General features: G+C 69.3%; 40 protein-coding genes. 19 read left to right on the top strand and 21 right to left on the bottom strand.

Translation table 11 applies throughout. The annotated features are described in order from the left end of the window. The first annotated feature begins 1,326 nt into the window (after positions 1-1,326). On the top strand, positions 1,327-1,539 hold the full coding sequence (locus tag BBK14_RS39005) for a hypothetical protein (RefSeq protein ID WP_071064680.1): 213 nt from the start codon (positions 1,327-1,329) through the stop codon (positions 1,537-1,539). On the opposite strand, the gene BBK14_RS19745 is transcribed toward BBK14_RS39005, so the two are convergent. The 4 genes from BBK14_RS19745 to BBK14_RS42905 form a co-directional block, all read right to left on the bottom strand. After that, positions 1,532-2,404, bottom strand: a complete 873-nt coding sequence (locus BBK14_RS19745) for an alpha/beta fold hydrolase (RefSeq protein WP_071064682.1) — start codon at positions 2,402-2,404, stop codon at positions 1,532-1,534. The two genes, BBK14_RS39005 and BBK14_RS19745, sit on opposite strands and share 8 nt — an antisense overlap. After that, positions 2,401-2,823, bottom strand: coding sequence for a helix-turn-helix domain-containing protein (locus BBK14_RS19750; protein WP_071064684.1), 423 nt, complete (start codon positions 2,821-2,823; stop codon positions 2,401-2,403). The genes BBK14_RS19745 and BBK14_RS19750 overlap by 4 nt, the downstream gene beginning before the upstream one ends. A 62-nt stretch (positions 2,824-2,885) precedes the next feature. After that, the gene (locus BBK14_RS42900) at positions 2,886-3,533 is read right to left on the bottom strand and encodes an MFS transporter (protein ID WP_241831677.1); all 648 of its coding nucleotides are present in this window, start codon (positions 3,531-3,533) and stop codon (positions 2,886-2,888) included. A 291-nt stretch (positions 3,534-3,824) separates the two neighbouring features. Continuing rightward, positions 3,825-4,265: an MFS transporter gene (locus BBK14_RS42905; protein WP_241831678.1), complete on the bottom strand. Its 441-nt coding sequence runs from the start codon at positions 4,263-4,265 to the stop codon at positions 3,825-3,827. A 137-nt stretch (positions 4,266-4,402) separates the two neighbouring features. Here BBK14_RS42905 and BBK14_RS19760 point away from each other — a divergent pair, with 137 nt between their 5' ends. Then, positions 4,403-5,110: a TetR/AcrR family transcriptional regulator gene (locus BBK14_RS19760; protein WP_241831679.1), complete on the top strand. Its 708-nt coding sequence runs from the start codon at positions 4,403-4,405 to the stop codon at positions 5,108-5,110. Between the two features lie 34 nt (positions 5,111-5,144). Here the strand turns inward: BBK14_RS19760 and BBK14_RS19765 are convergent, their stop codons facing one another. From BBK14_RS19765 to BBK14_RS19780, 3 genes are all read right to left on the bottom strand, one after another. Next, positions 5,145-5,378, bottom strand: a complete 234-nt coding sequence (locus BBK14_RS19765) for a hypothetical protein (RefSeq protein ID WP_241831680.1) — start codon at positions 5,376-5,378, stop codon at positions 5,145-5,147. Positions 5,379-5,666: 288 nt separating this feature from the next. After that, positions 5,667-6,689, bottom strand: coding sequence for a 2-hydroxyacid dehydrogenase (locus BBK14_RS19770; RefSeq protein ID WP_241831681.1), 1,023 nt, complete (start codon positions 6,687-6,689; stop codon positions 5,667-5,669). A 377-nt stretch (positions 6,690-7,066) separates the two neighbouring features. Further along, entirely contained in the window at positions 7,067-7,915 is an 849-nt protein-coding gene (locus tag BBK14_RS19780; protein WP_071064692.1) for an NAD(P)H-binding protein, read from the bottom strand. Between the two features lie 87 nt (positions 7,916-8,002). Here BBK14_RS19780 and BBK14_RS19785 point away from each other — a divergent pair, with 87 nt between their 5' ends. Further along, on the top strand, positions 8,003-8,485 hold the full coding sequence (locus BBK14_RS19785) for a MarR family winged helix-turn-helix transcriptional regulator (protein WP_198541346.1): 483 nt from the start codon (positions 8,003-8,005) through the stop codon (positions 8,483-8,485). Between the two features lie 149 nt (positions 8,486-8,634). Further along, complete coding sequence (locus tag BBK14_RS38435; protein ID WP_071064696.1) at positions 8,635-9,087, top strand: hypothetical protein; 453 nt, start codon at positions 8,635-8,637, stop codon at positions 9,085-9,087. A 137-nt stretch (positions 9,088-9,224) separates the two neighbouring features. Here BBK14_RS38435 and BBK14_RS19795 read toward each other — a convergent pair whose 3' ends face one another. Both BBK14_RS19795 and BBK14_RS19800 read right to left on the bottom strand, forming a co-directional pair. Next, positions 9,225-10,445 carry a DUF2252 domain-containing protein gene (locus BBK14_RS19795; protein ID WP_241831690.1) on the bottom strand — a complete coding sequence of 407 codons (1,221 nt, stop codon included), beginning with the start codon at positions 10,443-10,445 and terminating at the stop codon, positions 9,225-9,227. A gap of 435 nt (positions 10,446-10,880) precedes the next feature. Continuing rightward, positions 10,881-11,228, bottom strand: a complete 348-nt coding sequence (locus BBK14_RS19800) for a carboxymuconolactone decarboxylase family protein (protein WP_071064698.1) — start codon at positions 11,226-11,228, stop codon at positions 10,881-10,883. 256 nt (positions 11,229-11,484) lie between these two features. Here BBK14_RS19800 and BBK14_RS19805 point away from each other — a divergent pair, with 256 nt between their 5' ends. After that, positions 11,485-12,321 carry a hypothetical protein gene (locus BBK14_RS19805; protein WP_241831682.1) on the top strand — a complete coding sequence of 279 codons (837 nt, stop codon included), beginning with the start codon at positions 11,485-11,487 and terminating at the stop codon, positions 12,319-12,321. 173 nt (positions 12,322-12,494) lie between these two features. On the opposite strand, the gene BBK14_RS19810 is transcribed toward BBK14_RS19805, so the two are convergent. Continuing rightward, the gene (locus BBK14_RS19810) at positions 12,495-13,757 is read right to left on the bottom strand and encodes a diacylglycerol/lipid kinase family protein (RefSeq protein ID WP_241831683.1); all 1,263 of its coding nucleotides are present in this window, start codon (positions 13,755-13,757) and stop codon (positions 12,495-12,497) included. 738 nt (positions 13,758-14,495) lie between these two features. Here BBK14_RS19810 and BBK14_RS19815 point away from each other — a divergent pair. Next, on the top strand, positions 14,496-15,215 hold the full coding sequence (locus BBK14_RS19815; RefSeq protein ID WP_241831684.1) for a hypothetical protein: 720 nt from the start codon (positions 14,496-14,498) through the stop codon (positions 15,213-15,215). Positions 15,216-15,255: 40 nt separating this feature from the next. Here the strand turns inward: BBK14_RS19815 and BBK14_RS19820 are convergent, their stop codons facing one another. Then, the gene (locus BBK14_RS19820) at positions 15,256-15,720 is read right to left on the bottom strand and encodes a TetR/AcrR family transcriptional regulator (RefSeq protein WP_241831685.1); all 465 of its coding nucleotides are present in this window, start codon (positions 15,718-15,720) and stop codon (positions 15,256-15,258) included. Between the two features lie 102 nt (positions 15,721-15,822). Between BBK14_RS19820 and BBK14_RS19825 the strand changes: the two genes are divergently transcribed. The 3 genes from BBK14_RS19825 (at position 15,823) to BBK14_RS19835 (ending at position 19,337) form a co-directional block, all read left to right on the top strand. After that, on the top strand, positions 15,823-16,857 hold the full coding sequence (locus tag BBK14_RS19825) for a zinc-dependent alcohol dehydrogenase (RefSeq protein ID WP_071064704.1): 1,035 nt from the start codon (positions 15,823-15,825) through the stop codon (positions 16,855-16,857). A 112-nt stretch (positions 16,858-16,969) separates the two neighbouring features. After that, on the top strand, positions 16,970-17,782 hold the full coding sequence (locus BBK14_RS19830; protein ID WP_071064706.1) for a sugar phosphate isomerase/epimerase family protein: 813 nt from the start codon (positions 16,970-16,972) through the stop codon (positions 17,780-17,782). A gap of 160 nt (positions 17,783-17,942) precedes the next feature. Next, positions 17,943-19,337 (top strand): nitrate/nitrite transporter, encoded by a 1,395-nt coding sequence (locus BBK14_RS19835; protein ID WP_071064708.1) that lies wholly within the window; start codon positions 17,943-17,945, stop codon positions 19,335-19,337. Between the two features lie 48 nt (positions 19,338-19,385). Here the strand turns inward: BBK14_RS19835 and BBK14_RS19840 are convergent, their stop codons facing one another. The 3 genes from BBK14_RS19840 to nirB are packed head-to-tail and all read right to left on the bottom strand — an operon-like array spanning position 19,386 to position 23,463. Beyond that, positions 19,386-20,537, bottom strand: coding sequence for a uroporphyrinogen-III synthase (locus BBK14_RS19840; RefSeq protein WP_071064710.1), 1,152 nt, complete (start codon positions 20,535-20,537; stop codon positions 19,386-19,388). After that, a complete protein-coding gene (gene nirD, locus BBK14_RS19845; protein ID WP_083391102.1) occupies positions 20,534-20,926 on the bottom strand; it encodes a nitrite reductase small subunit NirD in 393 nt (130 codons plus the stop codon). The genes BBK14_RS19840 and nirD overlap by 4 nt, the downstream gene beginning before the upstream one ends. Beyond that, the gene (nirB, locus tag BBK14_RS19850) at positions 20,923-23,463 is read right to left on the bottom strand and encodes a nitrite reductase large subunit NirB (RefSeq protein ID WP_071064712.1); all 2,541 of its coding nucleotides are present in this window, start codon (positions 23,461-23,463) and stop codon (positions 20,923-20,925) included. Before nirB ends, nirD begins: the two co-directional genes overlap by 4 nt. A 246-nt stretch (positions 23,464-23,709) precedes the next feature. On the opposite strand from nirB, the gene BBK14_RS19855 reads away from it, so the two are divergent. Then, positions 23,710-27,810, top strand: coding sequence for a bifunctional nitrate reductase/sulfite reductase flavoprotein subunit alpha (locus BBK14_RS19855; RefSeq protein WP_071064714.1), 4,101 nt, complete (start codon positions 23,710-23,712; stop codon positions 27,808-27,810). Here the strand turns inward: BBK14_RS19855 and BBK14_RS19860 are convergent. Then, a complete protein-coding gene (locus tag BBK14_RS19860; RefSeq protein WP_071064716.1) occupies positions 27,804-28,253 on the bottom strand; it encodes a Tgt2/MlaC family protein in 450 nt (149 codons plus the stop codon). The two genes, BBK14_RS19855 and BBK14_RS19860, sit on opposite strands and share 7 nt — an antisense overlap. A gap of 134 nt (positions 28,254-28,387) precedes the next feature. Between BBK14_RS19860 and BBK14_RS19865 the strand changes: the two genes are divergently transcribed. Continuing rightward, positions 28,388-29,941 (top strand): alpha/beta hydrolase domain-containing protein, encoded by a 1,554-nt coding sequence (locus BBK14_RS19865; protein ID WP_071064718.1) that lies wholly within the window; start codon positions 28,388-28,390, stop codon positions 29,939-29,941. Positions 29,942-30,210: 269 nt separating this feature from the next. Here BBK14_RS19865 and BBK14_RS42910 read toward each other — a convergent pair whose 3' ends face one another. After that, positions 30,211-30,753 (bottom strand): hypothetical protein, encoded by a 543-nt coding sequence (locus BBK14_RS42910; protein ID WP_157904304.1) that lies wholly within the window; start codon positions 30,751-30,753, stop codon positions 30,211-30,213. A gap of 16 nt (positions 30,754-30,769) precedes the next feature. After that, positions 30,770-30,931 carry a hypothetical protein gene (locus BBK14_RS38445; RefSeq protein ID WP_157904305.1) on the bottom strand — a complete coding sequence of 54 codons (162 nt, stop codon included), beginning with the start codon at positions 30,929-30,931 and terminating at the stop codon, positions 30,770-30,772. Positions 30,932-31,129: 198 nt separating this feature from the next. Between BBK14_RS38445 and BBK14_RS19875 the strand changes: the two genes are divergently transcribed. The 5 genes from BBK14_RS19875 to fxlM all read left to right on the top strand — a co-directional run bounded on the left by BBK14_RS19875 (position 31,130) and on the right by fxlM (position 44,202). Further along, entirely contained in the window at positions 31,130-32,314 is a 1,185-nt protein-coding gene (locus BBK14_RS19875) for a hypothetical protein (RefSeq protein ID WP_131802355.1), read from the top strand. 892 nt (positions 32,315-33,206) lie between these two features. Then, a complete protein-coding gene (locus tag BBK14_RS19880) occupies positions 33,207-39,125 on the top strand; it encodes an ATP-binding protein (protein ID WP_198541347.1) in 5,919 nt (1,972 codons plus the stop codon). Beyond that, positions 39,122-41,392: an MBL fold metallo-hydrolase gene (locus BBK14_RS19885; RefSeq protein ID WP_071064726.1), complete on the top strand. Its 2,271-nt coding sequence runs from the start codon at positions 39,122-39,124 to the stop codon at positions 41,390-41,392. Before BBK14_RS19880 ends, BBK14_RS19885 begins: the two co-directional genes overlap by 4 nt. A gap of 221 nt (positions 41,393-41,613) precedes the next feature. Beyond that, positions 41,614-42,732 carry a restriction endonuclease gene (locus BBK14_RS35600; protein WP_083391104.1) on the top strand — a complete coding sequence of 373 codons (1,119 nt, stop codon included), beginning with the start codon at positions 41,614-41,616 and terminating at the stop codon, positions 42,730-42,732. Positions 42,733-42,924: 192 nt separating this feature from the next. Continuing rightward, positions 42,925-44,202, top strand: coding sequence for a methyltransferase, FxLD system (fxlM, locus tag BBK14_RS19900; protein ID WP_241831686.1), 1,278 nt, complete (start codon positions 42,925-42,927; stop codon positions 44,200-44,202). Here the strand turns inward: fxlM and BBK14_RS40345 are convergent. The 4 genes from BBK14_RS40345 to BBK14_RS41725 all read right to left on the bottom strand — a co-directional run bounded on the left by BBK14_RS40345 (position 44,138) and on the right by BBK14_RS41725 (position 46,549). Next, complete coding sequence (locus BBK14_RS40345; RefSeq protein ID WP_241831687.1) at positions 44,138-44,896, bottom strand: DUF2786 domain-containing protein; 759 nt, start codon at positions 44,894-44,896, stop codon at positions 44,138-44,140. The genes fxlM and BBK14_RS40345 overlap by 65 nt on opposite strands. Beyond that, a complete protein-coding gene (locus BBK14_RS40350) occupies positions 44,812-45,588 on the bottom strand; it encodes a hypothetical protein (RefSeq protein WP_241831688.1) in 777 nt (258 codons plus the stop codon). The genes BBK14_RS40345 and BBK14_RS40350 overlap by 85 nt, the downstream gene beginning before the upstream one ends. Before the next feature lie 89 nt (positions 45,589-45,677). Next, on the bottom strand, positions 45,678-45,941 hold the full coding sequence (locus BBK14_RS19910; protein ID WP_071064732.1) for a hypothetical protein: 264 nt from the start codon (positions 45,939-45,941) through the stop codon (positions 45,678-45,680). Positions 45,942-46,024: 83 nt separating this feature from the next. Then, a complete protein-coding gene (locus tag BBK14_RS41725; RefSeq protein ID WP_071064734.1) occupies positions 46,025-46,549 on the bottom strand; it encodes a DUF6624 domain-containing protein in 525 nt (174 codons plus the stop codon). Positions 46,550-46,979: 430 nt separating this feature from the next. On the opposite strand from BBK14_RS41725, the gene BBK14_RS19920 reads away from it, so the two are divergent. The 3 genes from BBK14_RS19920 to BBK14_RS40360 all read left to right on the top strand — a co-directional run bounded on the left by BBK14_RS19920 (position 46,980) and on the right by BBK14_RS40360 (position 52,702). Continuing rightward, a complete protein-coding gene (locus BBK14_RS19920) occupies positions 46,980-48,575 on the top strand; it encodes a 3' terminal RNA ribose 2'-O-methyltransferase Hen1 (RefSeq protein ID WP_071064742.1) in 1,596 nt (531 codons plus the stop codon). Further along, positions 48,572-51,421, top strand: a complete 2,850-nt coding sequence (locus BBK14_RS19925; RefSeq protein WP_071064736.1) for a polynucleotide kinase-phosphatase — start codon at positions 48,572-48,574, stop codon at positions 51,419-51,421. The genes BBK14_RS19920 and BBK14_RS19925 overlap by 4 nt, the downstream gene beginning before the upstream one ends. Positions 51,422-52,348: 927 nt before the next feature. Next, positions 52,349-52,702 carry a GGDEF domain-containing protein gene (locus BBK14_RS40360; RefSeq protein ID WP_241831691.1) on the top strand — a complete coding sequence of 118 codons (354 nt, stop codon included), beginning with the start codon at positions 52,349-52,351 and terminating at the stop codon, positions 52,700-52,702. Positions 52,703-53,129: the final 427 nt, after the last annotated feature.

Here is a 53,129-nt window from a genome sequence, read left to right on the forward strand (position 1 = left end):
CCACCAGCCACGGTCGTACCACCCACAGTCGGCCCACCAACCGCGGTCTGAGCAGAGGCGGGCGCTGCGAAGGCGAAGGTCACAGCCGCCGGAACCGTGGCTAGCATTGCATAAACGCGGCTCTTGTTGAGAGTCATGACACTCCTCTGCTCATTTTCCGGCAGGGCCGTCGAGGTAACTGCGCTACTAGGCTCGGACCGCTCAACGGCGACCTGCGCTTAACCATCAGACGGAGGACGGGCGATGCATGGCCCGGCCGCCAGTATCCCCGCCAGATGCAGAAAGAATGTCGATGGAATGAGAAAAGATCTATCGAATATCATCCTGGCCATCCACCGCACCAGCCCTCGGTGCGGCCGAAAGCGCCGCCGGCTCGCATCTTTCGCCTGGCCTGCATGGCGGGCTGGCGGATTATCCGGAGCCGCGTTCCGCCGGTTGGTTGTGTCGCCGTGGCGTGACGATCCTGGTGGCTGTCGCGCGGAGGCACCGGTTCGCGGCCGGTGTCCTCGGGTCGCCGGGGCAGGGTGTCTGTAGGCCCTACCCGAGGCTGGACAGGGCCCACGCCGGACGGCGACTACCCACCCCGGAGTAGTGAGCGGGTGGGTGCGGCACGGCGGTCCGGGCGCGGCGGTCGAGGCCGCCGCGAGACCCAGACCGGGACTAATGATCATAAGGTGACCCTCAAGTCACCAGCACCGTCCGCACCCGCTCGACATCGGAGTGTCGCAGCCGCAGGACGGGTACACACAAAGCCTACGGACACGCAGCGGAGGGGGCGGACGAGCGTGATGGGACACAGGCGGCGGACCGCGATTCCACGATGGCAGCCGGCCTTCCGTGCGGGCCCCGATGAGGTCGGAGCTCCAGCCGGAGCCGCCCGGGCTGGTGTGACCGCCACGGCCGCGCTCATGCTGTTGCTCGCCGCCCCGGCCTCCGCCCAGATCGCCGACGCCCCGCCAGACGGCTCAATGCCTGGGACCGCGTGCGTGACGAGGATGACCCCGACGGACCCACCGAGGTTCATCCAGTCCGGCCCCGGGTGTGGGCGCAGCTGAACCACGAGTCGATGTCGACCAGGAAGAATCCGTTCGGTTCGGGACCCTTACCCAACCAGCTTGTCGCCGATCATTCCGGAATCTGCCCCGGGAACCGTTCCCGCCCGTCGGTGGCGAGTTGCGTACAGATAGGCGGATTCACTGAATGGCGCCAGTATGGTGGTTTCCAGAAAATCGCAGTGGAATCCACCGAAACCCGGACTTCCGGAAATACAGACCAGGAGGAAGGACGCTGCGAGGTGATGATCGACCTAGGCGGGCCGGAGGCGACGTGCTCCGCGAGCTCAGCCCGACCGGGGAGCCGGTCACCATCCACCGGTGCTCCTTCGAGGACGGGCTCTACGACGCCGCCGTCAACGCCGCCGAGTTCGCGAACACCTGCGAGATCGACTGTCCCCGACCACATGCGCCCTGGATTTCCCGGGGGAGCCGGTCGAGCCTTCGCCGTCGAGGGGAGATCAATGCGGAGCGCGGGATCAGCTGAGCAGGAAATCGAGGATGGGCTGGGTCTGGCCGGTGATGCTGTGTGCCACGCCGGGGAGAACCGTGGCGATGGCGTGCGGGATGGTGCGAGTCACTCGCTGGGCAGTCTCATGGGAGTCGAGCATCGCGTCGCGCTCGCCGACGATCACGAGCGTCGGCATGGTCAGGTGACGCAGGGCGTCGTCGGAGAACAGGGGCAGGCGCTCGGTGCGGGGCCTGAAATGGCGGTGGGTCAATACCATGTAGTCGAGGAACTCCTGGGTACGCGACGCGTCCAGGCCGCTGGCGGTCTGGATCGCCGTGAAGTCGAAGCCGGCTACCGTTTGCAGCGTCTTTCGCAGGCCCCACTCCCCGAAGGGGCGCAGCATGATCGCCTTGGGCACCCAGCCCACCTTCTGCCTGCCGAGGCCCCCGGGGCACATGGCGACCAGACGCTCCACCCGGTCCGGCCGTCGCGTCGCGTAGTCCAGCGCCAGCCACCCGCCGAGCGACGCTCCGACGACGGCTGTACGTGTGATCCCCAGTGCCCCGAGCACGTCGTCCAGCCACAGCGCACAGGCCTCCGAACTCAGCGGGGGACGTCTGGGCTCACTCAGGCCCGGCTCGCCGATCAGGTCGACCGCGTGGACGCGGAAGTGCTCCGCCCATGCCGGGATGTCACTCATCCACATCGCCGCGTTGGTGCCCGAGCCGTGTAGCAGCAGAAGGGGCGGCGAGCCCGGAGCACCGGACRCCACGACGAATGTCTMCCCTTCTMGCGTCGGGAGGCGCAGGTGCTCGGCCGGCACCGGCCAGCCGCTGAGGATCTCGGCGTAGCGCCGCCGGACCTCGTTCCCGCCCGCCTCGGTCCGGTAGATGGCACTCATGACTCGAGTACTGCCTTGACGTGTTCCAGCAGCCACACGGTGTCGTCGATCTCAGCCAAAATGATGATCTTCATACGTGCCCGTTCCTCGTCGTAGACCGTCTCGATCCGCACGGGTGCGTCGCGCCTATGGGCGGTCGCGGCGGTGAGCAGGGTGCTCACCCGGCTCGCCGTGTCGGGACTGATCACCTCGACCTCGACGATGCTCGACACCCCGACGTGCCGCTCACGTGCGACCGTCTCCCGGGCGGGCGGCGACAGCGAACGGCCGGTGAAGACCTCGAGGTCCTCATGCGCGATCCGGTACTGCTTGCCGATCCGCACCGCCTTCAGCTGCCCGCCACGCACGTATCCGCGCACCGTCCGCACGTGCAGGCCCAGCAGGTCAGCAACTTGATCAACCGAGTAGAGACGCTCCACAAACGCAGCTTAACACGCCTAACTATAGGGTTGTTTAGGTAAAGATCAGGAAGGTTGGATCGTCATGCGTCAGCATGCACAAGCGGGCGGCGGCGGGGTATGAGCGTGGCGATGGCCAGGGCGAGCAGGGCCGCGCCGCCGCCGATGGCCATGGCCATGCGCAGGCCGTTCTCCCCGGGGACGGCGACACCGGCGACGGTGATGGTCAGCTGGGCCAGGACGGCTCCCCCGACCGCGCTGGCGGCGGCCGCGCCGATGGTCCGCATGAGGCTGTTGAGGCTGTTGGCTGCGCCGGTCTCGGAGATCGGAACCGCCGCCATGATGAGCGCCGGCATGGCGCCGTAGGCGAGCCCGATCCCGGCGCCGATGACGCTGGTGACCATCATGAGCTGCCAGATGGCGGATATCAGCCCGATGCCCAGCGCATAGCCAGCGGCGATCACGACGGCTCCGGCCATCAGGGTCGTCTTCGGTCCCCTGGCGGCGGAGATGCGCGCGGACAGCGGTGAGACGACCATCATCACCAGGCCGGTGGGGGTCAGGACCAGGCCGGTGACCAGCAGCGACTTCCCCAGCCCGTAGCCGGTGGCGGCGGGCAGCTGCAGTATCTGGGGCTGCACCAGCCGGACCGGCATCGTGGCGACACCGAACATGACCGAGGCGAGGTTGGTGACCAGCACCTGACGTCGCGCGCTGGTGCGCAGGTCCACCAGCGGCTGTCGCGTGCTCAGCTCCCAGCGACCCCACGCCAGCAGAGCCGCGACGCCCGCGACGAACAGGCCGAGGGTGCGGCCGCTGTTCCAGCCCCCAGTCCGCGCCCTGGGAGATCGCCAGCAGCAGGCACACGAGCACCGCCGACAGCCCGGCCGCACCAACGAGGTCGACGCGCCCGCCGGCGCGGACCCGGGATTCCGGCACCAGCCGCAGCACGAGCGCGGTGGCGATGGCACCCAGCCCCGCCGAGATCCAGAACAGCAGATGCCAGTTGGCGTGGTCGGCGATCAGGGCCGCCGCGGGCAGCCCCAGGCGCCGCCGACACCGAGCGAGGAGCTCATCGTCGCGGTCGCCGAACCGAGGCGCTCGGGCGGCAGCTCGTCGCGCATGACGCTGATCCCCAGCGGGATGACACCGGCCGCCAGCCCCTGCAGTGTCCGCCCGACGACCAGGGGGATCAGGGTGGTGGACAGGCCGGCGACGACCGATCCGACCATCAACAGGCCGAGGCTGGTCAACAGCATGCGCCGCTTGCCGTACATGTCGCCGAGCCGGCCTGCCACCGGGGTGGCGACAGCGGAGGCAAGCAGCGTCGCGGTGATCGCCCACACCGTCCCGGACGCCGAGAACGACAGAACCGCTACGACAGCCCCCGGCCGCGGTGCCGTGGACGCGACGGCACCGATGGGCCTGGCAAGATCAGCGGGGCTGGCAACGGGGTGGGACACAGACGAGCCTCCGACCGAAAGAGCGATGCAAGATCAATTAATTCATCCGATTTATCTGAGTAAATCAGATGACTAATTTCGCCGCAGGAGGCGGCGGCGATCATGCGGCGACGGCCGGTGCACGGGAGGTAACGACGATGGCAGGTGAGGTAACGACGATGGCGGGTAAGGCGGTGCGACCGGAGCGGGGCAGCGCGACGCGCGAGTTGATCCTCAACACCGCGGAACGGCTGTTTGCCGAGCGCGGAATGCACGCGGTATCCAACCGCCAGGTCAGTGAGGCGGCGGGGCAGAGTAACAACGCCGTGGTCAGCTACCACTTCGGTACGAAGGCCGACCTGGTGCGCGCGATCGCACGCCGGCACGCCGACCAGATGGAGCAGGTACGGGTGACCCTGGTTGCCGAAGCCGCCGGCTCCACCGACCTCCGCGACTGGGTGGCCTGCCTGGTCCGCCCGTCCACCGAGCACCTGGCCGCCCTGGGCAGCCCCACCTGGTACGCACGATTCCGCGCCCAGGTCGTGAGCGACCCCGCCCTTCGCAGGATCACCGTCGAGGAATCGCTCAAATCCGCCTCGCTGCGCCTGCTCCTGGTAGGCCTGAACCAGTGTCTGCCCGACCTGTCGGCCGACATCCGCGCCGTTCGGTGGGTCATGGCACGTCACCTGATCACGCAGATGTGCGTCGAACGTGAACGCGCCCTCGCCGAGGGCACCCCGACCCTCGAGCCGAGCTGGGACGCCCTCGCCGCCAGCCTGATCGACGCGATCGTCGGGCTGTGGCAGGCCCCGGTGACTCCGGTCCCGCCAAAGGAAAACGCAGCCGACAAGACAAAGCGGTGGTGACGGCCGGCACACCGAACTACTGCCGGGAGCGAAGTCAGGGGGCCACGATCGTTGCCGCGAGTGCCGCCCGATGGTCCTTGGACCACGGTGCTCCCCACACAGCCCGCGGGCTGTGAAGGACCTCCTTCGCTCGCTCACCCAGGATGCGGACCGCTTCGGCCTCGCCGTCCTTGGCGGTATAGAGGTGGACCGCCCAACCGCGGTCGCGAGCGAGTTCGGCCAGCACCTGGCAGTACATCACCGAGTCGGCGCGGCTCTCGTACGGCACACAGCGATACCGAGACGCATTCCACGGATCGTGACTGACCCTCCAGCTTCTCGACAACGAGGCCGAGCGGGCGGCGCGCCCCCGAACCGACCGCCAGCAAGGGCGCCCGGCGTCGAGCAGGGTCTCCAGGATCGGTCGGGGGATGCCGCCGTCCTCGCGTTCCCGGCGGCATCGGGGTCGTCGGGGTCGTCGGGGTCGTCGGGGTCGTCGGGGTCGTCGGGTTTCTGTGGCAGACCAGTCATTATGAGGGCCGGTGTGGCAGGGGTCCGTGTCGAATTACGGCCGTTCTCAGTCGCTTGTTCTGATCGGGAACTGTGGTCCTTCGCCTCGTTCGAAACCCTGGAGATTGGCGATCGTGACCTCAGCGATCCGCGTCAGCGCATCGGTGGTGAAGAAACCCTGATGCCCTGTCACCAGGACATTCGGAAACGTCAGTAGCCGCGCGAACAGATCGTCGTCGAACGCCCCTCGTTCCGACCTGTCCTCGAAGAAGAGGGCGTTCTCCTCCTCGTAGACATCGATTCCGAGATAGCCGATAATCCCGCTCTTGAGGCCGGAGACCACGGCGGCTGTGTCCAGAAGACCGCCACGACTCGTGTTCACGAGCATCACACCGTGCTTCATCCGAGCCAGYGCGTCGGCATCGATGATGTGGTGTGTAAGCGGGGTCAACGGGCAGTGCAGTGATATGATGTCCGACTCGTCGAGAAGCTGGTTCAGTGCGACGTATCCGACGCCGAGTCGTTCGCATTCCGGGTTACGTCTGACATCATGTGCGATCACTCGACATCCGAATCCCGTCATGATCCGCGCGAAGACGGTGCCGATCGCCCCAGTGCCGACCACTCCTACGGTGCGTCCGTGGAGGTCGAAACCAAGTAGGCCGGTGAGAGCGAAGTTGTAATCACGCACCCGGTTGTAGGCCCGGCACACATGGCGGTTCAGGGCCAGGATCAAGGCGACTGCGTGCTCGGCGACTGCATGCGGACTGTAGGCCGGCACGTGGGCGACGACAATACCGAGCGAACGAGCACAAGCAAGGTCGACATTGTCATACCCAGCCGAGCGCAGCACCACCAGTCGGATGCCGTCCGCGGCGAGCCTGGTCAGCACGCCGGCCGACACCTCATCCTCAACGAACACGCAGACCGCGTCATRTCCCTGCGCTAGACCCGCAGTCTGTTCGGTCAACCGGTGCTCAAAAAAATTGAGCTCCAGGCTACCGGTCTGAGCGTCACTCAGGAAGCGGCGGTCATAGTCCTTCGACGAGAAGACCGCGACCCGCACGTTTCGTCCCCGTTCTTTCGTCATGCGTCTGTGTCTTTCCGAGCAATACCGACGCAGAGACGGCGGCAGCACACGACCTGGCAACGATCATCCTTGCTGGGCGTCATTTTACCCGATGTCATTACTCACGTCGCCCATCCCCCAGGCCTGCCCGGCGTGTCGGCCGGAAAGCATGCAGGTGATGCGCTGGCCCCTGAGACCGCCAGGCATAGCGGGACGCGGTTGAGCGCCCTGGTCGACCCTGACCAACCGGCGATCCCCGGCGACGGGCTCCCCTACGCACAACTGGCCCGCGAATGCGACGGTGACGGCCACGGCCAGCCGAGGCAGGAGCGATGCCGAGAGGCATCCACGGATTGTGACCGACCCTCCAGACCCTCGACGACGATGCCGACCGGCCGTCAGCGAGGCTGGAAGTGCCTCCGGTGGGCTTCGGCCCAGGAGCGGAACGGCCGGGCCGGATGACCGGTGATCCGTTCGACCGTGTTGTTCACGGGGGCTGTCAGGCCGACGCTCGCCTCGGCCACGTCGAGCAGGGTCTCCAGGATCGGGCGGGGGATGCCGCCGTCCTCGCGTTCCAGCGCCTGCTCACGAGTCAGATCGTCCACGGGTATCTCGACGCCGAGGACATCGCCGATGACCGCGACCGTGTCCCGTAGCCGAAGCGACCGCGGGCCGGTGAGGATCTGCATCCGAGACCGGTGGGTGCCGCGGGTGAGCAGGTCGGCGGCGACCTCCGCGATGTCGTCGGGATGGATCGGTGTGAAGGAGGCGTCCCCGAAGGCCATCGCGACCCGCCCGGTCGTCCGGATCTGGTCGGCCCAGTCCCGCCGGGCATTGGTGGCGAGCCAGCTCGGGTAAAGCACGGTGTGCGCGATCCCGGACTCGGCGACGGCCCGCTCGACCGCGCGGTGCACCAACCCGATGGGCTGGTCGAACTCCCCGACCTCATAGGCCGCCGGCGAGGACAGCAGCACCAGATAGCGCACGCCGACCTTCGCGGCCATCTCCAGGAACGCATCGACCGAGCCGATGACCGGATAGAGGAAAACGGCGTCGACGCCGCGCAGCGCGTCCGCTCCGGCGACGCCCGGGTCGGTGAGGTCGAGCTCGACCGGCTCGGCTCCGCCAGGCAGCCGTAGGGTCGTGCTGTCGCGGGCCGACCCGCGGACCGGATGACCGGCGGCGTCCAGTCTGGCTGTCAGGCGTGACCCGATGTTGCCGCGTGCGCCGGTGACAAGAATGGCCATGACACTCCTGCGGTGAGGTCAGAGGTACACATTACCTTTACTAGCAAAGCACTTTTCATGGCAAAGCTAACTACGCGAGGGAGGGGCGTGTCAACCAACCCCGGGCACGGCGACGAGGTCGACGTAGACGAGGCCGTCCGAGCACTCCTGCTACTGATGCCRCAGCTGATCGGACGGATCAAGCGGACACCGCCGCCGGACGAGCTGGCCGGGCTGGCCCTCGCCCCCCGGCACCTGTCGCTGCTGTCCTACCTGCTCTTCGACGGCCCCATGACCGTGAACGCCCTGGCCACACGGTTGGAGGTGGCACCAACGACAGTCAGCCTCATGATTGCCGACCTCAGCCGCGGCGGGGTCGTGGAACGCCACGAGGATCCCGACGACCGGCGGCGCCGCATCGTGAGCATCGCCGACGCCAGCCGCCCGGCGATCGAGGGATGGCTCGGTCCGGGCGCCGCCGCCTGGCGCGAAGCCCTCCAACCGCTGACCCCGGCCGAGCGCAGCCTGTTCGTCGAGACCCTGCGCGTCTATGAACGCGCCTCCGGCAGGCGAGCCTCACCGGCCAGCTGAGCTGGAACCGTCAATCGACGGGGGGCTCGAGGTGACGATCAAGACGCTGGTGGCCGAGGGTGGCAGATTCGAGGATGGACGTGTCGTGCTGCGGATCTCCGTCACTCGCGAGGGCTCGGGCGCCGTCTTCGATGGATCCGTCGCACGCGGTGCGATGCTACGCGTGCAGGTTCGGTCCTCGCGTCCACCGCGACCCGCCCGACCACATCGACTGCCCCGACCTTCCCGCGCTCGTCCTTCCCGAGCCGTCGCCCGCCCCTTCGCTCCCCCTCGGCACCCCGGAAATCCTGGCCAGGACGCTCGAGGAGGTCCCCGCGCAGCAGCGGCTGGACGACACCGCGGTGCGCCTCGCGGTCGAGAAGTCGTTCTCGGACACCGACGTTCGCGTCGAGGTGGCGCGGCCCGAGGGCAGCGCCCCGACGTCACCGCTCGGCATCGCACTCGCCGCCGGCAAGGACGACTGCGTGCTCGGACGGGTGGCCGTGGACCAGAACGACTCCGTCACGGTCTGGTACGTCCCGCGTGTACTCGCGCAGCCAGGCGAGCTGGGCTGCCACGCTGCCGATGGCGCACTCGAACCGGGTCAGCGGCCACCGCACTGACCTGGTCACCCCCGTCCCCGCGATGAAGAGCACGTACAGCCACAGGAGAAATCCGAAGAACAGCAGCATCGTCCAGAAGGCCGACAGAAGTGGGTAATCCATGACGGAGCCCCTTTACGTACGTCAACAGCGATTTGTCAACGACGTCTCGTTGGAGACCTATCTGAACCTCGCGCAACCACACGGTTCGCTCGTTGACCTGCCGTACTGATCCGTCCGGACCGCGCGGCCTCGGCGAGCGCCGCGAAATCACGTTCGTTCTGGTCCGCATAGGCCTCGGCGAACCGGACGATCGCCCGGTCGAAGGCGTCTCCGGCGCCGAGGTAGGCCCCGATCGCCACACGGTCACCTGAGCGGGCGTGGGCCCGGGCGAGGGTCGCCCCGCACAGCCGCGCGAACAGGGCAAGGCCCTCGGGGTCCATGCGTTCGGGGAGCGCGACGCCCTTCCAGTCCTGCAACTGGCGGATGTAGAAGTCACGGCACTGCCCGTCGATGCCGTCCACCCGCTGCCAGCCCAGAAAGATGTCCCCGGCAGCCTGCATCAGACGTTGCCCGGCGACGACCCGCTCCCCCTGGTTGCCATACCGACTGCCGGGCAGATGATCCGCCAGGACCGACGCCTGCGCCTCCTTGACCTGCAACAGCAGCGGGTCGTCACGGTCACGGCCCAGCAGCAGCGCCACCCAGCAGCGGGTACCCACACTGCCGACACCGACGACCTTGCGCGCGACGTCGACGAGCCGATACTGGGCGAGCAACGAACGCCGGTCATCCGCCAGGGTGGCGCCGTACCGGTCGATGACGGTCGTGAGCTGACCTGTCAACAGGTCATGCTCGACCCCGCGGAGCAGCTCGCGGACCGGGACGAGCAGCGGCGGGTCGGAGACGAAACGAGGCTGGCCCTCGGTCACCTCGGTCAGCCGGGCGAACGCCCGCCGCCGGTCACGGGACCGGGCACTGATCGCCGCACGGGACAGACGCCGGGAGTACCGCCGACCCAACACGCCCGCGAACCGGCCCTGCAGCTGATCCACGTCGACGTGGGCGTACCAGACATCGAGGTTGGTCATGGCCGCGAACCGGCGCATCCAGGCCCGGTACGCACCGATCGCCGCGATGACGGCCGCCTGTCGGCCCGCCGGCGCGAACCCGTTGCCACGGCCGGCGATGACCAGGCTCGCGGCCAGCCGTTTCACGTCCCACTCCCACGGGCCGGGAAGCGTCTCGTCGAAGTCGTTGATGTCGAACACCAGGTGACGCTCAGGCGACGCGAGCAGACGGAAGTTGAGCAGGTGCGCGTCGCCGCAGAGCTGGACGTCGATCCCCGAGACCGGCGTGCCGGCGAGATCCGCCGCCATCACCGCGGCAGCACCGCGAAAGAAGCCGGAACGGAGACTCCAGCATGCGCTGATAGCGCAGCGGGACAAGCTCAGGCAGCCGCGCCCCCGACTGCCGTTCGATCAGGTCAACCGGATCGACCCGGCCCGACGCCGGCGCATACTCGCCATGAATCCCGCGCGGCGCGCGCGTCCTCGCGTCCTTTCCCCGTGCCGCACGTTCGATCGGCGTGAGTTGTTCGGATTTCGCGGACAGTCGTGTGGATTTCGCGGACAGCCGCGGCCGCGAACCAGCCGCGACCGGCGGCGAGCTGACGACAGCTGCCATGCTCTACCTCACACCGTATCGGCGGGCCGGTCGGAGGCGACGTCGGCGGCGGAGCCGGCGTCGAGGGTCGTGCCGGTGCTCGCCCGACCGTAGTCCCGACCGGCCCGGACCGCTCTACCAGGTTCCCGCTACGCCGGGTTCTCGTTCAGGATCTCGTCCAGGCCGAGCGCGCGCAGGACGTTCCCCGCTGCCGACACGACCCGGGCACTTCCGACGATCGGTGCGATGGCGGTGGTCACACCCTGTGCGTCGGCGGCGGTGAGGCCTGCCTCCTTGGCAGCGGCGAGATTCATCAGGTAGGAGACGGGCGCCGAGTCCAGGGCGATAAGCGCCGCCAAGCGCACGAGATGGTAGGTGCGCTCGTCCAGGCCTGACCGCTCGAGTGTGTTCAAGTGCATCTGCACGATCTCTTCGAAAACCGGCGCATCGCCCTGCGCGATCGCGCCGAGCGTCCGCTCAGGAGCCTGTGTCGCCATTGTTCTCTCCTTTGTTCTGACCGATTGCATCTCAACGATATTTTCCTATGATTGGTTGCCCGGGACCGGCAAGCCGCAAACATGCAACGCCGACAGATCAAGGCGACGAAGCCGAATTTCGACATTTTTCCAGAATTTCGCGGCGCCACATCCCCGGCTCGCCTGCAGACAGATTTCTGCTTCACTCCTCTCCGGGAAGGGCGCGGCGCGGGACCGTGATGGCGGCCTCGCAGGCAAAAGCGGGAGGAACTGCGCCATGGTCGAAAATGCTGGCCGCGACGTCGACGGCCCCGCGCGTTCGGACGGCGGGCGTCCCCTGTCCGTCGGGGCGTCCATCCTGCTCCTGGTAGCCGCYCTGCTGGCGCCACTCGGCGTGGTTGCCGCCTGGGCAGACACGACGGTCTCCGACACTGACCGGTACGTGGAGACCGTCGCCCCGCTTGCCACCGATCCCGCGGTGCAGAACATGGTGATCGACCGTCTGACCAACCGGGTCGTCAGTAACGTCAACGCCGATCAGGTCGCCGCGTCGCTCGCCGACGCCGTCGCAAAAACCGGTGCTCCCCCCATTGTCGTGGACCACACCGACGCGCTGGCCGGCGCACTCAAGGCCGCTCCGACCAGCGCGGTTCATCAGGTGCCCTCGCACCGCGCCGGGCTCATGGCCGCGGGCATCGGGATCGGCGTGATGATGGTCGTGCTGCTGGTGGGGCTGGCTGTCACACGCCAGATCTATCTGGACTCCGTCCCGCCCGACGCCCAGCCTCGGGATGCGGCAGCAGCCATCTACGACACTCTCGTCCGTTTCCTGCGGAACAGCGCGCTCACCGGGCTGACCATAGCCGTCATCATCGTGGTCGCCGGATATCTCTACGGGCCGGGACGCGGCGCACGCGCCATCCGCTCCGGTGCCGCCCACGCCACCGGCGCCACCGGTCGGGCCATAGCCCGCGTGGGTCTGCGCACCGGCGGCCCGGGATGCTGTTGGACAGGCACCGCCGCCTCACCAGCGGGATCGTCATCGGGGCAGGGGCTCTGGCCCTGGCGTTGTGGAACTCTCCGACCCCGTCATCGGTCGCCCTCGTCCTGCTGATAGTCGTCGTCGCCCTGGCCGCGCTGAGTGTCGTTGCCGCCGCCACACCGAGCCCCGACGGCAGGCCCTCCGATGGCGCCGCGGCGCCGCCGGCCGCTCCGATCGGGCAGACGAAGCCCTGAGAACGATGACCGGGTCGGCTGTCAACCCACGCCGAGGCCGCACGGGCGGACTCATGCCGGCGACCGGCCGCCCGCGATGCGGATCAGCGCAGGGAACATCTCCCAGACACCCGGCCGCACGGTCGGGACCCCGGGCGCGTGCAGCGGAATCCGAACGCGCACAGCCGCCGGAAGCGAGCGCAGCTCCAGCGGTGGCGGCAGGCACAGCGCCTCCCCGTCCACGCCGACGCTGACCGGTCGCGCGGAGTCGACCCGCATCGTGGGGCTGGTCCACTGGTGGAAACCACGGAACCGGCTGATGGCACCCACGGACTCGAGCGCGACGAGTACGGGTAGGTCGCGGGCGCGATCGACGCGCAATGCCACCATGCCAAGMCGGCCGCCGTCGAGCCGGGGCCGGGTGCCGAAACCACCAAGGCTGTGCAGTTGGTAGGCGTTGTTGGACACGAGCAGAACGTCCGCGGTCGATCCGGCGCGACCGTCCGGGCCGGTGAAGCGAAGATCCGGCGGAGCGCGGTCCAGGCCCAGAAGGTCAGGCAGCCTCGCGGCCGCCGTTCCCACCTTGGCGTCACGGTAGCTGTCGGACTGCACGATCTCGGCGTAGACGCCCAACGAGACGTTGTTGACGAACACGCGGTCACCGAGCTGACCGAGGTCAACGCGCCGCTCGACAGCCAGGTCGAACGCGTCGAGCGCCCCCGCGACATCCTTCCGATCGAGGCCGAGGTCAAGGGCGAAGTGGTTACGAGTACCGGCTGGGACACAGACGAAGGCCATCCCGCGCCGCCGCGCCACGTCGGCGACGACCGCCTGCGAACCATCGCCACCCGCCATGCCCACCACGTCGGCTCCGCGGTCGGCGACGTCCTCGGCGAGGGAGCGCAGATCAGCGCCTGGCGTGAGGGTCACGACCGCGATCCCGCGCCGGGCGGCCTCCTGGGCGAGATTGTGGCGGTCGGCGGCGCCGCCCCCGGAGCGCGGGTTCACCAGCAGGACACCGCGGCGGGCGGCTCCAACCATGAGCCCTTTCGGCCGGTGCCGCCCGAAGGCTCCGCGCGCCGCGGTTCCCGACGTGACGAGCAGGCACACGGTGACCAGCACGGTGGTCAGGCCGACCACCCCCGCGAAGACGATCAGGCCGCCGAGCGCGAAGGCCGCCACGACAGCCGCGCTCAGGCGGCGCAGCCCCCGTCCGACCAGCGCCGTCCAGCCCGCTACCAACGCGATCGTCACAGCGGCGACCGAAACCGGCAGGGCAATCGGCCGGTCGATCAGCCGGGCGACAATGACCGCGACCGCCGCGGTGAAGCTCACCAACGCCACTGAAGCCGCCGCCCGCCGGGATCGGGACACCGGTGCTCCCGCACGCCGCCCCGACCGGCGAACCATCCCGGAACGCACGATTGCCCATCCTTCCGCGCTTCATGACAGCACCGTCGCGATCAGGCCCTCCTGACGGCGCGCACCACCCAGCTCTCGGTGTTCACCAGGAAGAAAGCCACCCCGTCCTCAACCACCCAGCCAGTTCCCGGCCACGGAGAAGATCAGCGAGAGCATAAAAGGAAACACCGGCCCACGGAAAGACGGAAAGCATGTCCCGGAAGGCGCCGAACATCGACTGGCCACAAGCCCGGAAGTAACCTGCCATCCTGTTTCCCACCCACCTCTCGCGGCTTTATCTCCATCATCCCAGCCGAAACTATCGTGGGCAACTCGATCAGGAGCGGATGTCTGCTGTCAGCCGGACGGTCCAGCCCGCTCGCGCGAGACGGCGACACTCCGGCCGCGTCGAGGGACCGGAAGGACTTGTCGTCGGGTTTCTGTGGCAGACCAGTCATACTGACCCTGCGTGGAGATGTTCCAGCCATCTCATACCGCGGACGGGGAGAGGTTTCCGGGATGCGACCAATGGCGGGAACTGCCGCGGAGTGGGCGGCGACTCAGGTCGCGGGGGTGCGCGATCACCCCCGGGGGCGGATGGCGCTTCTGTCACGCACCTATCACGGACCGGTCGGGCGCGCGCCGCGACACCTACCTTTCCGAAGAGCGGCGATGTCGTTCATGTACTGGCAGATCGAGCGGGGGGTGCTCAATCCTCCGGACGCAGCCCCTCCAGGGAGCCGGTGGTGGCGGGAGGTCAATGACCGGCTGCTGCGCGACGGTTGTGAGGCCATGGCGCGCTCGGGTGGCCTGCGGGGTGAGCAGTCCTCGCCGGCGATCGACCTGTGGTCGGCGTTCATCAGTGCACCGACATCCTGGAGCTGGTACCGCGCCCACAACGCGAGCATCGTCTCCGCCTACCTGGACAACCGTGATCTCGCCGAGTTGGAGTCGGCGACCGAGCGCTTCTTTCTCAACGTCGTCCTGCTCCGTGTTCTGTATGCGCACGCGCTGGTCGCGGCGCCGCGGCTGTCGCTGGGCCGGCTCGCTGTCCTGGGCCGGGCCATCGGCGATCCACGGCTCGGGATGGCGGGAATATTTCTCTCACTCGGCCGGGTCCTTCCCGACCGCTACCCACCCGACGAGGATCTGCAGGTTTACCTCGCAGATGAGCATGGTCTCGGGCGGATGCTCGACTACGGCGTGATCCAGCCGCGGCTTCAGCAGTTGTACGAGTGGTCCGCACTGGAACTCGGTCTTCCCGGGCTACGCGGCCTCATACGGGACGGCAACCCGACCTACGCGTGGTCCTACGAAGAACGACACGTCTGGGCATCCGGCCACGCGTCGCTGCCGGTGCGCGTTCCGCGACGGGCGACGTCGCCACGGTGAACGAGGGCCCCGGCGCGCAGCGACGATTCCGCCGCCGGGGTCACCACGGGTTCGATCCCGGTCCCGTGGTGACCCGGCCGCGCGCACCTGTGGGTTCAGGGGGTGCCTCGGCGGGAAAGGTGGCGCCCCACAGAACGACGACGGCGCGTTCCTCCGGGGAATCCGCTGTGGTGAAGACCTGGAGGTAGGTCTCGATGGTCGCCCGCAGCACCTCGAGGCTGGAGAGCTCGTCGATGCGTTGGTGCGCCTGCCTGAGCGCCTCCCTGGTCGCCTCCAGCGTCCGTTCGTGCGCCCGCTCGGCGAGCCGGGTGATCAGGACGTCCTTCGACCCGAAGTGGTAGGCGGGCATCGCACGGCTGATCCCGGCGCGGGCGCCGATGCTGCGCAGTGACGCGCGCTCGAGCCCACGCTCCGCGATCAGCTCGGCGGCGGCCCGCAGCACCGCCTCCTCGGAGGCCGCGCGCCGCTCCGCCTGGGTCCGCCTCGCCCCGTTGGCCGCCGTCACGGTCCGTCACTTTATGAATCTGTCAGTCGACTGTCAAGTATTGACTTGCCTGTCGACTGACAGATAACTATGAAGCTCACTTCGTTGCGAGGAGACGTTGACGTGCCACGTGCGATCGTGTTCAAGGGTGACGAGACCTGGGAGCTTCGAGAGGTCCCGAAGCCGGCGTTAAGGCCGGGATGCGCGGTGCTGCGGGTCGAGGCGGTCGGCATCTGTCACAGCGATGTCGACCAGTTCAGGGGGCACGCGCCGGTGCCGTCGGGTGGGGTGTTCCCCGCCGTTCCCGGTCACGAGATCGTCGGTCGGATCGACGAGATCACACCGCAGGCGCAGGCGCAGTTCGGCGTCCGGGAAGGCGACCGGGTCGGGGTCCGTTCAGTGGTGCGCGGACCTACCGGGAGCAGGGTTTACGGGTTCGACTTTCCTCTTGATGAGGGATCCGGACTCTTCGGCGGCTATGCCGACTACATGGAGCTCGTGCCCGGCTCGGAGGTCCACCGGCTTCGCGACGACCTGCCGGCGACCGAGTTGACGGTCTACGAGTGCCTGACCAACGCGATCACCTGGATCCGGTCCGTGCAGCCCGGCCAGACTCTGGTGGTGGAGGGCCCTGGCCACATGGGGCTGGCCGCGATCGTCGGCGCCCGCGCGGCCGGCGCCGGAACGATCATCGTGACCGGGCTGGCCGGCGACCGGCTCCGACTCGACACCGCGCTCAAGGTCGGCGCGGATCACGCCATCGATGTGGAGAACGAGGACGTGGTCGCCCGCGTCGCCGAGATCACCGGTGGAGCGATGGCGGACGTCGTCCTCGACGCCGCGTCAGGTAACCCGGTGACGCTGAAGACCGCCATGCGGATCGCCCGGACCGGCGCCACGATCGTCGCGGCCGGGATGAAGGACCGGCTTCTCGACGGATTCGACGTCAGTCAGATCCCGCTGCGTCACCTGACCATCGCGCCCGGCGGCGGCCTCGACCTGGCCGGCGCCTGCACAATGATCAACGAGGGGAAGGTGCCCACCGGCGTGCTCCACGGCGCGTCGTTCCCGCTGGAACAGTTCGAAGACGCGCTGGCGCTGGCCGATCGACGCGTGCCCGGCCAGGACGCGGTACGCGTTTCCCTCCAGGTGGCCTGAGCGACAGCCACGCACGTCCCTGTCGAGATATCCCGCGACCCGCGCCGCCCCCGCGACGCCGTCGGCTCCGGCACGACAGAACCCTGCCACCACAAGAAAGAAGGCGAAACCGATGGAAAGCTTGGGTATCGAGTTTCTCAGCGTCTTCGGAATGCCACCGGTGGACTTCGTCTCCCTGGCCGCCGACCTCGGCTGCCGGCACATTTCCACCGGCCTGGAATCCAATCCGTACAGCTCACTGGGCTACCCTCCCTTCTCGTTACGCGAGGACACCCCGCTGCGACGGAACATGATCGCGGCGATGCGTGACCGCGACATCTCCGTCTCGCTCGGTGAAGGTATGAACGTCCGCGCGGGCTCTGATGTCCGCGACCGGGTTCCCGATCTTGAGCTTATGGCGGAGCTGGGTGTCCGACGAGTCAACACCGTCTCCCTCGATCCCGATCCGGACCGCAGCGTGCAGCAGTTCGGACTTCTCGCCGAGCTGGCGGCGTCGTTCGGTATGGAGACGACCATCGAGCCGGGCCCGGGCCTGACAATCGGAGATCTACCGACGGCGCTCCACGCCATCCGCCAGGTCGGGCGGCCGGACTTCCGTCTCCTCATCGACACGATGCACATCATCCGGTCCGGTTCCACTCCCGACGACATCGCGGCACTGGACTCCGACGTCGTCGGCTACATCCAGCTCAGCGACGCGCCGCTGGTTCCCGCCACCTCCGACTACATGACGGAGGCGATGTTCGAGCGGATGGTGCCGGGCACGGGTGAGCTGCCGTTGCTCGACCTGCTCACGGCGCTGCCCCGCGACCGGGTGATCGGACTCGAGGTACCGATCCGCTCACAGGCACAAGCCGGTGTCAACCCCCATGACCGGCTCGCCCGGTGCGTTGAGGCGACTCGCGGCCTCCTGGCCCGGCTGTAGTTCGTTCTGGCCGCCAACCAGCCCCGGCTGAACCTCACCAGCCGCTACCGCGCACGGTGTGGGATCCGTTGCGACGTCGCCCCCGCACGCGAACGCCCAGGCAATCCGCGGTTCCTAGGGTCATCACGGTAACCGGACTACGCAGCCGACCGGAGGAACGATGACCACGACGTTGGATCCGATTCCGACTGCCACCACCGCACCGTCGGCTGGTGGGCTGATCCGGGGGCGATGGCTGGAGGACTGGCGTCCCGAGGACGAGCGGTTCTGGGACGGAGGAGGCCGGGCGGTCGCCAGGCGCAACCTGCTCGTGTCGGTGTTCTCCGAGCACATCGGGTTCTCGATCTGGTCACTGTGGTCGGTGTTCGTGCTGTTCCTCGGCCCGAATTACGGGATCTCCGCTGACCCGAAGCAGGCCGCCGCCGAGAAGTTCATGTTGACGATAGTGCCGACCGCGATCGGTTCCGCTGTGCGGCTGCCGTACACGTTCGCCGTCGCGAAGTTCGGCGGACGCAACTGGACGGTCATCTCGGCAGCGCTTCTGCTCGTCCCACTGATCGCCACCGGGATCGCGTTGAAGCCCGGGACGAGCTACGCGACGCTGCTGGTCCTGGCCGCACTGGCCGGCGTCGGGGGCGGGAACTTCGCCTCGTCCATGACCAACATCAACTCCTTCTTTCCGCAGCGGCTCAAGGGCGCGGCGCTCGGGCTCAACGCCGGCGGGGGCAACATCGGGGTCGCGACTGTCCAGTTGATCGGGTTGCTCGTCATCGCGACCGCGGGTAAGGATCATCCGCGGGTCATGGTCGCGATCTACCTGCCGTTGGTGGTGATCGCGATCGCGGCGGCCGCGCTGCTACAGGACAACATCGCCAACGTGCGGAACGAGAAGCGGGCGATGCGCGACGCCTGTGCCGACGTGCACACCTGGCTGATCTCGCTGCTCTACATCGGGACGTTCGGCTCGTTCATCGGCTTCGGCTTCGCGTTCGGGCAGGTGCTGTCCAACGAGTTCGGCTCCCATTTCCTCTCCGCGGCAACGGGCAGGGTCGACCCGGTGAAGGTCATGTATCTGACGTTCCTCGGGCCGCTGACCGGCTCGCTCGTCCGCCCGGTCGGCGGCTGGCTGGCCGACCGCCTCGGCGGTGCGCGGACGACGCTGTGGAACTTCGCCGCGATGGCGGCGGCCGGCATCGTCGTGCTCGTCGCCTCGGAACAGGGCTCGCTGCCGCTGTTCCTCGTCGGGTTCATGGCGCTGTTCGTCTTCAGCGGGATCGGCAACGGCTCGGTCTACAAGATGATCCCGGCGGTGTTCCGGCTACGCATGGGCGGAGACCAGGAGGCGCGGCGCATCGCGAACGCCGTGATCGGCATTGCCGGCGCGATCGGCGCCTTCGGCGGTGTGCTCGTCAACATCGCGTTCCGCCAGTCGTTCCTGAGCAGCGGCAACGGCGACGCGGCCTACGTCGGCTTCATCGCCTTCTACGCACTCTGCCTCGCGGTCACCTGGGCCGTCTATGTCCGTCCGTCCGAGAATCGCGCCGCCGGCATCTGAGATACCGGGATGGCCTGGACACCGGGACAACCTGGACGCCGAGACGGCCTAGAGGCACCCGGAGGAGGCGGATACCGGCTCACAGTCGAGCCGGTATCCGCGCTTCACCACGGTCCGGATGAGGGCGGGGTCGCCGAGCGACGTGCGCAGGCGGCCCACGGCGACCTCGAGCGCGTGCTCGTCGGTCGTGCCGGTCAGGTTGAGCAGGTCCGCCCGGGAGACGACATAGCCAGGCCTGGCCGCCAGGGCGCGCAGCAGCGTCATCGAGGCGGCGGGCAGCGCGACGAGCACACCGTCGACGGCCACGGCGTGGCCACGGACGTCCAGCGCGCGCTCGCCGACGCGCAGTCGCAGGCCACGCCGGATGGGCACCTGCTCCACGATCTCCCGGACAAGCGCGCCCAGACGTCCCCGCGACGGGATCACGCACGGAATCCCAGCCCGCCCGAGGGGAGCGGCCGTCACCGGGCCGACGCAGGCGGCGACAACCGGGCCGCGCATCGCCTCCGCGGCGGCGGATCGCAGCGCCATCTCGTCGGCTGTCTGCAGGAAGCTCGCGGCGGCGGGCGCGCTCGTGAACGCGACCGCGTCCAGCGACCGTGCCGCGACGCACTCCACCACGCGGCGGACGGGAGCCATGTCCTGCGCCGGGACCCACCGGTAGACGGGAATCTCGATGACCTCGGCGCCGGCCGCGCGCAGCGTCTGGAGCATGTCCGGCAGTGGCTCGCCGTGCAGCTGCACCGCGATCCGCTTGCCGTCCAGGCCGCCGTGGGCGGTCAGGTATGACATGACCTCGGAGGATGACTCCGACTCGGGTGACCACGCCTCACGCAGCCCGGTCGCCCGGATCGCACCGCGCGCCTTCGGCCCGCGTGCCAGCAGGTCCGCCGACTCGAACGCCGCGACCAGCCGGTCGGCGAGACCCCACGTCTCGGCTGCGTCGACCCAGCCCCGGAAGCCGATTCCGGTGGTGGCGACGACGACGTCCACGGGTGCGGCGATGCAGCGTTCGGTGGCCTCCCGCAGCCGGGCGTCGTCCGCGAGCGGCACGATGCGTATGGCGGGGGCGTAGACGACCTTGGCGCCGCGTCGCTCCAGAGCCGCGCCGAACTCCTCACGCCGGCGCGCCGCGGTGAGCGCGACCGTGTAACCGGCGAGCGGCTCGACGGGCGCCGTCACCGGGCCGGAGTCGGTCACCGTGACGCTCGCCCGGCTTCCGTCCCGACGTGGACCTCCACGTAACCGTCACGTTCCCGCACCGGGTAGGTCGGGATGACGACGCCGTCCGAGTCGAGGCAGCGACCAGTGCGCAGGTCGAAGACCTGCTTGTGAAGTGGGGAGGCGACAGTGGGAGTCTCTCCCCGGGAGCCCACGATGCCCCGGGAGAGCACGAAGGCTCCGGTGAACGGATCCTGGTTGCCGACGGCGAAGAGCGCGCCGTCGTAGGTCCGGAAGATCGCGACCTGGACGTCACCGAGCAGAGCGGCGACGCCCCGCTCGACGGGGAGGTCGCGGGAGCCGCAGACGCTGTCCCACACGTCGGTCTCCATGGCCTTCGCGGCCTCCACGGCCTCCACGGTCCTCACGACACCACCTCCAGGGTCGGGCCGGCGATCAGCGGTTTGATCTGGCCGCGCTCGGGCGCCCACTGGATGGACGGGTCCGGCACCTCCGGTGCGTTCACGAAACTGACGAACCGCCTGAGCCGCTCGGGGTCGGCCAGGGTGTCGGCCCACTCGTCAGAGTAGTGCGCGACGTGCGATTCCATGGCGGCGTCCAGTTCGGCGCAGATGCCGAGGCTGTCGTCGACGAGCACGCCGCGCAGGTACGCCAGTCCGTCCTGACCGTCCGCGGACAGCGACTCGACCCAGGTGGACGTCCGCTGCAGACGGTCGGCGGTCCGGACGTAGAACATGATGAACCGGTCGATGGCCCTGACGAGGGTCCTGGTGTCGACCGAAGTGAGGAACAGGTCGGCGTGCCGCGGGCGCGCTCCCCCGTTGCCGCCGACGTAGAGGTTCCAGCCGGCATCCGTGGCGATCACGCCGATGTCCTTGCCCTGCGCCTCGGCACATTCGCGGGCGCAGCCGCTGACACCAGCCTTGATCTTGTGGGGGCCTCGGATGCCGCGGTAGCGCAGTTCGAGGTCTATGGCGAGGCCGGCCGAGTCCTGGACACCGTAGCGGCACCACGTCGAGCCGACGCAGCTCTTCACGGTCCGCATCGCCTTCCCGTAGGCGTGGCCGGACTCCATCCCGGCGTCGACCAGACGCCTCCAGATCAGCGGCAGCTGCTCGACCCGCGCCCCGAACAGGTCGACACGCTGCCCTCCGGTGATCTTCACGTAGAGGCCGAAGTCACGGGCCACCTCGCCGATGACGATCAGCTTCTCCGGCGTGATCTCCCCGCCCGGGACGCGGGGCACCACCGAGTAGGTGCCGTTCTTCTGGAGGTTCGCGAGGAAGTGGTCGTTGGTGTCCTGCAGGGCGGCCTGTTCTCCGTCCAGGACGTAGCCGTGCCCCAGGCTGGCCAGGATCGAGGCCACGGCGGGCTTGCACGTGTCGCAGCCGCGGCCACGTCCGTGCCGCTGGACGAGCTCGGTGAAGGTGCCGATCCGTTGACTGCGGGCGATCTCGAAGAGCTCGGCCCGGGTGACGTCGAAGTGCTCGCACAGCCCCGTGCCGACCTCGACGCCGGCCTCGGCCAGCAGTGGCTTGAGCAGGGCCACGCAGGATCCGCAGGTCGTGCCGGCCCGCGTACACGCCTTGATCCCCGCGACGTCGGTGAGACCGTGCTCGACGATCGAGTCCAGGATCGCGCCCTTGGAGACGTCGTTGCAGGAGCAGATCTGCGCCTCGCGAGGCAGGGCCCCCGCGTCGAGGTCGACTCCGCCGGTCGGGGCGATCATCGCGACGGGGTCCGCCGGGAGCCGCCGCCCGACCAGAGGGCGCAGTGCCGCATAGCGGCTCGCGTCACCCACGAGGATGCCGCCGAGCAGCGTGCTGGCGTCGTCGGAGACGACGATCTTGGCGTAGGTGTTCTCCACCGCGTTCTCGACGCGGACCTCCAGCGCACCCGCCGTGGCCGCGAGGGCGTCACCGAAGCTGGCGACGTCGACACCGAGCAGCTTGAGCTTCGTGCTCAGGTCCGCGCCGGTGAACGTGGCGTCCCGGCCGAGCAGCTGCTCGGCGACCACGGAGGCCATGTCGTAGCCCGGGGCGACCAGGCCGTACACATGACCGTCGACGACGGCGCACTCCCCGATGGCATAGATGGACTCGTCGGTCGTGCGGCACCGTGCGTCCACCGCGACGCCGCCGCGCGGCCCGACAGCAAGGCCACACTCACGCGCCAACTGGTCGCGGGGACGGATGCCGGCGGAGAAGACGACGACGTCCAGGTCGAGCTCGGTGCCGTTGGCCAGGGTGGCGAGCAGCCGTCCGCCGCTGGGCTCGACGGCGGCCACGGACGTCGCCGTGTGGACGGTGACGCCGAGGCGCTCGATCAGTCGGCGGAGCACCGCGCCGCCGGGCTCGTCCACCTGCAGCGGCATCAGCCGCGGCGCCAGCTCCACCACGTGCGGGCTCATGCCGAGCAGGCGCAGCGCCCGCGCCGCCTCGAGCCCGAGCAGCCCACCGCCGACGACCAGCCCGGCCCGGCGGCCACGCGTGTGTTCGGCCGCGGCCGCGGCAGCGGCGCGGATGGCGTCCAGGTCGTCAAGGGTCCGGTAGACGAAGCAGCCGTCCAGGTCCCTGCCCGGGACCGGGGGGACGAACGGGTACGAGCCGGTGGCCAGCACGAGGACGTCGTAGTCGAGGGTGCGACCGCGGCTGGTGGTGACGGTCGAGGCGGCCCGGTCGATCGCCGCGACGGACTCGTCCAGATGCAGCGTCGCGTGCGGGCTGTCGTAGGTGCCCGCGGCCACGAGGTCCAGTTCGGCGGCGCTCACTCCGTCGAAGTAGGACGAGAGCGCGACGCGATCGTACGCACGGCGCGGCTCCTCGCCCACCACGGTGATCGAGAACCGGCCCCCGGTGTCGCGTTGCCGCAGTGTCTCCACGAACCGCTGGCCGACCATGCCGTTACCGACGACGACGACGTGCTTCCGGCGGGTTGCGGGCATGAAGCAGTCCCCTCTCCGCTCTGGGTTGGTGCCACCTTGACCACCGCGAGTTATCCCGGGCGGTCGGCACGGTTACTTCGCCGAAACGGATTGCTCGCCACGCGCCGTCCGCCGTGGTGAGGGGACGGTTGCGCGACCGCAACCCGACACGCGAGTCCGGGTAACCCGGCTCTGGAACCGTCGCCCTGTGCCAGCGCCGCCCATCACCCCACCCACAGGACACCGCAGAGTGCACCTGGTGCTTCGGTGACCACGAAGGTCGCGCTGGACCGGGTCCGGACCGTGTGCGCGTACTGCGGTGTCGGCTGCGGGATCGTCCTCGAGGTCGACCGCGGTGGGGACACCCCGCGGGTCGTCCGTTCCACAGGGGATCCCGATCATCCGGTGAACCGTGGCCGGCTGTGCACCAAGGGCGCGACCACAGCCGAAATGCTCAACGCGCCCGGACGCCTCACCACCGCGCTCGCCCGGGCCGGCCGCGACGAGGAGCCGGCCCCGGTCGACGTCGACACGGCGCTCGACCTCGCCGCCGCCCGCCTCGCGGCGCTGCGCGACGAACACGGCCCGGACGCCATCGGCATCTACACCTCCGGCCAGCTGAGCATCGAGGCGCAATACCTGATCACCAAGCTCGCCAAGGGCTTCCTGCGCACCCAGTACCAGGAGTGCAACAGCCGGCTGTGCATGGCCAGCGCCGCCTCGGGCTACAAGCTCAGCCTCGGAGCGGACGCTCCCCCCGGCAGCTACGACGACTTCGACCACGCCGACGTGTTCCTCGTCATCGGCGCGAACATGGCCGACTGCCACCCGATCCTGTTCCTGCGGATGATGGATCGCGTCAGGGCCGGCGCGAAGCTCATCGTGGTCGACCCCCGCCGGACGGCGACGGCGGACAAGGCCGATCTGTTCCTCCAGCTCCGGCCGGGCACGGACATCGCACTGCTCAACGGACTGCTTCACCTGCTGCACGCCTCCGGCGCGGTCGACGAGTCGTTCGTCGCCGCCCACACCGAGGGCTGGGCCGCCATGCCCGACCTCCTCGCCGGCTACGACCCGGCCACCGTCGCCGACATCACCGGCGTCCCGGAGGACGACCTGCGCACCGCCGCGGCACTCATCGCGGCCGCCGGGAACTGGATGAGCTGCTGGACGATGGGACTCAACCAGTCCACCCACGGCACCTGGAACACCAACGCCCTCATCAACCTCCACCTCGCGACCGGCGCGATCTGCCGCACCGGGAGCGGGCCGTTCTCGCTCACCGGACAGCCCAACGCGATGGGCGGCCGCGAGATGGGTTACATGGGGCCGGGCCTACCCGGGCAGAGGTCGCTTCTGGATCCCGCCGACCGCGCACACATCGAGCAGCTCTGGGGCCTGCCGGCGGACACGATCCGCGCGGACCACGGCAACGGCACGATCGGAATGTTCGAGCAGATGTCGGCCGGGGCGATCAAGGCAGCATGGATCATCTGCACCAACCCGGTCGCCACCGTAGCGAACCGCCGCACCGTCATCGAAGGCCTGGAGACGGCCGAGTTCGTCCTCGTCCACGAGGCCTTCACCGAAACGGAGACCACCGGCTACGCCGACGTCGTCCTGCCCGCGGCCGTCTGGGCGGAGACGGCCGGCGTGATGGTGAACTCCGAACGGAATCTCACCCTCACCCAGCCCGCGGCGGACCCCCCCGGCCAGGCACACGCCGACTGGCAGCTCATCGCCGGGATCGCCGCCCGTCTGGGATATGCCGACCACTTCACCTACAACAGTGCGCAGGAAGTGTTCGACGAGCTGCGTCAGGCGTGGAATCCGGTGACCGGCTGGGACCTACGCGGCATCACCCACGACAGACTGCGGGACGGGCCGATGCAGTGGCCCGCACCACCAGGCGCCGGCGCTCGCAACCCGATCCGTTACCTGACCGACGACGGCCCACGGTTCCCGACTCCGTCCGGGAGGGCGAAGTTCTGGCCGCGGCCGCACGTCGACCCGCAGGAGATGCCCGACGAGCAGTACCCCTATCTCCTCAACACGGGCCGCCTCCAGCACCAGTGGCACACCCTGACCAAGACCGGACGCGTCGGGCGACTCAACAAGCTCAACCCGGCCCCGTTCATCGAGATTCACCCGGACGACGCCGCGGCACTCGGAATCTCCGAAGGGGACCAGGTGGAGGTCGCCTCGCGGCGAGGGCGCGCCGTCCTGCCCGCCGCCGTCACCGACCGGGTCCAGCCGGGCAACTGCTTCGCCCCGTTCCACTGGAACGACATGTTCGGCGAGTACCTCGCGGTGAACGCCACGACATCCGACGCGGTGGACCCTGTCTCCCTGCAGCCCGGGTTCAAGGCCAGCGCCGTCGCGCTCATGCGCGTCCACACGCCCACGACGGCCCAGCCTCCGCCCACCGTCACGAACGACGTACTTCCGGCGGACAACGTGGCCTCCGCCCTTCAGGCGGGCGACGTGGCCTCCGCCGCACCCGTCGCGAGACTGCTCGGGCTTGCCGGGACGGCAGCCCCGGCGCTTAACGACGATGAAAGCACCTACCTAGCTGGCTTCGTGGCGGGCCTGGGTATCGATCTCGCGCGCGGACCGCTCACCTCGGTACCCACGCTCCCGCCCTCGGCACCAGTCACCGCGCGGACGGCCCTGTGGGTGAACGGCGTACTGGCCGGTCTCTGGTCACGCCTTCCGGCCGAAGGACACGAGATCTCGTCGGGGACAGGCGAGCGCGGGGTGCTGCTCGGCTGGGCCTCCCAGACCGGCAACGCGGAACGGATCGCCGAACAGGCCGAGGCGAGGCTGACCGAGTCCGGCGCCGTCGTCACCAGGCTGTCCCTCAACGAGATCGACCACATCGCCCCGCGCACCGACCTCGTGGTCGTCACGAGCACCTTCGGCGACGGGGAGTCCCCCGACAACGGCTCCGAATTCCTGGCGAGGCTGCGAGCTCGCTCGATGCCGCTCGATGACGTCCGCTTCAGCGTGATCGCCCTCGGTGACAGCAGCTACAGCGACTTCTGCGGCCATGGCCGGCGTATCGACGAGCTGCTCGCCGAACTCGGCGGACTGCGCCTGGCCGACCGGGTCGACTGCGAGCCGGATTTCGACGAGGCGGCCCAGGCCTGGCTCGACCGGGTGCTTGCCGCTCGCGCGGAGGCCTCCACCGCCGGGCCCGAGCCTGCGCTTGTGCCTCCGACGGTGTCGCGGCCCTCGGGCGCGTCCCGGGCCCCGCGGGTGAGTGAGACGCACCGGGTGATCCTGGCGGGCAACCGACTGCTCAGCGGCGTGGGTTCAGCCAAGGAGGTTCGTGAGTTCCTGATCGACCTGGAGGACAGCGACCTCACTTACGAGACCGGTGACGCCCTCGTCCTGCGGCCCAGCAATCGCGCCGAGCTGGTCGACGAATGGCTCAGCACGACAGGTCTGCGCGGCGACACGATCGTCGAACTGCTCCAGTTCGGCCGGACGGAGCTCGCCGTCGCCCTACGCGACCATCTTGAGATCGCGAAGCCATCCCGCGCGTTTCTCGCCTTCGTGGCTGAGCGCAGCGGCTCCCGCCACCTCCAACGTCTGCTGCGCGGCGACCGTGCGGATCTTGACGGGTGGCTCTGGGGACGGCAGACCGTGGATGTGATCGCCGAGACCGGCACGCACGCCTCCGCGCAGGAGTGGTGCGAGCTCCTCAGGCCCCTACGTGAACGCCGGTACTCGATCTCGTCGTCGGCTGAGGTCTCGCCTCGACGGATTCGGACACTTGTGTCCGTGGTGCGCTACGACGCACCCTCGGGCACGGCACGCACCGGCGTGGCGTCAGCGTTCCTCGCCGACGCTCCGGCCGGTACGCCACTGAAGGTCGCCGTCGCCCGCTCCTCGGGATTCGCCCCGCCGTCCGACCCGGAGACGCCGATGATCATGATCGGCCCGGGCACCGGGCTGGCCCCGTTCCTCGCCTTCCTGGACACGCGCCGGGCCCGCGGTCACACCGGTCGCAACTGGCTCTTCTTCGGCGAGCAACGCAAGGCGACCGACTTCTACTACAGCGATGAGCTTGCCGAGTTCACGCGGTCGGGACTGCTGACCCGACTCGACACGGCCTTCTCCCGCGACCAGCGAGCCAAGATCTACGTGCAGGATCGCATGCGCGAGCGAGGCGCGCGGCTGTGGCGCTGGCTGCGCGAGGGCGCCGTGGTCTACGTGTGCGGAGATGCGGCGCGGATGGCCAAGGACGTCGACACCGCTCTGCGCGACGTCGTGGCGAAGCACGGGGACCTGAACGCCGAACAGGCCGGCGACTATGTCCGACAGCTCATCACCGACGGGCGCTATCTTCGCGACGTCTACTGACAACAGTCGACTGGCGCGGGATCGTGCTGTCGGTCATGTCCCCAAGCGTAGAGACCGGACGGATCGTCAGTACCTTCGGAAGGCGTCGATCCCTGATTCATGACCTGCGCGAACTGCTGCCGGTAGGTCGTCGTGATCCACAGGCTCTCGATGGCAAAATCCGCGAGCTCCAACCCCTCCGCCTGCTTCACCCACCGGAACGCGATGGAGCTCGTCTCCGGGGCGGCGGTGCTGCGGAATGTTCCGTGGACCGTCCCAGGCTCCTCATTCGACCTGGTCGGCAGGATCTTGAACGTGGTGACCTGGGCGAGAGTATCCGCGAGGAACCGCCCGGCCACCTGCGTGAACAGCTCGGTCAGYTGCTTCCTCTGTTCCGGATTCGCGATCCTCCACGGTTGGCCGACCGCTGCCCGTGGATGGTTCGACCGGGCGACGGCGGCCACAAAGCTCGTCGACGGCCAGATAATATTTCTGGATCGTCTGGACGCACACCTACTGTGGCATTAGGGTCATAGCGTCCGCCAAGCTCTTTACACGCGACAGCGGCCTCTGTCGTGCACAAATATCAGGAGCGCGCATGAGACGACGCCGGCCAGGTCGATTAGCCCCGCTTCTGCTCTCCCTCGTGGCGGTCACGGCTCTGACCAGTGTCGCGGCCTGCGCTGACGACGTTGGCGGAGACACGCCCGCCCAGACAGCGACGCCGACCGTCAACGCGGCGAGGCGCACCGGGACGACCGTCACGGGACCGACGACCAATGGCGACCGTCCGAACCCCTTCTCGCTCCCGGTGTTCGATCTCGCCAGCTATGGCTACACCGCCCAGGAGTTCATCCTCGACGGCAACGCCACCTCCTACGCCCCGGAGCCGGGCACGCAGCTCGGTACGGATGGCCGCTGGACGTTGCGGCCGGCCGCCACGGCACCGTTCAGGACGCGGATTCTCGYGATCCGTCCCAGCGAGCCCAGGAAGTTCAGCGGCACCGTCTGGCTGTCCTGGCTCAATGTGACGGCCGGATTCGAGATCGGCAGCTTCACCCACGAGAGCGTGCGCGATGGCGACGCCACCGTTTACGTGTCGGCTCAGAAGGTCGGCCTCGACGGAGTTCCCGGGGCCGAAGGAAACGGCCTGCGGAACTGGGACCCGCATCGTTACGGATCTTTGACACATCCCGGCGACAACTTCTCCTACGACATCTTCACGAAGGCCGCGCTCCTCGTCGGGCGCGAGCGTGGAGAGCTGCCGGTCGACCCGATGGCCGGATTTGACGTCAAGCACGTGTTCGGCACCGGCGCATCCCAGTCCGGCTTCCGCCTGACCTCCTACCTCAACGGCGTCCAGCCCCTGAGCAAGGCACTCGACGGCGCCCTGTTGATCACCAGCTTCGGGCGCGCGGCCGATTTCCAGATAGCCGCGGAAGCCGACGACGCCGCCGCCTCACTCACCCGGCCGCCCACGCGAATCCGCGATGACCTCGGCATCCCGTCGATCCTCGTGAGCACGGAGACCGAGGCGGAGTCGATCTACCCGGCGCGTCAACCGGACTCGGCCACGTTCCGATTCTGGGAGATCGCGGGTGCCGCCCATGCCGGGGGCGGTTCCGACACCATCGGCGACGTGGTCAAACTCTTCACCCGCGACGGCCTCACCCTGCCCACGGCCGCCCTCGGGTCGACCTCGGGCGCAGTCGGCGCGACGGCGGCTCCGAACTCGCTCAACTGGCAGCCGGTCGTGTCCGCCGCCAGCGCGGACCTGGTGAGGTGGGCCTCAGGCGGAGCCCCGCCGCCGTCACTGCCCCGCATCGCCTTCGCCGGAAACCCGCCGCGCATCGAGCGGGACACCTACGGCAACGCCCTCGGCGGTATCCGGATGCCGGAACTCGAGGTTCCYGTCGCGACCTACAGCGGTACCGTCCCGGGCGCCTCCCTGATGGACTCCCTGTTCGGAACGATGTCGCCCTTCCCGACCACCCGCCTGCGGACCCTCTACCCCGACCGCCAAGCCTACCTCGCCGCCTACGACCACGCCGCCGACGAAGCCGTGACAGCCGGGTACATCCCCGCCCGCGACGCACCTGCGCTCAAAGCGACCGCGGCGGCCAACGCGGCCGAACTGTTCCCCGAACGCTAGTGCCGAGTCGAACATGACTCAGCGTGAGGCCGTCAGGGCGGCCACTGAAGAGGCCGCACTCCGTCGGACGGCGTCGTTCCCTCCCTCGCGTGTGCCGCGGCTCCTCGTAGCCTGGCCGAATGACGTGGCGAGCGCTGCACATCTCACAGCCCATCGAACGCGCCCCCGAGGCGGTCGCGGCCTTCGCCGGGAACCHGGAGAACCTTCCCCTGTGGGCGGCGGGCCTGAGCAACGGCATCCGGCTCGAGGAAGGGCGCTGGGTGACGGATTCACCGATGGGAACGGTCGAAGTCTCCTTCACGGGTCCGGTGCAGCACGGTGTGCTTGACCACGATGTGACGCTCCCGGACGGAACGGTGGTTCACAACCCGCTCCGAGTACTGCGCAACAGTGCGGGCAGCGAGGTCGTCTTCACGCTCTACCAGCTGCCCGGCGTGGCGGATGGCGATTTCGATCGGGACGCGGCGCTCGTGCGTGCGGACCTCGGACGCCTGCGGAGCCTCCTGGAGTCCTGACGCGGGAATGCATGCGGGACGTCGGTCAGCCGGGCGGACGTCGGTCGTCGCAGGAGTCCCGGAAGGGGTCGGTCCGCCATAGCTCCGTCCGAGGCCGGTCCTGTCGCCGCTGGCCCAGGCCACGTACACGTGGGCATAGATCGTCGAGCTGTCCTCGGCGCGGGTCCCGAGGCAGTACATCTCGGCGTCCACCTCGTTGCGGAGGTCGCCGGGGCAGTCCGGCGTGTACTCCCCTCCCGCGTCCCACATCCGGCGCATCGGACCGATCTGGGCCTCGACCTCGGCTTCGGACACCACCAGCCGGAGCGTCGGCTCAGGGGTGGCGCCGGCCGCCGTCGACGCTTCCGGTCGGCGTCGCCGGTGTCTCCGCGGCGACGGGCGTCGCCGAGACGACCGCGGTCTCGACGGCCTGAGGCGCGGACGCGGACGCGGTCGGCGACTCGGTGTCACCGTCCGAGCCTGAGCAGCCGGTCATCGTAATCGCGATCGCGGCGACGGCCGCTGCCCCGGCAAGCGCCGCACCAGACCGCCGCGTCCGGCGGCATCCGCCAGCGTCCTCGTCGCCGACGCGCTCACCGGCGACACGGGTGCCGGTCGGAGCGCTCTACGAACAAAAGCCCCAGGTCGGAGCGGTCGTCGAGGCCCCGGACCAGGCGAGCGCCCACGGTCACCCGTGACCTGCCGCATGCTTCCCGTCCCCTACTCCGGCTGTGGCCGCTCGCCGCCTCCTCACGGATTCCCCATTGCTATCGATGGTTTCGGTTGTTTACTTCCATTATCTTGCGTTATCCTGCAGAAGCTACAGCGTGCGACCGACAACCAGCGTATCGGCGGTGATGATGTCAATCTCCTGATCATGCGAGGCTGTCCGCCGCTCCACGCAAGCACATTGAAGATCGGGAGTCACATGTCCCTGAAACCTGATCCAGATGCAATGCGCCAGTTCTGCGACAAGGCCCTTCCCGGCATGCTCACCGAGGCATGCGATGTGCCGGCGGAGGAGAGCGCGACCATAGCCGGCGATGTGCTGCAACGGGCCGAGGCGATGGCCGCCCTCGGCCGAACGGCCCGGCAGGTGATCTCCGCCCCGTTCTTCGAGGAGTCGTTCGACCACGACCCTGCGGATGCATCGCCCTGGTTGAAGGCGGCGACCACGGTAGTGGTCCGCAACAGTGCGCTCGAGGTGCCGCACACCCGCGGTGTCGTCAACGTCGGCGGCATCAAGGCGATCACCACGTTTGCCGCCGGACCGTTGTCCCATCTACTTGCCAGCGCGCCCGGCCGACTCGACGGCGGGATGTTCGGCGGGCTGGCGGCGCGCTATCCACGTGCCTGGTCCGCCCTCGAGGCCTTGCGCGGGCTCCTTGTCGACGGTGGAGGCCGGGCGTCCTACCGACTACCGGTGGCGGCCAGCCCGGAGCTGCCGACCGATGACGAACTGGTCGACGCGCCCACGGCGGCGGCGAGAGCGTCCTCGGGCTTTCTCCGGCAGGTCGTCTGCAGCGGGATCGACCCGAGGTTCGACCAGGCTCTGATGGCCGCCCTGAGGACGGCCGAGACCGAACCGGGTTTCGTGTTCGCGGTGAGTGCGCTGAGTCGAATCTCCCGGAACAGCGAGAAACTTTGCCGTGCCCTGGAGTTCCTGCTCGCCTGTGACGCCCGGGTCCTGACGACGAACTGCCTGATCGCCGCGGACGCGGTCTACCTCCGGAGGTCTCACCTTGTCCGGCCCGACTCGACGGACCCCGTCGCCGGACTTACCGATCAAAATGGAATCAGCGGTGTTCACCGCAAGACGATCCAGACCTGCCTGCGTCAGGCCGCCTCGCCCGCGCGAGTCCTACATCGATCATCCTGACCTGCGGTTGAGCAAGAAGCAGGCGGCGGTCCGACGACTGGCCGATCCGGTGGTGCGTGGCGGCGCCCTGGCCGACGACCACCGCTGTACCCACGAGTATCGCTGCTCGATGACGCAATCCCGATGACTTGGAGACGGACCGAACGTAACGTTCTGTTCAATGATCAGACCGGGGCAACGGAGTAACTCTGCGGCTGCCATGTCACTTTCCCTCTGCCAATCAGCAGTCGTCGGAAGACGACCGAACTGGCCCGCGCCGTGTCTCACCGTCCCGGTCGGATCGATGACACCGGAGGCGGACCACCGGCGCTGCCCGCTATGAGCCAGCGGGCAGATCGGATCGCACGCGGGCCGGCACGCGCTGGCCGCCGACCCGGCCCCGCCACCAGCACCGTCTCCACATCCTGCCTCGTCCTGCGTAAACCGCCCCGAGTTCGGTGACGACCTCGACCAGTCGACGTCTGCGGGACAGCGCCCGAGCAAAGAGCCCGGCGGGCGACGACACCTTATCTCTGACCGAGAGGCAACAGATCCGCGAGGCAGATACCAGCAGCCCATGCGCCGGCGGAAATGTCGGCGCCTCAGACTAGGATCACTCCTCAGCCTAACGGGGGAGGTTGCCTCGATGTCCCATGCCAAACGGAGATCGCATCGCGCACGCGGGTGTGATCACAACCACGAGCCGGCACCGTCGACACCCGCAGGTTGGCCGACCGGTCAGCAGATCGCTCGTGAGCTCGACCTCGACGCCATCGCCGCTGCCGCGGCCAGTCAGCTCACCGCTGACGACGTACTCGGGACACTTCGCCAGATGCCCGTTCCAGTGCGGCAGGCTGTGCTGCAGCACGGCTTGGGGGTGCGACCGGCGGCAGCGGTGAACCGCGGGATGGCCATGCACCTACTTACCCGCGCACGCATCGAGAGTCGTTCCGCGCGCTCCGATCTTCTCCGGGACCTGACTGCCCCGCTGGTCGCGATATTCAGTTGGCACGCGGACCCGGAGACCTGGGCCGCCATCCTCGGTAGCGATGACGACCAGGCGCTGCGGGCCTTCGGCAGGTCACAGGGCCTCGCATCCTTTTTGCGCTTCGTCTCCGATGCCAGCCCCGCGCTGTTAACCATTGGCCTCACCTCGGCTATAGCGAGCAACGCCGCGGCGGCCGCGGTCGCGCTGTCACTGCTCGCCGTTGACGAGGAGTCGGCCAGATCCGCGCACGACGTCCTGCGGACGGGCTTCCCGGAACTACCAGACGTGCCCGAACGGCCCTTCGCTCAACTCACGCCAACAGCGCGCCTGACCATCCTCGGAAGGTCCGACCTCGACGATTTCAACGAGTTTGCCATGTTCGATGACGTGTTCGACGACGAGATCGAGCCCGAAACCGACGACGAGGTACTCATGGCCGATGAGCGAGGCATCTCGATCTCCACGTCACAGGCCACAGCGGCCGACGATGGCGATGGCCTCGCCACAGTCGGCCGGGTGTTGGAGCAGTGGGATCGGACGCAGGATGTGGCCCAGACCGTCGCCGGCTCGCTACGCGAAGGCGGCATTCCCGACTTGAGACTCATCGACGACCTGGCCGACCATGCTGAGTCCGCCGTCGCCGCGGTGAGGTGGCTAAGTAGCGAGCTCGGGGCCGACATACCTTTGACACGGGACGCGATGCGCGACGCGGCCGAGGTGTTGGTTCGCGACACCGCGAGAGTGGCCGAGGAGGCGGTCTGGTTGGGCCGCCTGACCCGGATCGAGGGACCCGGCGAGTTCGCCGACCTCATCGCCAAGATCCGCGCGCTGGCCGCGGCCGCGCTGGCGGATTCGACGATATCCAGGGAACCCCTGACGGCGCTGTGGCGATTCATGGAGTTGACCGCCGCCAAGCGCTCGGGCATGCAGGTCGGCTATGCCGCTCTGGCCGAGGCACGGTCGGATGTCGCTGTCTCGTGGGCTGACATCAATCCGCTGCTCGACGCGGTCACCTTTGGAGACGTAGCCGTCGCGGAGCCGCCTGCCCAGCAGGGTGACGCGACGCCGTCCGTGGATCAGGACCAGACGGACGCGGTCCCAGAGCCGCTGGACTCCGCGCCTGCTCGGCGTGCCCCGGCGCCAGCCACACCCAGCCCTGAATCAAACCCCGCCGGGCCGAGCTCCGACCCCGACGAGGAATCCGAGGAGCCCGGCCTGGCAAACCAGACAGCGGGTGACCGCGACGAGATCCTGGATCTCTCCCGGCTGAGCGCCCTGCTCGACAGCAGTGGCAAGGGCTCCGCGCTCGCCGCCATCAGCAACCCACGCCGTCACCTCCCTGTAGCAAAGCCCGAGGAGCCGAAGCTCGGGCCAGAGGATCCCGCGCCGAGCATCGAGACACGGCCCCTGAGCACCCCCGTGGCGACCACTGACACGACGGCGATCGCGGACGCCTTCCTGGCCCAGGATCGGTTCGGACTGGCCGCCGACCTGCTGCAGGCCAGCGGTGCCGCGTACGCCAGCGTCGCGGCCCGCCGGTTGGCGGCCTACGCGGTGGCGCTGCGCGCGCCGGCCGGTCCCCTGGCGTCCGCGTTCGCCGATCTGGAGCCCCACGTCAACCGGGAGGCTCTCGGTGAGGACCGCGCCGGCCAACTGATCGCTCTCCTGGCGGCCGCGCGCATCGCGGTGCTGGCCCCGTCCGCGGGATCGGCCAAGGTCATCAGCGAGTTGCTCGCCTGCGTCAGCAGCCAGCCCAATCTGTCCCTCGCCCTCGGCGCGCTGGCGGACGCCAGCCGCTCGGGAGTTGTCGTGCTCGCGGAGGCCGCGGACGCGGTCGGCACTCTCGCCGCCGCCGAGTCGCTGGCCACGGAAGCCGCGGCAGCCGCGGCGGAGCTCCTGTCGGGCAGCACCCGCCGAAGCATCAAGTACATCCCGGCCAACGGGGTCTACCTGGCCTGGGTGGCTCGTGATGGGGACCTGGGACGGCTGTTGGCTCTTGCTGCGGCCAACAAGCCGGAGAACATCCAGCTGGTACGGGACCAGGTCGTCGCGCTCCGCGGCAAGGCGACCAAGATGATCGACTCGACCTTCGCGGCGCAGCGACGCAACAGTCAGAACCGGATTGTCGCCGGTGCCCGGGGCAATCTTGTCAACCGCTGGGATGAGGCCGTCGAGTGCGCCAACACCTGGGCGGAGCGCGCCGAGCGGGTTGCCGAGCGCCGAGCGGGAACCGTTGGCGACTGGCACGCGGCGGCGTTGGCGAAACTGCACGCAAGTCTCAAGGACGTCCGTGGCCGTGCGCTGGACGAGCTGAGGCAGATCAGCGATCTGCCAGCCGTCGTCGTCGCGGCCGGGAGGCTCTTCAGCGACGCTCTCGCGGTCTGCGACGGCCTGGCTCCGGTGTCCGAGGAACCCCCGATCTCCTACGCGGCGCACGGTGAGCTGCTTGCGACCACGCTGCCACTCGAGGCCTCGACGCTGTTGCCCGACGGCGRCCTCACCGAGGCCGCGCTGCCGGAGCTTCGCCGGCTCGCCGAGATCGACCGCCCTGCTCCCGACGAGGTCTACGCTCTGCGCGCCGGCCGCGGAGACCATGACCTGACCGCGGTGCTCGTGGCCGGCGTCCGCCCGGAGGAGCCGGACACGGCCGCTGATCTCGACAGGCGCCGCGCGGCCGACATCCACCGCCAGTCAGCCGAGGTCCGCCGCCGCGTGGACGCTTTGAGCGATCTGATCGCCACTCGTCGGTTGGACGGCACTCTCGACGACCAGCCGTGGGCCGCGCTCGCCGCGCGGACGGAGGCGCTCAAGGACTCCGCGCGCCAGGACTTCGGCCGCATCCGGGCAACCGCCGACGCCATCGTCGACGACCTCGACGTCCAGAAGGAGCGCGCGATCGCGCGAACCGTGGCCCGGATCGAGAAGCGCGCCGAGAAGTACGCGAACGTCGCCGAGGTCGCGGAGATCCTCGTCGAGAGGGCTCGCGGGGGCCACGTCGCCAGCGCGGAGGAGTCGTTGGAGACCGTGACCGCCGGTGGTGGACTGCCCGCGGGTTCCGGCGGAGTCAACCACCTGGCCCGCTTCTTCCTGACGGTGCCGCTGCTGGCGATCGACCGGCCCACACTGGTCGACGAGCTGCACGTCGCCCTCACCGGCGCGTCGAACTCGGTCGGCCCCCAGCTCGCCGGCCTCGGGCTCGATCCGGTTGGGCTGTCCGAGGCTCGACGCGAGGCGGGCCGCAGGGCCCTGGGTGCCTGGCGGGCGCTGGCGGGCCGCGCCAACGAACGGAACGCCCGGAAGGGCGACATCGCCTCAGCACTGCGGGCCGTGCTCGCCCAGGCCGGTCTGGAGTTCGCCGACGCCCGGATGGATCCGCTGGTAGCAGGCCAGACCAGCCGCCAGTGGGCGACCCTCAAGGGCGTGAGCGGCACCGGTGACGCTCTCACGCCGGCGCTCGGCTCGGCGATGAGCCCGGACGGCGCCACGCTGCGAGTCGTGCTGGTCAAGAGTCCGCCGACGCCGGCCACCCTCATCGAGTGGCTGGCCACCGAGCCCCGGGACCACACCGTGCTGGCTCTCTGGCTGGCCGGAACCCTGTCTCCGGCGGACCGGCGCGCGATCGCGAACGCGGCGCGTGGTCGGCCGCGGCCGCCGCTGCTTCTGCTCGATCCGGCGTGCCTGGTGTATCTCGTCTGCCAGAACGAGCCCCGACGCAGCACGTTCGCCGCCACCGCTCTGCCGTTCACCGCGGCAACTCCCTATCGGGACACCCCGGGCGAAACGGCACCTGAGATGTTCTACGGGCGCACCGATGAGCTGGACGCCGTTCTTGATCTTCGCGGCTCCTCATTCGTCTCCGGCGGGCGTCAGCTCGGCAAGTCCGCGCTGCTGCGCACCGCGGCCCGCAAGTTCAGCGAGGCCGGCCCAGGCCACGAGGCGGTCCTCACCAGCGTGTTCACCATCGGCGCCGACGGGCGCCCGGAGCTGCTCTGGCGTGCGCTGTGGCCCAGACTCGCGGAGCTGCGCATCGTCGACAAGAACCCACAGCCGGGGTCGGACCTGGCTGAGGCCGTACACGCGGCGATCCTGCGTTGGTTGCGTGCCGACCCTGCCCGGGCGCTGCTGATCCTGCTGGACGAGGCCGATGCGTTCCTGGAAGCCGACGCGGCCGGCAACCGGTTCATGCACGTCGACTGGTGCCGGAAGGTCATGCTGGACTCCGACCGGCGGGCGAAGGTTGTCTTCGCGGGCCTGCACCGCACCGCCCGCTTCGAGTCACTTCCCAACCAGCCGCTTTCGCACCTCGGCCGGCCCGTCAGCGTCGGGCCGCTGCGCCCGCAACATGCCCACGAGCTGCTGACCGAGCCGCTGGCTGCGCTCGGCTTCACGTTCGCGGACGAGGGCGCGCTGCCCGCGCGAATACTGGCGATGGCCAACAACCTGCCGGCGCTTCTCCAGCTGTTCGGCGAGGCCCTGGTCCGCCACCTGACGGCGAAGGTGGTGCCGGACGACGGCCCACCACAGCTGATCACCGCGGAGGACGTCGATGGCGTGTTCAGCGACCCGGAACTTCGTGCCGCGTTCCGTGAGAAGTACGTACTGACACTCAATCTCGACCACCGTTATCTGGTGATCACCTACACGGTGGCCGAGGCGGCGCACCTGCGCGGCATCGACGCGAGTCTCAGCCTCGCGGAGCTGTCCGAGGCCTCGCGTCAGCACTGGCCGGCCGGCTTCAGCGGAGTGGGAGCGGACGACTTCAACAGCCTGGTCACCGAGTGCGTCGACCTGGGTGTCCTCGCGCTCGACAGCGGCCGCTACCGGCTGCGCACACCGACGGTGCTCCGTCTTCTGGGCACCGAGGACGAGGTGCTGGAGGCTCTTTACACCGCATCCGAACGGCTGATGGTGCCGTCGGTGTCCGACGCCGGGTCCTACCGGCGTGAGGTCAAGGACCGCGTCCGGTCACCGCTGACCGAACGTCAGCTCGGGCGCGTGCTGGACGCACGCCGGACCGTCATCACCATCGTCGGCTCACCGGCGCTCGGAGTGGACTGGGTCGCGGCGGCTCTGGAGAAGGCGAACGCCTCGATGGCGGGACTGATCCATGATGTCCAGCGGTGCACCGTGCTGACACCGGACGGCATCCGGGCCGCGGTCGGTCGCGCCGTCCATGCGACTCTCGTCGTCGTCGACACCCGGAACGCCTCGGTCCCGACGCTGCGGACGCTGCTCGTCGCGGCTGAGGCCGCGGTCGTCGAGGCGACACAGGAGATCACCGTCGCTCTGGTGACCTCACCAGCCAACGCCGCGGCCTGGATCAGGCACCCGAACAGAGTCGAGCTGGCGAGGATCGACGAACCCGGGTTGCGGTTGTGGTGCGACGAGGACGACCTGCCCTTCCGCGACGAACAGGCACGGGCGCAGCTGCTGGCCAGCAGCGGTGGGTGGGCGAAGGCCGTCGCGCACGTCGCGCAGCGCTCCGCGAGCGCCGGCTCCTGGAGTGCCCGAGTGCTGACCGATCTCGACCAGTGGCTGTCGGGGCGGGGCGGCCGGGAACTGATCAGGGAGGCCGGCCTGGACGACAGAACGCTGGCCGACACGTTCCGGAACTCGATCGAGCTCTGCGGTCCGGATGGAGAGGACCCCCAGACCATCGCGGCCGTGCTCGAGGATCTGCCGGATCTGTTCGAGCTGGCCAAGAGCGCCGACTTCGGCTCTCTCGAGGACGTGGTCGCCGCGTTGACGGCGCTGGGCTGCCTCAGCGTCGACGAGGCCGGTCGGCTCCGTCCCGAGCCCGTCCTGGCCCGGCTGGTCACCGCTGGCCCAGGCGCCCGGGGATGACGAGCGGCACCGGCTCAGGCGTCGACCTGGTTCCAGCGGCTGTCAGGATCGCACTGCGCGTCGCGGCGACCGTCATCGCCGAGCAGACGTCCGAGGCGGTGGACCCCGATCGGGTGGTGAACAGCCGCGAGGGAATCGCGCTCGTGGCCGAGCTGCTCCAGCAGTCACCGGAGCTGCGGTCGGCGACCGCGACGCGGTTGGCCGGGATGAAGGCACAGGACGAGCTCACGGAACTGCCTCCCGGCGACGGCACGGCGGACGACGGCACGGCGGACGACGGCACGGCGGACGACGGCACGGCGGACAACGGCGTGGCGGGCGACCTCGTCGCGCTACTGACCGGCCCCGATCCGGAAGGGGCTCGCCGGGCCGCCGCGCGGGTACGAGTCCTGCTCGACGAGCAGCGGCGGGTGTCGCGACGGGACCGGCGCGAACGCGAGCGGCACAGCCGGCCGTCGGCACGGCAACGCGGCGAGGATCGGGCCCAGGTGCGTCTCACCGAAGTCCGGGAAGCGCGGAACCAGGCCCGGCGACAGGCCAGCCTCGCCGAGAACGACGCCCGGGAACTGCGCGTGAAGATACTCGAGCTCGGCGAGGAACTCGTGGCCCTGTCCGCCCGGGCCGAGGCCGCCGAGGCCCGGCTCGACGCGGCCAAGCGCGACTCCATGGACCCCCGGTGGGTCGCGGCGGCGTTGAGCTCTCTTCTCCAGCCGCGGCAGAACCCGGGCCCGCAGGACACCCGTGGGCGCGCTCCCGGAGAGCCGGAACAAGTCGACCCTGGCAGGGCGGCGCCCGCCGCCGTGAACGCCGCGCAGCTTGAGGCGGCCGCCCGGCACGCGGGCCTGCCGCCGGTACTCACCGAAACCGTCTCGACCTGGCTACCCGCACTCCTGGATGCCTTCGTCGAGCCTCCCCCACCCGTCACCAACCTGCGTGAACGAACGCTGCGAATCGAGGTGCTCGGCGGAGGAACGGAGATCGGAGGGTCCTGCGTACTGGTCACCGCCGGCGATACGCGGCTACTCGTCGACGCCGGCAGCCGGCCGGGCGGAAGGTCCGCCGACCAGCTGGCACCGCCACGCATCGAGGATGCGTTCGCCGGGCCGCTGCACGCCGTCGTCGTCACCCATGCGCACAACGACCACGCGGGCTGGGTACCCGCGCTGCTCACCCGCAGCCCGCAGACGCCGGTCCTGGCTACCGAAGCCACCTCGGCGTTGCTGGCGACGATGTGGTTCGACTCCGCGAAGGTGCTCGCCCGCCGCAGCGCGGACGGCGAGAACCAGACCGCGCCCTACGGCCGTGACGACGTTCAGCACGCCCTGCACCAGATGCACACGCTTCCGTTCGGACGGCGCCATCGCATCGGCGCCCTCGAGATCGAGCTCTTCCGGGCCGGCCATGTCGTCGGCGCGGCCGGCGTCATCGTGCACGCCGGTGATCAGCGGGTGGTCGTGTCCGGCGACGTGTCCCGCTCCGAGCAACGCACGGTCGGCGGGATCGTGGTGCCGGAGTCAGCGAGGGGCGCGGACCTGCTCCTCCTCGAGTCAACCTACGCCGGCGCCGGCAGGATGGCGCCGCGTCACGTCGCCGCAGCCGAGCTGGTGACCGCCGTCGCAGCCGTGACCAGCGCGGGCGGGCGGGTGCTCATTCCAGCGTTCGCACTCGGCCGGGCGCAGGAGGTCGCCCTGACACTCGCGGAGGCGCTGCCCGATGTGGACATCCGCATCGACGGGCTCGCCCGTGACGTCACGTCGGTCTACGAGCAGCAGACCGGTCCGGATGGCGGTCCCATGCGCATCTTCGGCCCTCGGGTCCGCGCGGTTCCGCCCAACGGGACGTCCGACGCCATCGGGAACCTGCGCAGCGGCGTGGTGATCGCCACCTCGGGCATGCTGACCGCCGGACCCGCCGTCCGATGGGCTCGCGAGCTGCTTCCCGATCCGCGTGCGGGCCTCATGGTCGTCGGGTACCAGGATGAGGACTCCCCCGGCGCCCGCCTGCTGGCGCTAGCCGAGGCGGGCGGCGGCTACTTCGAGCTTCCGACCGTCGACGGGCCGCCGAGCAAGGTGCGCGTCGCCGCGCAGGTTGGCAGGTACGGCCTCGGTGCGCACGCCACGGCCGATGAGCTGACCGCCATCACGACCGACGTCGGCGCGAAAGAGGTCATGCTGGTCCACGGCGAACCGCGCGGGCAGGAGACCTTCCGGTCGCGGCTGGCGCTGCGCGGCCAGGGCACCGTCCTTACCGGAGGATGGCGGGGATGACCAGAGGTCGGGTTGACAGCCTTCAGCCGATCACGAGCCGTTCCCCGCCGAAGTCCGCGATGATCTCCAGGTTCCCACCGAGTGCTCTGGCGTAGGCGGCGAGGGTTCGTAAGCACGGAACTGACCCACCGCCTCATCGACGAATTGAGAGCCGGAATGGGCGCGATCGAGCAGGCGGAACGCGGACCTCTTCAGAGCCGAACCCGTGAGAAAATGGCGCCATGACCAGCCTGGAGCAGCTGCGGGGCTACGTCCTGGAGGAAGTACTGGCTCGGCTCCTCCACGATAGTGGGTACCGCCTGCTGGTATCCGAGACACAGGATCCCGAGGCGCTGAAACGAGGCGCGCACGGACTCCTCGTACGCGGTCGTGGTACAGATCACCAGGCCGACGTGCTCGGCGAGTTGACCTTGCCGGCACCGTTCTCGCTACCTCTACGTCTCTTCGTGGAGGCAAAATATCGCACCATGAAGACGGGTCTCGGTGACGTGCGGAATGCACATGGAGTCATCCATGATGTCAACGAGCATCACTCGACGGCGTCGGCGGGTTCACGCGCGATCCCGATGCGGCGCTACCACTACCGGTACGTCCTATTCTCCACCTCCGGTTTCACCAGGCCCGCTCAGCAGTTCGCGCTCGCCCAACAGATCTCCCTTGTGGACCTGTCGAGCTCAGGTTTCTCCAGGCTACTCGGCGCCGTCGACCACACCGCACATGAATTATATAATCTTGCTAGAAATTCACTGGTGTCGCCGTTACCACTTGGACAGATCCGCACGGCTCTCAGACTGGCATTCAATACTTGGACCGACCAGGAGTCCGATGAGATCGAAACGGAACACCCCGGCGAAACGCTCGACTTCCTGAGGCGCGCGAGCCGAGCCCGACAGGCAGACAAACTAAACCCGGCACAGCGAGAGGCCACAGCTCTTCCCCGCGATCGTTTGGCATTAATTTCCGCCGAGTCCGCCGGGCAGCTGAGCGAGAACCTGGTCTTCGCATTTCCGTCCGCGCCTTTTGTACTGGCCTTGCGACCGGCCGATCTCTTCGCGCTCGATGCTTACGTCGCACGCCATGGAGTCGAGATAAACGTAAACATCCAGTTCGTGACGCGACGCACTGTCACCGGCGACTGGATGATCGTGCCCGCTGACGGCTCCCGGGCTTTTGAGCTCCAGTTCTCGCTACCGGCGCTGCTGGAAGACTGGCTTCTTTATGACGAGCGCGCGGTGGGGCGGCGTGCTCGCGGCATCAAGGCCGACTTGCTGTCCTCGATCTCGCTGTTTCGAGATGGCCGCCTCATCCGGTTGAACTATCAACGACCACATCGCGGGTGACGGCAGCAGTTGATCTGTCAGTTGGCGCGGGGCGCGAACAGGTTGGCCTGGTGCGGAGCGTCTTCGCTGGTCAGAGGCTGCGCGGGACACGAACGGAATGTTCGTCGTCCAGGGAATGTGTGACTCGCTCCGATCGGGCAGGGTGACAGCAACCGATTCGACGATCACGATCTGCGTTGGAGGTGTTGCCACGTGGATGTGGTGCAGGATGAGCCGGCGGCTGTCTTCGACGAGGAGCAGGCGGACGGGCTGCGCGCACGGCTGGTCGAGGGCCTGCTTTCGGGTGGGTGGATCCGGACAGCAGAGGTGGAGGCCGCGTTCCGGGCGGTGCCACGGCACCTGTTCACGCCCGAGGCGTCGGTGGAGGCGGCGTACGCCGACGATGTCGTGCGGACGAAGTTCGACGCGGACGGCGCGGCGACCAGCTCGGTGTCCGCGCCGTGGTTGCAGGCGACGATGATCGAGCAGGCACGTCTGGCGGCCGGAATGCGCTGCCTGGAACTGGGCTCGGGCGGGTACAACGCGGCTCTTCTCGCCGAGCTCGTCGGTCCGGCGGGCGAGGTGACCACGGTCGACATCGACCCGGACATCACCGGCAGAGCCGCCCGCTTCCTCGCCGCCACGGGCTACGACCAGGTCCAGGTCCTGACCCGCGACGGCTGGCACGGCGCGGCCGAACACGCCCCCTTCGACGCGATCATCGTCACGGCGCAGGCCGTCGACATCCCACCGGCGTGGATCGACCAGCTCGTCGACGGCGGCCGGCTCATCGTCCCGCTACGACTACGCGGCCTCGGCCGCGGGGTCGCGTTCGAGCGGCACGGCGACCAGCTCGTCAGCCGCGAGACGCAGATGTGCGGCTTCGTACGCATGCAGGGCGCCGGCGCCAGCCCGATGCAACGCCTCGCGCTGCGCGGCAACGAGATCACCCTGCAGTTCGACGGCAACTACCCGACGAAGCCCGAGCTGTTCGACGGCATCCTCGACAGCCCACGCCTCGACACCTGGACCGGAGTGCGACTCCCACCCATGACCCCGTTCGACACACTCAAACTCTGGCTCGCGACCGTGTTCGACGGCTACTGCCAGATCGACGTCGCGAAGGACGCCGCGACGGAGCCCCTTACGCCCGCAGGCCGGCCCCTCGGCGACGCCGTCGTCAACGGTGCCAGCGTCGCCTACCTGACCTGCCCGAAAATCACCGAATCGCGCTACGAGTTCCGCGCCCACGCCTTCGGCCCCGACGCCACCACCCTCACCGAAGACCTCACCGACCAGATCCGCACCTGGGAACACAACCACCGCGACGGCCCCGACCCCCGCATCACCGCCCACCCCCTCGGCACCCCGGACCACAACCTCCCACCAGGCCGGGCCCTCGACCGAGCCCACACACGCATCACCATCACCTGGCCACATCCAGCGGACCCGGACGCGACCCACCACGGCTCCCGCCCGGCGCCGAGCTAGATCCGGCGACCTCGTCCCGGATGCGCAGGGTGGCCAGGTCGGCGGCGGCCCGGCCGAAGGCCAGCCCCTCGCGGTCAGTTCCGCTCACCGACTTTTCCACGACCTCCGGGAACATCGCCGCGACCGCCGCGCGGACGGACTCGTCCCGGGAGGCAAGCACCGGCAGGAGACGTGGGTCGCCCGCCTCGGCGACAGCCTGGGCGCTGGCCTGCTCCGTCGCGACGCGCAGTCGCTCACCGATGCGGGTCGCGAAGGCGGTGAGGAACGACTGACGGAACGAGCGCGTGCGGGACCGTCCGTGGCGGTCCTGCCGGGTGCCGGCGTGCGTCATCGCCGTGGTCGCCTGGACCAGCAGCGAGGTGTAAAGCAGTTCCACCGCGTCGATGTCGGACGGGTAGCCGACGACAGTGCTCGAACCGAGATGCTTCGCCCACACCGCGTGGCAGCGGTTCGCGCCGGCGATCACATTCAGCAGGATCGCTTTCGCCGCCTCGTAGGGGTTGTCGATGCCGATCCGCCGGCCGATCGGTTCCACGGTCGCAGTGCGCTGGGCCGCCAGTAGCGCCTCGTCGATGCTGTGCCGTGCCATGAGCTGCTGGGCCTTGGCGGTCAGCGCCTCGGCCTCTTCTGCGAAGGAGGTCGACTCGGCCTTCGCCAGCAGCGCACGGACCTTGTCCAGGAGGCCCTGGTCCACGCTGCGGCTCCCACCCCCGACTCCCCCGGCACCATCCGCACCACCCGCACCACCCGCGCCGCCGCGCCGCGCCGCGCCGTGCCCGGCACGGGGCCCAACATCTGGATCACAGGAAGACCACGCAGGAGGTTGACCAACTCGACGGCGTCGCCGAGCACCTCCGGACGCCCGCAGCCGTGCCGCGCACCCCAGGCGTCGAGCCAGTGGTCGTCGTCGTCCCACCAGGCGGTGGCGTCGAGGGCCCGCAGCTGCCCCGTCCACCGTTCGTCGACGGTGGACGGGGCGTACTGACGCATCTGCGCGGCGACGGCGTCCACGGCGAGCGCCGCCACCCGCACGCCGGCCCGCCTGCTCACAACCCGGTGCAGGTCAGCGGGCTGCCAGCCCGCCTCCCAGAGCATCTCGACGAGGCCGTCGAGCAGGGAGGTCAGGCAGGCGGTGACGATCCGGTGGCCGCCGGCGCCTCCCGGCGGCGTGGCCAGGCTCGCCAGATGGTTCGCCAGCTCGGCGTCATCGCCCTGGCCATGGGCGTCCAGCGCGGCCGCGATCAGGGCCCGCGCCGAGTGCGGGATCAGCTCGCGCTGTTCACGCTCCCCGTCGTACCGGCTCCCCGGTCCTGCCGCGGCCGCACGGCCGCGTTCCGCCCGCGCCTTCTGCTTGGCCCGGCGCTTCTCACGATTGCGAGTACTCATGATCACTCCGTAGCATTCCGCCGGGGAGCTCCCCAAGCCGTCGATGACAGCTTCGTCCGCTCCGCTGCGACGGAACGGCGGCGCGGGTCTCACACCCACACACGGATCACAGCGCCTCGTGACGCGCAGCCCGCCCTGCCTCTGTTCGAACAGGCCGGCGTCGACTTCGACCTCAACGCCGTCGTGAAGACGTCGCGTCGGCGCTCGGCGTAGGCGAACGCGAGGACATCGTCGAGCTCCCCGTCAACGTCGCCGGTCGGCCATCGCGGCCCGCAGGTGTTCCGCAGGGCGGACGCGAAAGCCTTCTCCACGACGAGCCGGTCCAGGCCGGCCTCGACCACGGCGGCGGGCATCGGACAGATCCCCCAGCGAAGCGACCCAACCCATCTCGGCTGGCTGCGGGACGTGTCCGGCGGCTCGGTTGCGTGCTGCGTTGTCAGCCGTGCGAGTTCATCATCAGGGCCCGATACTCGTCGAAAGGTCCGAGCCCGGCGGCGGCTCGCCGTTCGTCGAGACCGTCGGGTTCGGCGATCGGCTGGGGCTGCAGCTCGCCCAAGCCGTCGGCTCCGTACCAGAACTGAGTGCCGTAGAGCTGGAGATCGCCGCGGGCACGCCGGACCCGATCCGTCAGATACGCCAGATCAACAGGGGACGCCACACCGGAGTCGACCGCCGCAGCCAACAGATCCAGGCATTCGGCCTGGAAGACAGGATCGTGATCGGCGTGTTGAGCCAGCAGCCAGGCATCGTGCGCGCCCGCCTCGCCCACGAGGGAACTGTCCGGCCAGCCGTGCTCGGTGACAACGCCTCTCAGCCAGGCTGTGTTGTCCTCATCGACCGCACCGAACCTGGAGAGCTCGTCCTCCTCAGCGCCGTCACCAGGACGGGTTGGCCAGGCCCGACGCATCGCTTGGTCAGCCTCGACCCGCCGCGCCAACTCGGCCCGCAATGCCTCGTCCATACGGTAAGTATGCAGGCAAGGCGGAACACGTAACAGTCTGGCTTGTTAGATCTGGGCGATTGCAGATATTTCGTCCCCGGGCTTGGACATCGAGTAGGAGCCGGTCCCCTCACCGGCGGCGAAGAACGTGCCGCGCTTCAGGCCGCCGAGATTGTCGAGCACCGAGTTACTGCTTGGCCGCCATCTGCTCGGCCGCCTCGATCCGCTGCCCGTCCGTCGGCGACCGGGTAGAGGCCCAGACGTTCTCCGCCGTCGCCCTCCCACTTTGTCGATCCGCCTGACATGAGTCAGCCACTCTCGTCGCGCGTCGTGCCGGAGCTTCCATGCGAGTCGACGAATCGAATCTGCCCCGCGGGCTTGACCTTGACGCTGTGACGTGTCCGGCGAAATCGGGGCGACGGGTGGGGTTCGGGTCCGGAAGAATCGCGAGGTGCTCCTCGCCGTGTCGACGACCCACCGTCCCGCCACCGATCTGGGGTTCCTGCTCCACAAGCATCCGGACAGGGCGCAGCGGTTCGATACCGCCGCCGGCAGCGCGCACGTCTTCTACCCGGAGGCGACCGAAGAGCGTTGCACCGCGGCGCTGCTACTGGAGATCGACCCCGTCGGGCTGGTGCGTGGCAAGCAGGCAGGCACCGCGGGCAGGCGCGGCGGTGGGGGCGGAGCGGACGCGGCCCAGTACGTCGACGACCGGACGTACGCGGCGTCCAGCCTGCTCGCGGTCGCGATGGCGGCGGTGTTCTCGACGGCGATGGCGGGACGCTGCAAGGCCCGGCCGGAGCTGGCCGCGACCGCGCTGCCGCTGGAGATCAGGCTGCCGTCCCTGCCCTGCCGGGCCRGCGGCGCCGATCTCGCCAGGCGGCTGTTCGAACCGTTGGGGTGGCAGGTCGCGGCGGTCCCGCTCCCGCTGGACCCGCGGTTCCCGGAGTGGGGCGACGCACCACACCACGATGTCACGCTCACCGGGACTCTCCGGCTCGCCGACGCGCTCACCCAGGTCTACGTCCTGCTGCCGGTCCTCGACGACGCGAAGCACTACTACGTCGGACGGGACGAGATCGACAAACTCGTCCGCGAGGGGGCCGGCTGGCTGCCGGGACATCCGGAGCGGCAACTGATCGCCAGGCGCTATCTCGCTCACCGCCGAGCCCTGGCCACCGCGGCGCTCACCCAGCTCGCGGCAGTCGACGACCTCGCGGCCGACAGCCTTGGCACCGGCTTCGAGCCCGGCCTGGTCGCGACCGAGGTGGAAGTGGCCGAGGTGGACGACGCCGACTCGGGCGCCACGGCTACCGGCAGCTCGGACGCGCCCCCGTCCGTCGAGGGCGTCGAGGGCACAATCGGCGAAGTCGGCGAGACGCGGCCGCCGGCGTTGGCGGAGTTGCGGCGGCGGGCGATCCTCGCGGTGCTGCGCGCCTCGGAAGCGCACCGTGTCGCCGACGTCGGGTGCGGCGACGGCAAGCTGGTCGCGAGACTGCTCGCCGAGCCGACCTGCACCGAGGTCATCGCGGTCGACGTCTCCCACCGCGCACTGGAACTCGCCGCGCGGCGGCTGCGGATCGAGCGGATGCCCGACCAGGTCCGCGCCCGGCTGCGCCTGATCGTCTCGTCGCTGACCTACCGGGACAGCCGCCTCACCGGCCTGGACGCGATCGTGCTCTCCGAGGTCGTCGAGCACGTCGACCCGCCCCGGCTGCCCGCGCTCGCCGAGGTGGTGCTGGGCCACGMGCGGCCCCGCCTGGTGATCGTCACGACGCCGAACATCGAGTACAACGTCCGGTACGAGGGCCTGCCGTCCGGTGCGCTGCGGCACCGCGACCACCGTTTCGAATGGACGCGGGACGAGTTCGCCACCTGGGTCGGCGGCCTCGCCGCCCGGTACCCCTACACGGCCAGGCTCGGTGGAGTCGGCATCGACGATCCGGAGGTCGGCCAGMCCACGCAACTGGCGATACTCGAACGGTTGCCGGCGGGAGAACACCGGACTGTCGGAGAGCACCGAGCAGGGACGGGGGAAGGCCGATGAGCACACCGACAGGCGACCGTCCTCTGCCGGGGGCCGACTTTCCGCAGGCGCCGCTGACCGTTCCCGAGGTCTGCCTTGTCGTCCTCGTCGGCGTCACCGGGTCCGGGAAGTCGACCTTCGCCAGGGCGCATTTCCGTCCGACGCAGGTGCTGTCGTCCGACGCCTGCCGGGGGCTCATCGCGGACGACGAGAACGACCAGGCCGCGACCCCCGACGCGTTCGACGTCCTGCACTACATCGCCGGTAAGCGGCTCGCCGCCGGGCGGCTCACGGTCGTCGACGCGACGAACGTCCAGCGCGCGTCCCGCGCGTCCCTGATCGAGCTGGCCAGGTCGCACGACGTGCTGCCGGTCGCGATCGTCCTCGACGTGCCGGAGTCGGTCTGCCTGGCGCGCAACGCGGCGCGACCCGACCGTGCCTTCGGCCCGCATGTCGTCCGCCGGCAGCAGGCCGAGCTGCGGCGCTCGCTGCGCGGCCTGGCCCGCGAGGGGTTCCGGCGGGTCCACGTCCTGCGCTCGGAGGCGGAGATCGCCGCCGCGACGATCGAGTACACCCGGCTGCTGACCGACCGGCGCGACGTCGCCGGGCCGTTCGACGTGATCGGCGACGTCCACGGCTGCCGCGCCGAACTCGAGCAGCTCCTGACCAGGCTCGGCTACGCCCTGCGCCACGACGACTCGGGACGGGCGGTAGGCGCGGGCCACCCGGACGGTCGGCGCGCGGTCTTCGTCGGTGACCTGGTGGACCGCGGCCCGGACACGCCCGGCGTCCTGCGGCTGGCGATGGGGATGGTCGCCGCGGGCGAGGCGTTCGCCGTCCCGGGCAATCACGAGAACAAGCTCGTCCGGGCTATGCGCGGAAGGAAGGTGACCATCGGCCACGGCCTCGCGGAATCGCTCAGGCAGCTCGCCGAGGAAAGCGACGACTTCCGCGCCGAGGTCGACCGGTTCTGCGACGGGCTGGTCTCACACCTGGTGTTCGACGAGGGCCGCCTGGTCGTCGCGCACGCCGGGCTGAAGGAGGCGTACCACGGGCGGGCGTCGGGCCGGGTGCGGTCGTTCGCGCTCTACGGCGACACCACCGGTGAGACCGACGAGTACGGACTACCGGTCCGCTACCCGTGGGCACGGGACTACCGGGGCAAGGCGATGGTGGCCTACGGTCACACGCCCGTCCCCGAGCCCGAGTGGGTGAACAACACGATCTGCCTCGACACCGGCTGCGTCTTCGGTGGACGGCTGACCGCACTGCGGTATCCCGAGCGGGAACTGGTCTCCGTGCCGGCGGCGCAGGTCTACTTCGAGCCGATCCGCCCGACCACCGGGAACGGGACGGGCCCCACGGACCCGGCGCCGGCCGAGTCGCCGCTCTCGGCCGGGTCACCGCTCTCGGCCGGGTCGCCTCCCACAACCGGACCGCTGGTGTCAGCCGAGGCACTGCCGTCAGCCGAGGCGCTGCTCTCGTCATTCCCGCTGCTGTCACCGTCAGAGCCGGCGCGGTCGGCGGGCACAGTCTCGACGGGCACGGGCACGGGCACGGCGGGCGCGGGCCTGGAGATCCTGGACGTGACCGACGTACTCGGCCGGCGGATCGTCGAGACGAGGCACGGGGGCAGGGTGCAGGTGCGGGAGGAGAACGCCCTCGCCGCTCTGGAGGTGATGAGCCGCTTCGCCCTCGACCCGCGCTGGCTCGTCCACCTGCCGCCGACGATGAGCCCGCCACCCACCTCGAAGCTCCCCGGCCTGCTCGAACATCCGGCGGACGCCTTCGAGGCCTACCGGGCGGACGGCGTCGAGGACCTGCTGTGCGAGCAGAAGCACATGGGCTCCCGGGCAGTCGCCGTCGTCTGCCGGGACGAGGCAGTCGCGGCGACCCGGTTCGGCGCCACCGACGGCACCACCGGCGCGGTGTTCACCCGGACCGGCCGGCCGTTCTTCGACCGCGATCGCACCGAAGCACTGCTCGCCCGGCTGCGGGCCGCGATGACCGCCAGCGGACTCTGGGCGCAGACCGCAGCCGGCTGGGCGGTGTTCGACGCGGAGATCATGCCGTGGAGCGCGAAGGCCCAGGACCTCATCCGCCGGCAGTACGCCGCCGCCGGGGCAGCCGCCCGTGCCGCGTTGCCAGTCGCCGTCGACGCGCTCACCCAGGCGTCGGCTCGCGGGATCGACGTCGGTGACCTGCTGGACCGCACCCGCGGACGGGCCGCGAACGCCGACGCGTTCACCGCCGCCTACCAGCGCTACTGCTGGCCGGTGGACGGCCTCGACGGAGTCCGGTTCGCGCCGTTCATGCTGCTGGCGACGGGACCGGCACCGCAGGACGCCGCGAGCGGCTCCGGTTGGGGCGGTTCGTGGCCGGCCGGCACGACCCACGTGGGACGGGACCATCTCTGGCACCTAGGCGTCGCCGACCGACTGGCGGCCGCCGATCCGGACCTCATCGTCACCACGGAACGGATCCAGGTGGACGCGGGCGACCCGGCCTCGGTCGCCGCCGGGGTCGAGTGGTGGGAGGCACTGACCGCCGCCGGCGGCGAGGGAATGGTCGTCAAACCGCTGGCCGGGCTGGTCCGGGGGAAACGCGGCCTGGCCCAGGCCGGCGTGAAGGTGCGTGGCCGGGAGTATCTCCGCATCATCTACGGCCCCGACTACACCGAGCCCGCGAACCTGGAGCGGCTGCGTTCCCGCGGTCTGGGACGCAAGCGCTCGCTGGCGTTCCGGGAGTACGCCCTCGGGCTGGAAGCGCTGGAACGCGCAGCGGCCGGCGAACCCCTCTGGCGGGTCCACGAGTGCGTCTTCGCGGTGCTCGCGCTGGAGTCGGAGCCCGTCGACCCCCGACTGTAACGGGGCTCTTCGGGCTTCTCCGAAGGTCGCGTCCAACTGCCGACGGATGGCGCGAGGGTGTCGGATAAGCCGATAATCCAGATCGCGCGGAAACGGGGACTGTATGGTTTTGGGCTTATTGATACCCACCCGGGGAAAGACCGTTCCAACCGGGACGGCGGCTCCCGCCGCGTCGTCGAGGCACGYTGGACGGGCCCTCGACATACCGGGGCGTAGTGCGGATGGATGGGCGCCGCGCGGACGACAGAAAGGGGGATATAAAAAGGGGGATATAAACAACGCGGTCGAGTGATTGCGGCCAAGGAGTGGGCGACAACCTCACTCGGTCCGACTGAGAATTGGAGTGCAAGTCTCCGGACGTCGGTCGGCATCTGCCTGGAGTCCCGATTCCCGATGATTGTCATGTGGGTCCCAGAGCTGGTGTACATATATAACGACGCATGTATACCGCATCTCGGCGACAAGCATCCCGGGGCTCTCGGGTTGCCCATATCGCTCGAGGGAAGGGGGAAGTTGGGTTCTCCCGGAGTTTCCAGGATGCGGATCCATCCGGCTGGCCAGCGGCTCCCCCACTCCGAGAACAGCGGTCGCAATGACGTTGAAGGGCCGCAGGAGCGCGACGCCCGTGGGTCTCCTCATCGCCGGGGCCAGCGACCGGCTCGCACTTGACCACGACTATCGAATATTTCTCGAAACGATCGCAGATCAGATCTCGTCCAGCTTGGCACTGGCGCGCGTCCATGAAAGTGAACGCACACGCGCGAGTTCCGCGAAACGTAGTTCCCTACAAGATGCCCTCACTGGCCTGCCGAACCGTACGTAATTCCTCATGAAGCTGGGCAGGGCGCTCCTCAGATCCCGGCGACTTTCAGGTCGGGTTGCTTCCTGTTCGTCGATCTCGATGGCTTCAAAGCGGTTAACGACGCGCTGGGCCACCGCGCGGGCGACAATCTGCTCCGCGAAGCGGCGACGCGGCTCCGGCGGACCGTCCGGCCCGGCGATACCGTTGCCCGGCTCGCCGGTGACGAGTTCGCGGTTCTGTGCGAGGATGTCACCTCGGTCGACGAGGTCAGAGAAATCGCCGACCGTATAGTCGAGGCCTTTACGCTGGCTGCATCACGTGGCAGGCCGGCGGTCACTGCCAGCGTCGGGGCCGCCGTGTCCGCTCCAGAACTAACGGACTCCGAGGATCTTCTGCATGCATCCGACCTCGCGATGTATGTGGCGAAACGGCGCGGGCGGAACCGTTACATCATCTACGAGCGAAGCATGGCAGGTTGAGCCTCGCCGCCAGGTCGCCTCGTACCGCGGCGGGGCGAACTTCGACGCCGCCGGCACGTTGACCGACAGCTGGACCCCGTGCTGGCGGTCCCCGGCTCAGGCACGAGGGCTGGTCCTGCCTGGCCGCCTGCGGGTCTGGTGGGGCGTCCGCCGGGGTCCATGAACGTCCGCTGTCGTTTGCGGGCCAGCCCTATGCGGGCTCCCACCGGTGATCACCCGCCTGCGGGTCCGCCCTTCGCCAAGACTCGACCGTTCGCCAACTCTGTGGTGAAGCCCAGGTGGTCAGGTCATGAGGCAAGAGCCGTGTCCAGAAACTCCCACCGCACGTGTCACTGGGAACGCGCGTCCAGGCTGTCGACAGCCAAATGACCGAAAGCGTCGCTCCAGGCCGCATACCACTGGCGGAACCACGGATGGGACTGCGCGA

This window comes from Parafrankia soli, from assembly GCF_001854695.1.
Classification (GTDB): Bacteria; Actinomycetota; Actinomycetes; order Frankiales; family Frankiaceae; genus Parafrankia; species Parafrankia soli.

Bases quoted from the DNA above. Each gene is read 5' to 3' on its own strand.
- BBK14_RS40350 (WP_241831688.1), bottom strand. From the start codon at position 45,588: ATGAGTACTCGCAATCGTGAGAAGCGCCGGGCCAAGCAGAAGGCGCGG.
- BBK14_RS19925 (WP_071064736.1), top strand. From the start codon at position 48,572: ATGAGCACACCGACAGGCGACCGTCCTCTGCCGGGGGCCGACTTTCCG.
- BBK14_RS19780 (WP_071064692.1), bottom strand. From the start codon at position 7,915: ATGGCCATTCTTGTCACCGGCGCACGCGGCAACATCGGGTCACGCCTG.
- BBK14_RS19760 (WP_241831679.1), top strand. From the start codon at position 4,403: ATGGCAGGTGAGGTAACGACGATGGCGGGTAAGGCGGTGCGACCGGAG.
- BBK14_RS38445 (WP_157904305.1), bottom strand. From the start codon at position 30,931: ATGACCGGCTGCTCAGGCTCGGACGGTGACACCGAGTCGCCGACCGCG.
- BBK14_RS41725 (WP_071064734.1), bottom strand. From the start codon at position 46,549: ATGGACGAGGCATTGCGGGCCGAGTTGGCGCGGCGGGTCGAGGCTGAC.
- BBK14_RS35600 (WP_083391104.1), top strand. From the start codon at position 41,614: ATGACCAGCCTGGAGCAGCTGCGGGGCTACGTCCTGGAGGAAGTACTG.
- BBK14_RS19910 (WP_071064732.1), bottom strand. From the start codon at position 45,941: ATGCCCGCCGCCGTGGTCGAGGCCGGCCTGGACCGGCTCGTCGTGGAG.
- BBK14_RS19835 (WP_071064708.1), top strand. From the start codon at position 17,943: ATGACCACGACGTTGGATCCGATTCCGACTGCCACCACCGCACCGTCG.
- BBK14_RS19795 (WP_241831690.1), bottom strand. From the start codon at position 10,445: ATGGCGGCGGATCTCGCCGGCACGCCGGTCTCGGGGATCGACGTCCAG.
- nirB (WP_071064712.1), bottom strand. From the start codon at position 23,463: ATGCCCGCAACCCGCCGGAAGCACGTCGTCGTCGTCGGTAACGGCATG.
- BBK14_RS19885 (WP_071064726.1), top strand. From the start codon at position 39,122: ATGACGAGCGGCACCGGCTCAGGCGTCGACCTGGTTCCAGCGGCTGTC.
- BBK14_RS19800 (WP_071064698.1), bottom strand. From the start codon at position 11,228: ATGGCGACACAGGCTCCTGAGCGGACGCTCGGCGCGATCGCGCAGGGC.
- BBK14_RS19830 (WP_071064706.1), top strand. From the start codon at position 16,970: ATGGAAAGCTTGGGTATCGAGTTTCTCAGCGTCTTCGGAATGCCACCG.
- BBK14_RS19815 (WP_241831684.1), top strand. From the start codon at position 14,496: ATGTCGTTCATGTACTGGCAGATCGAGCGGGGGGTGCTCAATCCTCCG.